This window comes from Leifsonia stereocauli (assembly GCF_038432415.1).
In the GTDB taxonomy this organism is placed as follows: domain Bacteria; phylum Actinomycetota; class Actinomycetes; order Actinomycetales; family Microbacteriaceae; genus Orlajensenia; species Orlajensenia stereocauli.
Genome location: NZ_JBCAUN010000002.1, coordinates 1076089 through 1132630, shown reverse-complemented (window position 1 = coordinate 1132630; position 56542 = coordinate 1076089). Strand labels below are relative to the sequence as shown.

The window sequence follows — 56542 nt, the reverse complement described above, 5'->3', positions numbered from 1 at the left end:
GTTGCCGATGAGGCGCCCGGCCTTGCCCCGAGCGAGCTCGGCGATGTCGGGGTTCTTCTTCTGGGGCATGATCGACGACCCCGTGGAGTAGCCGTCATCGAGGGTGACGAAGCCGAACTCGCGGGTGTTCCAGAGGATGATCTCCTCGGCGATGCGGGAGAGGTCGACTCCGATCTGCGCGGTGATGAACGCGAACTCGGCGACGACGTCGCGGCTCGCCGTGCCATCGATCGAGTTCTCGACCACGCGGGAGAAGCCGAGTTCGCGGGCGACGAGCGCGGCGTCCAGGCCCAGGGTGTTGCCGGCGAGGGCACCGGAGCCATAGGGAGACGCATCCGTTCGGCGCGCCCAGTCGGCGAGCCGTTCGAGGTCGCGCACGAACGGCCAGCAGTGCGCGAGCAGATGGTGGGCGAGCAGCACAGGCTGGGCGTGCTGCAGGTGGGTGCGGCCCGGCATGATCGCGCCATCGTGGGCGCTGGCCTGGGCGGCGAGAGCGTCGATCAGGTCGATGAGGAGCTCGGCGATCCGCACGGCGTGGTCACGCAGGTAGAGCCGCACGAGTGTGGCGATCTGATCGTTGCGGCTGCGGCCGGCGCGCAGCTTGCCGCCGAGCTCGGGTCCGACCACTGTGATGAGCGCACCCTCGAGAGCGCCGTGGACGTCTTCATCGCTCGGAGCGGCGGTCAGATCGCCGCTCTCGACACGGTCGAGCAGCGTGTCGAGGCCGGCGAGCATCGCATTCAGCTCCGCGTCGCCGAGGTAGCCGGCGGCCGCGAGGGCCTTCGCATGGGCGCGGGATCCCGCGATGTCGTAGCCGGCCAGACGCCAGTCGAAGTGGGTGGAACGGCTGAGCAGCTGGAGTTCGGTTGACGGACCGGAGGCGAAACGCGCACCCCAGAGCGAACCCTCGTTGGTTCCGTGCTTCTCGGCCATCAGTCGGTTCCGTTCTGCTCGAGCAGCCAGACCAGGAGCGCCTTCTGCGCGTGCAGGCGGTTCTCCGCCTCGTCCCAGATGATCGACTGCGGTCCGTCGATGACGTCGGCGGTGACCTCGAAGCCCCGGTCTGCCGGGAGGCAATGGAGGAACACGGCATCCGACGCCGCGCGCGCCATGAGTGCGGTATCGACCCGATACTCGCCGAAGGCCGCGACCCGCGCCGCCTTCTCGTCCTCCTTGCCCATCGACACCCAGGTGTCGGTGACGACGACGTCGACGCCGTCGACCAGGGCCGCGGCATCCGCTCCCACCGTGATCGACCCGCCGGTGGTCGCCGCGATGGCCCGCGCGTCGGCCACGACCTGCTCTGATGGCTCGAAGCCCGCCGGGGATGCGACCCGGACGTGCATGCCGGCAGTCGCGCCGGCGAGCAGGTAGGACTGCGCCATGTTGCTGGCGCCGTCGCCGAGGAAGGTGAGGCTGAGGCCGGCCAGCTCGCCCTTGTGCTCGCGGAGCGTGAGCAGATCGGCGAGCAGCTGGCACGGGTGGAAGTCGTCGGAGAGTGCGTTGACGACGGGGACCGTCGTCCCGGCCGCCATCTCCTCGAGTCCGGCCTGGCCGTAGGTACGCCAGACGATGGCCGAGACCATGCGCTCGAGCACGCGTGCGGTGTCGCTCGGGGTCTCCTTGCCGCCCAGCTGGCTGTTCGCAGTGGAGATGATCAGTGGGGATCCACCGAGGTCGGCGATCCCGACCGCGAACGAGACGCGGGTGCGGGTCGACGACTTGTCGAAGATGACGGCGACGGTCTGCGGCCCGGCCAGGGGCTTCACGGCGTAGCGGTCGCGCTTCAGCTCCACCGCGAGATCGAGGATGGCGGCCTGCTCGGCCGGGGTGATGTCGTCGTCACGGAGGAAGTGGCGGGTCATGGGGTCTCTTTCGCGGTGGCGGGACGGACGCTCTCGAGAGCGCGGGTGAAACGAGCGGTGAACTCCGCGATCTCGGTGTCGCCGATGATGAGCGGCGGGGCGAGGCGGATGCTCTGGGGATTGGGGGCGTTGATGATGAGGCCCTCGCGGAGCGCGGCCGCGACGACCTCGGGCGCCACGGGCTCGGACAGGGCGATACCGAGCAGGAGGCCGGCCCCACGGACACCCGTCACCAGCGGAGAGCCGATGCCCATGATGGCCGCACGCAGTTCCTGACCGCGCAGCTCGGCGTTGGCCACGAGCCCTGTGGACTCGATCTCCTCGAGAACGGCGTTGGACGTCGCGGTGGCGAGGGGGTTGCCGCCGAAGGTGCTGCCGTGCTGACCTGGGCCGAACAGCTCGGACGCATCGCCGTAGGTGACGAGGGCGCCGATGGGGAACCCTCCCCCGATGCCCTTGGCCAGCGTGACGGCATCCGGAACGATCCCGGCATGCTGGAACCCGAACCAGCGACCTGTGCGCCCTGCGCCGGTCTGGATCTCGTCGATGATGAGCAGCGCCCCGTGCTGCGTGGTGAGCTCGCGGGCGCGCTCGAGGTAGCCGTCGGGCAGCGGGCGCACGCCGGCCTCTCCGAGGATGGGCTCGACGAAGAGTGCCGCGACGGTACCGTCGATCGCCTGCTCGAGCGCCTCGAGGGTGGGGGCGATGTGCTCGACTCCCCCGGGCACGGGCTGGAAGTCCTCCCGCATGGCCGGTTTGCCGCTGAGCGCGAGCCCGCCCATGGTGCGTCCGTGAAAGGAGTCGACGAGTGTGATGATGCGCGTGCGCGGCGGCGAGGAGTGCTGCGACGAGTGCAGGCGGGCGAGCTTGAACGCCGCCTCGTTCGCCTCGGCCCCGGAGTTGCCGAAGTAGACGCGGCCGCGCTCTCCAGCTCCCGTGATGCGCTTGAGCCGCTCGGCGAGGGCGACCTGCGGCTCGGTGGCGAAGTAGTTCGAGACGTGGGCGAGCCGCGCGGCCTGCGCCGAGACCGCCGCGACGAACACCGGATGCGCGTGACCGAGCGAGTTGACGGCGATGCCGGCCAGGAAGTCGAGATAGCTCATGCCGTCCATGTCCCAGACCCAGCAGCCCTCGCCGCGGTCGAGCATGCCGAGCGGGGTCGCCATGCTGCCCATCATCGACTGGTGGAAACGATCGTGCCAGGCGTTCATGCGGGGACCACCTCCGTGCCGATGCCGCTCTGAGTGAAGATCTCGAGCAGGATCGCGTGCGGCTCGCGCCCGTCGATGATGGCCGCCTTGGCCACTCCGCCGTCGACGGCGTCGAGACAGGCGGTCATCTTGGGGATCATGCCCGACTCGAGGGTGGGGAGCAGGTCGCGCAACTCGGGGGCGCCGATGACTGAGACGAGGGACTCGCGGTCGGGCCAGTCGCGGTAGAGACCGGCCACGTCGGTGAGGATCACAAGCTTGGCGGCGCCCAGAGAGATCGCCAGCGATGCCGCGGCGGAGTCGGCGTTCACGTTGAGAGACTGCCCCGGAGCATCGACATCGGGAGCGATCGAGGAGACGACCGGGATGCGCCCGGCGTCGAGTTGCGCGAGCACGGCGGCAGGATCGACCTCGATGACGTCTCCGACGAGTCCGAGGTCGATCTCCTCGCCGTCGACGACGGCTCCCCGGCGACGCCCCCTGAACAAACCGGCATCCTCACCGGAGAGACCGGCGGCGAGCGGGCCGTGCTCGTTGATCGAACTGACCAGCTCGCGGTTGACCTGGCCGGAGAGGACCATGCGCACGACGTCCATGGTCTCGGGCGTCGTCACCCTGTAGCCGCCGCGGAACTCGCTCGCGATGCCGAGCCGATCGAGCATCGACGAGATCTGCGGGCCGCCGCCGTGGACGATGACGGGCCGGATGCCTGCGTAGCGGAGGTAGACCATGTCCTCGGCGAATGCCCGCTGCAGTTCGGGGCTCACCATGGCGTTTCCGCCGAACTTCACCACCACGATCTGGTCGTGGAAGCGCTTCAGCCAGGGCAGCGAATCGATGAGGATCTGCGCCTTCGAGGCCGCGGACTGCTGCGCGATCCCGGGGGCGGTGTCTTCGAGCGTCATCCGTCTCCTCCTAGCTCGCGTAGGCGCTGTTCTCATGCACGTAGTCGTGCGTGAGGTCGTTGGTCCAGATGGTGGCCTGCGCCTCGCCGACCTGCAGGTCGATGAGAACGTGCACGGCGCGCGGCGCGAGGTCGACCTCGTCTCGCGAGCGGTCGGGCCGGCCCTCCGAACAGACGCGGACGCCGTTCATCGAGACGTCGACGTTGTAGGGGTCGAAGGTGGCGCTCGTGGTTCCGATGGCGGCCAGCACGCGGCCCCAGTTGGGATCGTTGCCGAAGATCGCGGCCTTGAACAGGTTGTTGCGGGCGACGGAGCGCCCCACTTCGACGGCGTCGAGTTCGCTCGCGGCCCCGACGACCTCGATGGCGATGTCGTGGCTCGCACCCTCGGCGTCGGACTGCAGCTGCAGGGCGAGATCACGGCAGACCTCGGTGAGCGCAGCGGTGAACTCCTCGATGTCGGGCGTGATGCCCGAGGCACCCGAGGCGAGCAGCGACACCTGGTCGTTGGTCGACATGCAGCCGTCGGAGTCGAGGCGATCGAACGTCACGCGGGTGGCCGAGCGGAGCGACGCGTCGAGGGCGGATGCCGTGAGATCGGCATCCGTGGTGATGACGACGAGCATCGTGGCGAGGCCCGGCGCGAGCATGCCGGCACCCTTCGCGATGCCGCCGAGGCTCCAGCCGTCGCGCTGCACGACCGTGGTCTTGGGCTTGGAGTCCGTCGTCATGATGGCCCGCGCCGCATCGGCTCCCCCGTCGACGCTGAGCGCTGAGGCGGCCGTCATGACGCCGGCAGCCAGGAGTTCGCCATCGAGCTGGTCGCCGATGAGGCCCGTGGAGCAGACGAGGACGTCCCCTGCCGACACGTCGAGCGCCTCGGCGACGGCCTCGGCCGTGCGATGCGTGACCTGAAAGCCCTGGGGACCGGTGAAGCAGTTCGCCCCGCCGGAGTTCAGCACGATCGCGCTGGCCACGCCGTCGACGATGACCTGCTGCGACCAGAGGATGGGATTGGCCTTCGCCCGGTTGCTGGTGAACACCACGGCGGCCTGCTGCGACGGACCTCGGTTGACAATGAGGGCGAGGTCGGGCGCGCCGGAGGTCTTGATGCCTGCGGCGATTCCGGATGCCTCGAAGCCGAGGGGGGCTGTGACTGTCACGGTGCGACTCCGTTCACGGGGAGACCAGTGGTCTCCGGAAGGCCGAGGGCGATGTTCGCCGACTGGATGGCGGCTCCGGCGGTGCCCTTGACGAGGTTGTCGACGGCGGTGGTGACGACCACGCGGCCGGCGGCCTCGTCTATGGCGAGGCCGATGAGGGCCGTGTTCGCGCCCTGCACGTCTGACGTGCGCGGTTGCTCACCCTCGGGCAGCATCTGCACGAAGGGCTCGCCGGCGTAGGCCGTCTCCCATGCACGACGGATGCCGGCGGCATCCGTGCCCGGAACGATGCGCGCCGTGCTGACGGCGAGGATGCCCCGGGACATCGGCACCAGGACCGGCGTGAAGGAGATGGTGGGGGCTGTCGCGCCGGCCGCCCGGAGCGCCTGTTGGATCTCGGGGATGTGCCGGTGGCCGCCACCGACTGCGTACGGGCTCGCCGACCCGAGGATCTCGCTCGCGAGCAGGTTCACCTTGAGGCTCTTCCCGGCGCCGGACGGGCCGACGGCGAGCACCGAGACCAGGTCCTGCTCCTCGATGACTCCGGCGAGGATGCCCGGCGCAAGGGAGAGCGCGACTGTGCTGGCGTTGCAGCCCGGCGCCGCGATGCGCCGGGAGGAGGCGAGATCGGCGCGCTGGTCGCCGGCCGCGCGCGGAAGCTCGGGAACGCCGTAGGTCCAGGCGCCGTAGTGATCGCCGCCGTAGAACGCGGCCCAGTCGGTCGCGCTCTCGAGCCTGTGGTCGGCGCCGCAGTCGACGACGAGGGTCTCGGGCGAGAGCTGCTCCGTCACCTCGCCGGACTTGCCGTGCGGGAGTGCGAGGAACACAACGTCATGGCCGGCGAGGACGTCGGCGGTCGTGGGCTGCAACACCAGGTCGCCGTAGCTGCGCAGGTGCGGCTGGGCGGCGACCAGCTTCTGGCCGGCGTTCTGGTGCGCGGTGACAGTGCGCACCTCGAAGTCGGGATGCGAGGCGAGCAGGCGCAGCAGTTCGCCACCTGCATAGCCGGATGCGCCGGAGACGGCGACCGAGAACGTCATGATTCCACCTTAGGGTCGAGAGCTGTCGAGGCTGATGCGGCGACGCTCACGACGAACGGCTTCACCGTCGTTGCGAGGTCGCCTAGAGTCGGCGCTCGACCCGGCGTCGGGGCAGCACGGAACCCACGCGCGCGGTGCGCGAGACGGTGGGCTGTGCGGTGGGCATGGAGCGACCCTACCGGTCGCCGACACAATCCTGCAAATGACGCAAGATTCTGGCGTGGCGCAGCACGAGACTGATGAACGCGCCCCTTCAGGCCCAACTGAAGGCCCGCGCTGGTGAAACTGAGCCGCGCTCCCGGGGTTTCGGACGCGCGGCGCAGTTTCGGTAGCGCGAGACCGGCTCAGTCGCGGAGGTGCGCTCCGTGCAGTTCGGTGGCGCGAGCGGCACCGGCGAGCTTGGCCTCCGAGGCCTCGGCCGCCGTGAGCGTGCGGTCGGCGGCACGGAAGCGCAGCGCGAACGTGAGGCTCTTCGTGCCGTCGGGCAGTCCGGCTCCGCGGTAGTCGTCTACGAGCCGGGCGTCCTCGAGGAGTTCTCCAGCGCCTTCGACGATGGCGGCGCGAATCGCACCGGCCGGAACGTCCGTCGCCACCACGAGCGAGAGGTCCTGCGTCGCCGCGGGCTTGGTCTGCACAGGTCGGGCGAGGATCTCGGACCTGCCCAGGCGGACGAGCGCGTCGAGGTCGAGTTCTACTGCCGCCACTGTGCGAGGCAGGTCTGCGGATGCCGCGAGATCGGGCAGCAGCTCGCCTGCGAAGCCGACGGTCTCACCGGCCGCGAGGATGCGCGCGGTGCGGCCGGGGTGGAACGCCGGGTGGACGCCCTGCTCGATCACGAGCTCGACGTCGAGGGCTGTGCCGAGACGCTGCGCCACACCGATCGCGTCCTGCCAGTCCCAGGCGACGGGGGCCTGACCCGGCTGGCGCACGATGGCGTTGCCGATGAGGAGCGCGGCGACGTTCCGCGGCTGGCGCGGGATTCCCGCATCGAGGTCGGCGAGCACGGCCGCATCGGGCCGGGCGTTGCCGACGGGCAGCGTGGCGCTGCCGAAGGTGCCGGATGCCGTCGGCAGGGTGACGAGGCCGGTCTCGAAGATCGCGAGGTCGGTGATGCCGCGCGACAGGTTGCGGTGCGCGATCTCCGCGAGTCCCGGCAGGAGCGAGGTGCGCAGCAGCGGCCGAGCCCCGTCGAGCGGGTTCGCCACCCTGACGGGCTGGGCGATCTCGCCCTCGAGGCTGGAGAAGGCTGCGGCATCCGTCGCACTGACGAACGGGTAGGCCAGGACCTCCGTGAGGCCGCTGCCCGCGAGCACGTTCGAGGTGATGCGACGCAGGCGCTGGGCGCGGGTGAGACCGCGGCCAGGAGGAGCGACGGGAAGCACGGCGGGGATTCGGTCGTAGCCGTTGATGCGGGCGACCTCCTCGGCGAGGTCGGCCTTGCCGACGATGTCGGGGCGCCAGCTCGGCGGCGTGACGGCGAGCCCGCCTTCGGCCTGCTCGACAAGTGCACCGATCTCGACGAGCACCGAGCGGATCTCGTCGTCCGTGTAGTCGACACCGATGAGGCCGGTGACGAAGCCGTCGGGCAGGAAGACCGAGGCGCGAGGCTCCACCTGGCCCGTGCTGGTGGCTGCATCCTCGACGGTGCCGCCGGCCAGCTCGGCGAGGAGCTGGGCTGCGCGGGCGGCTGCGACCTCGGCTACTGCCGGGTCCACTCCGCGCTCGAAGCGCTTGGACGCCTCGCTCGGCAGCTTGTGGCGGCGAGCGGTGCGGGCGATCGTCACGGGGTCGAAGTTCGCGGCCTCGATGAGCACGTTCACCGTGTCGCTGCCGATCTCGGTGCGGGCTCCTCCCATGACGCCGGCCAGGCCGATGGGCCCGGCTCCGTCGGTGATGAGAAGGTCCTCGTCGGAGAGCGTGCGCTCCTTCTCGTCGAGGGTGACGATGCTCTCCCCGGCGCGGGCACGGCGCACGACGATGCCGTCGACGAGGGTGTCGAGGTCGTAGCCGTGCAACGGCTGACCGAGTTCGAGCATCACGTAGTTGGTGATGTCGACCACGAGGGAGATCGAACGGATGCCGGCCAGCTTCAGGCGGGCGATCATCCACGCCGGGGTACGGCGGGTCGGGTCGACGCCCCGCACGATGCGGGTGACGAAGGTCGTCGCACCGACGCGACCCCGCACGGGGGCGTCGTCGGCGATGGTGACGGGGAAGGCGCTCGATCCGCTTCCGGCTCCGGCGAGCGCCGGGTCGCGGAAGGCGGCACCGGTGGCGTGGGCGTACTCGCGGGCGACGCCGCGGATGGAGAAGGCGTAGCCGCGGTCTGGGGTGACGTTGATCTCCACGGCGGCGTCGTCGAGGGAGAGCAGGCTGATCGCATCCGCTCCCACTGCGGGATCGAGATCGAGCTCCGCCAACCGCAGGATGCCGTCGTGCTCCTCGCCGAGGCCGAGCTCCCGCGCCGAGGCGATCATGCCGTCGGAGACGTGGCCGTAGGTCTTGCGGGCCGCGATGGGGAACGGTCCGGGCAGCACGGAGCCGGGCAACGTCACGACGACCTTGTCGCCGACGAAGAAGTTGCCAGCACCGCAGACGATGCCGTGCACGGCGTCGCCGCCGTCAGCCGCGGTCTCGCCTTCAGGGGCGACGCGCACCTGGCACCAGCGGATGGTCTTGCCGTTGGACTGCGGCTCCTCGACGAACTCGAGAACCTCGCCCACGACGATCGGACCGCTCAACTCGAAGTCGTGCACGTCCTCCTCCTCGAAGCCGACGCGCACGAGTGCCTCGTGCAGCGACCCCGTCGTCGTACCGGGAACGAGGTCGACGTACTCCGCCAACCAGCTCAGGGGAACTCTCACGACTAGACCACCATTCCGAACTGCTGGCTGAACCGCACATCGCCCTCGACGATGTCGCGCATGTCCTCGACGTCGTTGCGGAACATGAGCGCGCGCTCGATGCCCATACCGAACGCGAAGCCCGAGTAGACCTCGGGGTCGATGCCCGCTGCCTTGAGCACATTGGGGTTGATCATGCCGCACCCACCCCACTCGATCCATCGGGCTCCGCCGACGAAGGTGGGGTGCCAGACGTCGAGCTCGGCCGACGGCTCGGTGAACGGGAAGTAGTTCGGACGCAGGCGGATCTTGGCGCCGTCGCCGAACAGCGTGCGGGCGAAGTGCTCGAGGGTGCCGCGCAGGTGAGCCATGGTGAGGCCCTTGTCGACGGCGAGGCCCTCGAACTGCGTGAACACAGGGGTGTGCGTCGCGTCGAGCTCGTCGGTGCGGAACACGCGACCGGGGGCGAGCACGTAGATCGGCACCTCGCGCTCGAGCATGGTGCGCACCTGCACGGGGCTGGTGTGGGTACGCAGCACGAGGTGCGCCTCGGGCGGATCGATGAAGAAGGTGTCCTGCATCGCGCGCGCGGGGTGGTCTGCGTCGAAGTTGAGCGCGTCGAAGTTGAACCACTCGCTCTCGAGCTCCGGTCCCTCGGCGATCTCCCAGCCCATGCCAACGAAGACATCGATGACCTGGTCCTGCAGAAGGGAGAGCGGATGCCGCGCGCCCGCGGACTGGCGCACCGCAGCGGCGGTGACGTCGACCCGCTCGGCCTCGAGGCGCGCAGTGGCCTCGGCCTCGACGATGGCGGACTCGCGGGCGGCGAAGGCCTGGTTCACCCGGCCGCGGGCCTGACCGACGAGCTTGCCGAGCGCGGCCTTCTGGTCGTTGGGGACGCTGCGCAGGAGACCGTTCAGGCGCGCGAGCGGAGACGACTCGCCCGTGTGCTCGGTACGGACCGTCTTGAGGGCTGCGGAGTCGGATGCTGCCTCGATGGCCGCAAGGGCCGCCTCGACGGCGGCATCGACGCTCGCCTCGGTGATTTCGGTGGGTTCAGACACGAGGCACAAGTTTACCGGCGCGACGCGGCGCACGGCGAACGGTGCGGCATCCGCTCATTGCGTTCCGGTTCGGAGGACCCTATTGAGAATCGGAGGCACGGGCCAGGGCGCTGGCCTGAGCCATGAGCACGGCCTGGTCGAGGTCGGGCGGTGGTCCGGCCCGCTTGCCTCTGCGGGTTCCCCCGCTCGCGGTGCGTCGTGACAGCCACCGGGCGAACCACGACAGGCTCAGATTCATGATCAGGTAGATCACGAGCGTGACGGCGAAAAGGGAGAACAGGTACCTGTTGCCGTAGAAACTGGCGAGGTTGTTCATCGTCGTTCGGATGAGCTCGTTGTAGCCGACGATGAAGCCGAGCGAGGTGTCCTTCAGCAGCACCACGAGCTGGGCCACGATGATCGGCAGCATCTGTCGGAAGGCCTGCGGGAACTCGACCAGCATGCGCGACTGGAGCGGCCGCATGCCCAGGCTGAGGCCCGCCTCGCGCTGGCCGCGTGGCAGGGACGCGAGTCCGGCGCGCAGAGCCTCGCCTATGAGGGCTCCGTTGTAGAGGATGAGCGCGATGACCACGGCCCAGAAGGCGCCGGTCGATGCGACGAGCAGGATGAAGAGCATCATCAGCAGCACGGGCATGCCGCGGAAGAACTCCAGCACGATCGTCGTCGGGATGCGTATCCAGGCCGTGGCTGCGCTCCGCAGCAAGGCGAAGACGACTCCGAGGGTGACGGCACCGACGGCGGCCACTCCTGCCGCCTGCAGGGTGGCGAGAGTGCCGCGCCAGATCGCACCCCACAGCTCGGGATCCGAGTAGATGTCCCAGCGACTCGGGTCGAACATGCCGGGAACCGTGATGCCGCCGGACTCCCGGGGTGCAGCGAGGATGCCGACCACCCAGGCGAGGGCGGCGAGGAGGACGAGGCCGCCGATGATCGACAGGATCAGGGACAACCGACGCCCTCGGGGACCCTGGGCGTCGAAGAGTACGTTCGATCCGCTCATCGCTGCACCATGACCCTGCGCTCGACGTGGGCGGCGAGGATGCCCAACGGGATGGTGATGACCAGGTAGAAGGACGCGACGCCCAGGAGCACGGCGATGACGGCATCCCCGTTGCCGTTGGCCAGCTCCTTGCCGACGGTGAACAGCTCGGCCACGAAGAAGCCGCCTGCGACTGAGGTGTTCTTGGTGAGAGCGATGAAGACGTTGATGAGCGGCGGGATCGTCATGCGGAAGGCCTGAGGGAGGATGACGAGACCGACGCTCTGTCCGAAGTTGAGGCCGAGACTGCGCGCGGCCTCGGCCTGCCCGATCGGCACACCGTTGATGCCCGATCGCAGCGCCTCCGCGACGAAAGGCGAGGTGTAGACGCTGAGCCCGATCGCTGCGAAGACGAGGTAGGAGAAGTCGGCACCGAGGTACGGGAGGATGATCGCGCAGAAGAACAGCACCAGGGTGAGCGGGGTGTTGCGCACGAGCTCGGTGTACACGGTCGCGAAGCCGCGCAAGGTGGTGACGGGCGAGATGCGCATCGCAGCGATGATCGTTCCGATGATCAGGGCCGCGATGCCCGAGACCGCCAGCAACAGGAGGGTGAGTCGGAAGCCGTCGAGGTAACGCGGCAGGTTGTCGATGACGACGTCCATGTCGGAGCCTCCCTCCTTTCGTTCAGTGTCGCGCGGGCGGACCGGTCACCCGGCCCACCCGCGCGGGATTCACTCAGTAGCGGTCGACTGCAGGCGGGTCGACGAACGGAAGCACCGTGCCGGCGGTGGACTCCCACGCCGCCTCGTAGGTGCCGTCCTCGTAGGACTCCTCCAGCGTGTCGTTGATGAAGTTCCTGAAGTCGGTGTCGTCCTTGGCCAGGCCGATGCCGTACGGCTCCTCGGTGAACGGCTCGCCGACCACCTTGAACTCGCCTTCGTTCTGCGCTGCGAGACCCGCGAGGATGACGTTGTCGGTCGAGACCGCCACGACCTTGCCGGAGCGGAGCGGCTCGAGGCAGTTGGTGTACGTGTCGGTGAGCACCGGCTCAGCGCCGATCTCGGCGAGCTTCGCCGCCGGAGTCGACCCCGTCACAGAGCAGACAGGCTGGCCCACGAGGTCGTCCTCGCTCTTGATGTCGTCATTGTCGGCGAGAGTCAGGATGGACTGACCGGCCAGGTAGTACGGCCCCGCGAAGGAGATGACCTCCTTGCGCTTGTCGTTGATCGTGTACGTCGCCACGACGATGTCGACCTGGCCGTTCTCGATGAACGGCTCGCGGTTGGCCGAGACGGTCTCGGTCCACTTGATCTTGTCCGGCGCGATTCCGAGCTTGGCCGCGATGATCTTGCCGATCTCGACGTCGAAGCCCTCGGGCGTGCCATCGGGGCCGACCAGACCGAACAACGGCTGGTCGAACTTGGTGCCGATCGTGATGGTGCCGGCCTCCGACAGCTTCTCCATGGTGGATCCGGCTGCGAAGGTCGGCGCTGCTTCCGGCGTGACTTCGGCATCGGATCCGCCGCCTCCGGCGCATCCGGCGAGGGCCAGCGCACTCGCTGCGGCAATCGCGACGAGCGACAGTCGTCTTGTGATTCTCATCTTCATCCTCTTCTCTGTGCTGTGATCTGCGTTCGATCGGGGGGTGTCGGTGGGCATCGTGCCGTGTCAGTGCTCCAGGATCTTCGAGAGGAAGTCCTGGGCCCGCTCGGAGGTCGGGTTGGTGAAGAACTGCTCGGGCGTCGCCTCTTCGACGATCTCGCCTTCTGCCATGAACAGCACACGGTCAGCGGCCTTGCGCGCGAAGCCCATCTCGTGGGTGACGACGATCATGGTCATGCCGTCTTTCGCGAGGCCGACCATCACGTCGAGGACCTCGTTGATCATCTCGGGATCGAGCGCACTCGTCGGCTCGTCGAGCAGGATCAGCTTGGGGTTCATGGCCAGCGACCTGGCGATGGCGACGCGCTGCTGCTGTCCCCCGGAGAGTTGGGCAGGCATCTTCTGGGCCTGGTTGGCCACCCCCACGCGTTCGAGCAGCTCCATCGCCTTCTCGACTGCCTGGCGCTTCGGAACCTTCTTGACCTTGATCGGTGCGAGCGTGACGTTCTCGAGCACCGACTTGTGGGCGAAGAGGTTGAACGACTGGAACACCATGCCGACGTCGGCGCGGAGTCTGGCCAGGTCTGCCCCCTCTTCCGGGAGCTTCACACCGTCGATCGAGATGGTCCCGCTGTCGATGGTCTCGAGTCGGTTGATGGCCCGGCAGAGGGTGGACTTGCCCGACCCACTGGGACCGATGACCACGACGACCTCGCCGCGGTTGACCGTCGTATTGATGTTCTTCAACACGTGCAGCTCGCCGAAGTGCTTGTCGACGTCCGAGACGACGACGAGTGGCTCACCTCGACGCACACTGATGTTCGACGTGGCCGGTGCCGCTTCGTTGTCCGCCATGTACCCCACTGTAGGGGGCAAGCCGTGGGGGGCACGGACGAAAGCGCCGGTCGGTTACGTGATCGTAACCGGGGCGTGACGCGTCAGGATCTGTGCGCGAAGGCCGATTCGTAGAGGCAGACGGATGCAGCGGTCGCGAGATTCATCGACTCGGCACTGCCGTAGATGGGCACCGAGACGGCACGGTCGGCCAGTGCCAGCTTGTCGTCGGGCAGGCCTCGCGCCTCGTTGCCGAACAGCCAGGCCGTCGGGGCGTCGAGGAGGCCCTCGTTACGCGCAGCCAGCAGGTCGTCACCCTTGATGTCTGCCGCGAGGATCTGGAGTCCGGCGGCACGAGCGCGGTCGCGCACGTCCTCGAACTCGACGTCGACGGCGATCGGCAGGTGGAAGATCGACCCTGTCGACGAACGCACGACCTTGGGGTTGTAGAGGTCGACGCTGCGCCCCGTGAAGATGACGGCATCGGCGCCGGCGGCATCCGCTGCCCGCACGATCGTTCCGGCGTTGCCCGGGTCGCGCACCTCCTCGAGGATGGCGATGAGGCGCGGCTCCGACGCGAAGATGTCCTTCACGGAGGTGGGGAACTGACGGCAGACGGCGATGAAGCCCTGGGGCGTGACGGTGTCGCTCATGGCGTCGAGCACCTGCTCGGTCACATACTCGACCTCGACGTCGGCGTCTTCCGCGGCCTGGGCGATGTCGTCGTAGCGCTCGAGGGCTGTGGGCGTGGCGAAGAGGTCGACCACGAGCTCGGGCTTGAAGGTGAGTGCCTCGGCGACGGCCTGCGGGCCCTCGAGGAGGAAGAGACCGCTGTCGACGCGAGCGGGCTTCTTGGCGAGCTTGGCGACAGCGCGGACACGGGGCGAGCGCGGGTTCTCCAGCATGGGAGCAAGTCTACCGATGGGATGCGAACGGCCCCGTCACCGCAAGGGTGACGGGGCCGTTCGAGGAATCGCTGAGCTGCTGCTGACTAGCGCGCGACCGGCGCGTTGACGTCGGCGGGAAGCGCCTTGCGGGCGGTCTCGACCAGAGCGGCGAAGGTGGCGGGCTCGTTCACGGCGAGGTCCGCGAGGATGCGACGGTCGACACCGACACCCGCGAGGCCGAGGCCCTGGATGAGACGGTTGTACGTGAGGCCGTTGGCACGCGAAGCCGCGTTGATGCGCTGGATCCACAGGCGACGGAAGTCACCCTTGCGGGCGCGACGGTCGGCGTAGCTGTAGACGAGGGAGTGGGTGACCTGCTCCTTGGCCTTGCGGTACAGGCGCGAACGCTGGCCGCGGTAGCCCTGGGCGCGCTCGAGGATGACCCGACGCTTCTTGTGGGCGTTGACCGCCCGCTTTACTCTTGCCATTTCTCTGTCTTCCTAACGTGTTGCGCGGCTCAGCGGCCGAGAAGCTTCTTGATGACCTTGGCGTCGGCCGGAGCCAGCACCTGGTCCTGGTTGAGGCGGCCCTTGCGCTTCGAGGCCTTGACCTCGAGGTTGTGGCGCATGCCGGCCTGCTGCTTCATGATCTTGCCGCTGCCGGTGACCTTGAAGCGCTTCTTGGACCCGGAGTGGGTCTTCTGCTTAGGCATTGTTTTCCTCCTGCTTGGACGCCGCCTTGGTGGCGGCCTTGTGTGCGTTGGCCTCGGCCTTTGCCTCTGACTTGTTCTTCAGAGGGCCGATGACCATGACCATGTTGCGACCGTCGATCATCGGAGTCGATTCGACAGAACCGAACTCCGCCACATCTTCGGCGAATCTCTGGAGAAGGCGCACGCCCTGATCGGGGCGGGACTGCTCACGGCCGCGGAACAGGATCATGGCTTTGACCTTGTCGCCGGCCTTGAGGAAGCCCACTGCGCGCTTCATCTTGGTTTCGTAATCGTGCTTGTCGATCTTCAGACGGAAACGAACCTCTTTGAGGATCGTGTTCGCTTGATTGCGCCGGGCCTCTTTGGCCTTCTGCGCTGCTTCGTACTTGAACTTGCCGTAGTCCATGATCTTGGCGACAGGCGGCTTGGAGTTGGGAGCAACCTCCACGAGATCGAGGTCGGCTTCCTGCGCAAGACGCAGGGCTGCCTCGATCTTGACGATGCCGACCTGCTCACCAGCTGGTCCCACGAGGCGGACCTCGGGAACGCGGATGCGGTCGTTTGTACGGGGATCGGTGATGCGAGTCTCCTCTAATCGTGCTTCAACGCTGTCGCGCGACGGGATGCCGCACGGCATCGAGAGGGGAAATCCACATAGTCCTCGCGTGATTCATCAGCACGCTGTACTACGGCACCCTGCCTACTTCCCCATCGTGAGACGAGGAAGCGGAGTGCAATCAACCCGGTAACCTAGTGAAGCGGTCAAGCGCGGGTGGGAGAATCTCCACTTTCGTTTCCGACCAGAAATGGCCGGAAGCCTGCATCAGTCTAGCAGAGGATTTCAGTGAGTCACAGTTCCGAGCACGTCAGCCCCTACGACGAGGCCGAGGACGCCTCCGTCGGCGCCACCCGCGATATCGCGGAGGTCCCGGCCGTCGAGGTCATCACGACAGCCGCTGTGCACCTCATGAGTGCAGCCGCCGTCAAGTGCGGTCTGGCCGACGATCCCGAGTCGCAGATGGACCTCGATGAAGCACGCAAGCTCATCACGGCCCTCGCCGGGCTCATCACGGCGGGTGCCCCCGAGATCAGCGACATGCATGCACGCAGCCTCCGCGACGGACTGCGATCGCTTCAACTCGCCTTCCGCGAGGCCTCGAGCATCCCCGACCCCATCGGCAAGGGCCCCGGCGAGAAGTGGACCGGGCCGGTTAACTAGCGATTCGACCGCGACTCCGTCGGGGCCTCAGCGAACGGCTAGGTCTGGCAGCGGGGGCACCACCAGGTCTCGCGCTGCTCGAGCTCGGTGCGACCGAGCTGACCGTGCTGGATGCGGGTCCCGCAGCGCCGGCATGGCTTGCCTCCGCGCCCGTACACCCAGAGGCGCTGGCCGTTGCGGTCCACGCCCGTGGTCGTGCGGGCGCTTCTCTCGGCGTTGACCGTGATGAGGCGATGGGCGAGCGCGACGATGCCTGCAGCATCCGGAACCTCGCTCATCGGACGCTGAGGGCGGATGCCGCGCAGGAAGCACAGCTCGTTCACGAACACGTTGCCCAGCCCGGCCAGGTTGCGCTGGTCGGCGAGGGCGACGGCGACGGGTACGTCGGGTCTCGCCATGAGGTTGGCGACGGCAGTGTCGGCGGCATCGGCGTTCCAGTCTGGACCGAGCAGGTCGGGGCCGAGGTGGCCGACGACCGTGTGCTCCTCGACGGTGGGAACGACTTCGAGAACTCCGAGCTCGAACCCGACGGCCACCCAGTCGGCCGTCTCGAGGATGATGCGGGCCTGAAACGCCGGGCGCTGCCACGACGTTCCGTGCCTGTAGAGGTGCCAGGCACCCTCCATCTTGAGATGCGAGTGCACGGTGAGGTCGCCAGCATGCAGCAGCAGGTGCTTGCCCCGGGCGACGACGTCGTCGACCGTGCGGCCGGTGAGGTCGACCGTGGCGAAGGCCGGAACCCTGATGTCGCTCAGGGTGATGATGTCGCCGGCGAGCGCCGCGTTCAGCGAACGGGCTGTGCGGAAGACCGTGTCACCCTCTGGCATGCTCGCCGATCGCCGATCAGACTCGAGCGCTGAGGCGGAGCCCGCGCGGAGTCTCGCTGAAGCCCGCTCCACGCAGGGCGAGCCCGGCGGGGGCTCCGAGCACGAACAGGCCGTTGACGGTCTCGACGGCGAGCTTGCGCATGCCTCCGCGTGACACGGCGGCGGCGAGCGAGGTGGCGGCGGCGGCGAGCACGGCCTCGTCGTCGGTGAAGGCCAGCATGGTCTTGCCTCCGCGCTCGACGTAGAGGGCGATGGTGCCGTCGACGAGCACGACGAGGGCGCCGGCCTTGCGCGCGGGCCGGTGCGTCGTTCCCTCGGGCAGGGCGGGCCACGCCAGCGCAGCGCCGAACGGGTTGGCCGGGTCCGTCGCGGCGAGGGTGAACGCGACCGGCGCCGGTGGCGTCGATCCGTCGTCGCGATCGACGTAGCTCCGGAGCCTGTCGACTGCCCCTGGAGCGGCGAACTGTGCGGCGCCGAGCTTGTCGACGAAGTAGCCGCGCCGACTGCGACCGGACTCCTCGAACTCGCGCAGGGTGCGGTAGACGAGAGCGAATCCGCCGATGACGCCCTCGGCGACGGCGGAGCCGCGGGTGACGACGCCGTACCGCTCGAGCAGCGTCTCCCCGAGTGCGTGTGCACGACGGGTGGCCGAGCTGTCGGGCAGAGGCAGGATCGACCAGCGACCGGCGACGGTGGGCGGCCCTCCGCGGCTGGGCATCTTCGCGCGCGGCAGCGCGCGGCCCCGGTGCATCCGAGCGCGGGGTGCCGCGCGTTGCGGTTTGTGGGCGCTGTGCCCGCCGGCCACGAGAGCGCGCACAGGGGCGAAGGTGTCGTTGGTGATGAGACCCGACCAGGTCAGTTCCCAGAGCGCATCGACGAGGGCCGAGTCGTCTTCCGAGCCCACGGCATCCGACAGCTGGCGGAAGAAGAACGCTCCCCCGGAGCCGAGGCTCGCGAGAACCTCACGCTGCAAGGGCGTCGTCTCGGCCTCGAGCGAGACGGGCAGGGTGAGGGCAGCGGTGTCGGCCAGGTGGAGGCTGATCCAGCCGTCGTCGCCCGCGAGCGCTCCAGAGCCGCACCAGACCACCTCACCTGTCGCCATCAGCTCGTCGAGCATCGCCGGGCTGTAGTCGGACACGCGTGCGGGGAACACCAGCGACTCCCATGCCGAGGCCGGCAGACGAGCACCCTCGAGCTGTTCGATGACGGATGCCACACCATCGAGCCCGCGCAGCCTGCCGCCGACGTGCTGCCAGACGGGAAGGAACCGGGCGAGGGCACGCTGCTCGACGGGCTCGATCTCGTGCCGGAGGGCGGCGAGCGAGCGGCGGCGGAGGCGGCGCAGCACCTCGGCGTCGCACCACTCCGCGGACGTTCCGTTCGGACGGAACTCTCCCTCGACGAGTCGGCGCGCGTCGACCAGCCGACGGAGCGCCGAGCGCGCGACCGCGATGCCGATTCCGAGCCTCTCGGCCACCTCTTCGGTGGCGAATGGTCCGTGGGTGCGTGCATAGCGGCTGATCAGGTCGCCGAGCGGGTCGGCGACGGCCTCGAGGTAGGCCTCGGGCACGCCCACCTGGATGGGAACGCCCAACGCATCGCGCAACCGGCCGACGTCTTCGATGGCGGCGAGTCGATCGGCTCCGGCGACGGCGGTGCGGATGATGCGCTTGGCGCGCAGAAGCTCCTCCACGTGCTCGGCCACATCGGGCAGCGTCTCCGCCGTCACGCGCGCACTGATCTCCTCGACCGACAGCGCTCCCAGGCCGCGCAGCAGATCGGCGATGCCCTCGATGCCCTTGGCCCGGCGATCAGGGGCGAGGCGCTGGAGTTCACGCTCGGTGTCGTCGATGACGGCGGGGTCGAGGAGTTCGCGAAGCTCCACCCGGCCGAGAAGCTCGGCCAGCAGGGTCGAGTCGATGGCGAGGGCCGCCGCCCGACGCTCGGCGAGCGGGCTGTCGCCCTCGTACATGAAGGCGCCGACGTAGCCGAACAGCAGAGTGCTCGCGAACGGACTCGGGGTATCGGTCGTCGTCTCGACCAGGCGGATGCCACGCGAGCCGATCTCACGTGCGAGCGAGAGCAGCGACGGCAGGTCGTAGACGTCTTGGAGGCACTCACGCAGCGTCTCGAGGATGATCGGGAACGTCGGGAAGGTGCGGGCGACGTCGAGCAGTTGTGCCGACTTCTGGCGCTGCTGCCAGAGCGGCGATCGCGTGCCGGGCCTGTAGTGCGGCAGGAGCAGCGCGCGGGCGGCGCACTCGCGGAAGCGCGAGGCGAACAGGGCGGATCCGCCGACCTCGTCGGTGACGAGCTGCTCGAGCTCGTCGGCCTCGAAGACGAACAGCTCGGCCCCGGGCGGCTCCACCCCGGTGTCCGGAATGCGCACGATGATGCCGTCGTCGCTGGCGATGGAGGCGCCGTCGATGCCGTGGCGCTCCCGCACGCGCGCGCTGATGGCGAGGGCCCAGGGAGCGTGCACGTTCATGCCGTACGGGGAATGCAGGATGACGCGCCAGTCGCCGAGCTCGTCGCGCACCCGCTCGACGACGAGGGTGCGGTCGGTCGGCACCTGGCCCGTCGCCGCGCGCTGGTCGGTGAGGAATGCGATGAGGTTGGTCGCGGCACGATCGTCGAGTCCGCCGGCACGGATGCGGCTTCTGGCGTCGGCATCCGTCGCCGAGGAGACGTCGCGCATGAACTCGCCGAGTGCCCGCCCGAGCTCGGCGGGCCGGCCCAGCGAGTCGCCCTTCCAGAACGGGAGCCGCCCCGGCTGGCCGAACGCCGGCGTGACGTTGACGCGGTCGTGGGTGATCTCCTGGATGCGCCAGCTCGTGGCGCCGAGCGCGAAGACGTCGCCGACACGGGACTCGTAGACCATCTCCTCGTCGAGTTCGCCGACGCGACGGCCCGTGAGCTCGTCGCCGCCGACGAGGAAGACGCCGAACATGCCGCGGTCGGGGATGGTGCCGCCGCTCGTGACGGCGAGGCGCTGGGCACCGGGGCGACCCGTGAGCACGCCGGCTTCGCGGTCCCACACGATGCGCGGCCGCAGCTCCGCGAACTGGTCGGACGGGTAGCGCCCGGCGAGGAGGTCGAGCGTGGCCTCGTAGGCGGAGCGCGGCAGCGCGGAGAACGGGGCGCTGCGGCGCACGATGTCGAACCAGCCGTCGACGCCCAGCTGGTCGAGGGCGACGGCGGCCACGGTCTGCTGGGCGAGGATGTCGAGCGGATTGGCGGGGATGTGCAGCGTCTCGATGGCGCCGGCCAGCATGCGCTCGGCCGTGACGGCGGCGTGCACGAGGTCGGCGCGGTGCTTGGGGAAGATGACGCCGCGGGAGACCTCTCCCACCTGATGTCCGGCGCGGCCGACGCGCTGCAGGCCGCTCGCGACGGACGGCGGCGACTCGACCTGCACGACGAGGTCGACGGCGCCCATGTCGATGCCGAGCTCGAGGCTCGAGGTGGCGACGACGCAGCGCAGGCGACCCGACTTGAGGTCGTCCTCGATCTCGGCGCGCTGCTCCTTGCTCACGGAGCCGTGGTGCGCTCGCGCGAGCAGCGGTTCGGCGCCCTGCATCTGGCCGGCCTGGCCCATGAGAGCTGCCGGTGGGGCGGCATCCGTCGTCTCGGATTCGCCCGTGCGTTCGGCGTAGATCTCGTTCAGCCGTGCCGTGAGCCTCTCGGCCAGACGTCGCGAGTTCGCGAAGACGATCGATGAGCGGTTCTCGAGCACGCGGTCGACGATCGCCTCTTCGACGTGCGGCCAGATGGACCCCGTCTGCGGCGTGGCGCTCGAGGTCGCCCCCTCGCGCTCGGGCGCCGGTGGCAGGTCTGCCATGTCGTCGACGGGGACGACGACCCTCAAGTCGAACCGCTTCTCCGATGCCGGCGCGACGATCTCGACGGGGGCGCTCGCACAGAGGAACCGCGCCACCTCCTCGGGCGGCCGCACTGTGGCGGAGAGCCCGATGCGTTGCGCCGGCTTCTCGAGGAGCTCGTCGAGCCTCTCGAGCGAGACGGCGAGATGGGCCCCGCGCTTGGTGCCGGCGACGGCGTGGATCTCGTCGACGATGACGGTCTCGACCGTGCGCAGGGTGTCGCGCGCGGCCGAGGTGAGCATGAGGAAAAGCGATTCGGGAGTCGTGATGAGGATGTCTGGCGGCGACTTCTGCAGGGTGCGGCGATCGGATGCCGGAGTGTCACCCGAGCGCACACCGACACTGACGTGCGGCGGCTCGATGCCCAGCCTGTCGGCGACACGGGCGATGCCGACCAGGGGTGCCCGCAGGTTGCGCTCGACGTCGACGCCGAGCGCCTTGAGCGGAGAGATGTAGAGAACGCGCGTGCCCGGCTGGTCGTCTGCCGCCTTCGCGTGCAGGGCATCGAGCGACGACAGGAACGCGGCGAGGGTCTTGCCGGAACCCGTCGGCGCGACGACCAGGGCGTGCGAGCCGCGACCGATCGCGTCCCACGCGCCGGATTGAGCGAGGGTGGGCGCACTGAAGGCCTCGTCGAACCACGTACGCGTGGCGGGCGAGAACCTGTCGAGGGCGGAACCCATGGTTCTATCCTGCCGTGACCCACCGACACATCGGATGGCCTCGCCTTCGCGCTGCGCGCAGGGTATCGTGCGGCCTCTCAGCGCTGCGGGTCAGCGTGATGCCACCAGCCGCACCTTCAGGGAGTCGACGGCAGTGGCGATGTGGTCGTCTGCGGCCCAGCGCTGCGCGAGTCGGCCGAGGATCGTGTCGAGCTCTCCACTGTCGAGACCGTCGACGAGTTCGAGTTCGACGACGAGCTCGGGCCCGACCAGGCGGGAATGCGGGTCGCCCGCGGCCAGCCTGACCCTGAGGACCGCGAGCTCGCTTCCGATCGCGCGCTCGAACGCCGCGGCCACCAGGGGCGACTCGAAGCTCGGCGTCCATGGCTGGCCCTGCGCGACGGCCCAGAGCGCCGGGCGACGGATGGCGAACTCGGTCTCCGATGTCGGGTCGAGGACGACGAGCTCGGTATCCTCGCTGGCGGCAGCGAGGGCGACGCGCACGCCGTCGGCCGGCACCGGACGCGCCGAGGGGTTCCACGCGGACATGGCGGCCACCGAGCTGAAGACGGGGAGCACGTTGCGGCCGTCGGGCCCGGCGACGGTGACGATGGCCAGCTCCTGGCTCTTGTCGACGATGTGACCGTGGTCGTTCACCCCGGCCTCCCCGAGCTGCGCGACGAGAGGGATGAGCAGGCGGGAGTCCCGCACGGCGTCGACCACCTCCGCCTGCCCGAGTTCGAGGGCCCGGAACCGTCGCAGCGCCTCGATCAGCCGCGGTGGCGCACTGCCGTCATCGGCCGAACTCGTGTTCGGCTCGAACGAACGACCGGCCCACGGTTGGCCGGCAGAGTCGGCGAGGTGGGCGGGAAGCGACGCTGCAGACTCGGGGAGCGACGGATGCCGCTCCCCGGGCCGGTCAGTCGGCTGCGACATCCAGCGCCTCGGCGAGGGTGAACGCTCCCGCGTACAGTGCCTTGCCCACGATGGCTCCCTCGAGACCAAGCGGCACCAGATCGCGGAGGGCCTTGATGTCGTCGAGGCTGGAGATCCCGCCGGACGCGACGACGGGTCGCTCCGTCTTCTCCATCACGAGCTTGAGCAGCTCGATGTTCGGTCCCTGCAGTGTGCCGTCCTTGGTGACGTCGGTCACGACGTACCGCGCGCAGCCGGCCTCCTCGAGGCGCTCCAGTACCTCCCAGAGGTCGCCGCCCTCGCGGGTCCAGCCGCGGGCGGCGAGCGTGGTTCCGCGCACGTCGAGGCCCACGGCGATGGCCTCGCCGTACTTCGAGATGACGTTCGCCGCCCACTCGGGGTTCTCGAGAGCCGCGGTTCCGAGGTTGATGCGCTTGGCCCCGCTGTCGAGGGCCGCCTCGAGAGAGCGGTCGTCGCGGATGCCGCCCGAGAGCTCGACGTTGATGCCGTGCATCTGCCTCATCACGCGGCGCAGCACGTCGAGGTTGTCGCCGCGGCCGAAGGCGGCGTCGAGGTCGACGAGGTGGATCCACTCGGCGCCCTGCGACACCCAGTCCTCCGCCGCCTGCACGGGGTCGCCGTAGTTGGTCTCGGTGCCGGCCTCGCCCTGGGTCAGGCGGACGGCCTTGCCATCGGCGACGTCGACGGCGGGAAGCAGCACCAGGCCGGGCGTGGAATGGAAGTCGCTCATGTCATCCTCGGTTCCTCGCGGCGTACGGCCGCGCGTTGATAGTACGCCCGGGTGGGCGAGGGGGTCGGCGGGCGGAGCTCAGTCGCGGAGCGATCCGATCCAGTTGCGGAGCAGGCGGATACCGGCCTCGCCCGACTTCTCGGGGTGGAACTGGGTGGCGGCCAGCGGTCCGTTCTCGACCGCCGCGAGGAAGCGGCCGCCGTGCTCGGCCCAGGTGACCTGGGGTTGCGGGAACGGGGGCATGACGTCGAGCGTCCAGGCCTGAGCGGCGTAGGAGTGAACGAAGTAGAACCTCTCGTCGCGGATGCCGTCGAACAGCACCGAATCCTCGGCGGCGTCGACGGTGTTCCAGCCCATGTGCGGCAGGACGGGGGCGTCGAGCTGGGTGACGACACCTGGCCACTCCCCCAGGCCCTCGCGGTCGACGCCGCGCTCGATGCCGCGCTCGAAGAGCACCTGCATGCCGACGCAGATGCCGAGCACCTTCCGGCCACCGGCGAGCCGGCGATCGATGAGTTCGTCACCGCGCACGGCCTTCAGGGCGTCCATGACGGCCGAGTACGCGCCGACACCGGGAACGAGGAGGCCGTCGGCATCCATCACGGCACGGCGATCGTGGGTGATCTCGACCTCGGCTCCGGCCAGCTCGACGGCCTTCGCAGCCGAGTGCACATTGCCCGAGCCGTAGTCGAGGACGACGACCTTCGTCACAGGGCTCCCTTGGTGGACGGGATGCCGACGACGCCGGCATCGAAGGCCTTGGCCTGGCGGAAGGCGCGCGCGAAGGCCTTGAACTCGGCCTCGGCGATGTGGTGCGGGTCGCGCCCGCGCACCAGCTCGAGGTGGACCGTGAGGCCGGCGGCGAAGGTGATCGCCTCGAAGAAGTGGCGCACCATCGATCCGGTGAAGTGGCCGCCGATGAGGTGGAACTCGAAGCCTGCAGGCTCGCCGAGGTGCACGAGGTAGGGCCGACCCGAGATGTCGACGACGGCCTGCGCGAGCGACTCGTCGAGGGGCACGAGGGCGTCGCCGTAGCGGGCGACGCCGCGCTTGTCGCCGAGGGCCTCGCGGATGGCCTGGCCGAGCACGATGCCCGTGTCCTCGACCGTGTGGTGCACGTCGATGTCTGTGTCGCCGCTGGCCCGCACGGTGAGATCGGTGAGCGAGTGCTTGGCGAAGGCCGTGAGCATGTGATTGAAGAACGGAACCGTGGTCTCGATGTCGCTCGTGCCTGTTCCGTCGAGGTTCACGGACAGGTCGATGTTCGATTCGCTCGTCGCGCGCACGGCACGGGCCGTGCGGGGGGCAGTCTCACTCATGCTCAGATCCTATTCGGCGCGTGGTCGGCGATGGCATCGAGGAAGGTCGTGGTCTCGGCCTCGGTGCCTGCGCTCACCCGCAGGGTGTGCGGGATGCCGACATCGCGCACGAGGATGCCGCGGGCCAGCAGCGCCTCGAAGACTGCGTTCGGGTCGTCGACCCCGCCGAACAAGACGAAGTTGCTCGAGCTGCGGAAGGCCTGGAAGCCGAGCTCACCGAGCCTGTCGACGATGCGGTCGCGTTGGACCCGGATGTCGTCGACCATGGCCAGCAGTTCCGGCGCGTGCGCGATGGCGGCGGTCGCTGCTGCCTGGGTGAGCGCGGACAGGTGGTACGGCAGCCGCACGAGGCGCAGCGCATCCGTCACAGCGGTATCGGCGGCGAGGTAACCCAGCCGCACCCCCGCGTAGGCGAATGCCTTGCTCATGGTGCGGGAGACGAGCAGGCGCGGCCGGCCGTCGAGCAGGGTGAGAGCACTGTCCTCACCGTCGTGCGCGAACTCGGCGTATGCCTCGTCGACGAGCACGATGCCGTCTGCGGCGTCGTACACGGCCGCGATGGTCTCGAGCGAGAGGGGGGTGCCGGTCGGGTTGTTGGGCGAACAGAGGAAGACGATGTCGGGCTTGTGCTCCAGAACCGCAGCAGCGGCGGACTCGGGCGAGAGCTCGAAGTCGGCGTCGCGCGCCGCGCCGATCCAGGCCGTGCCGGTGCCCGAAGCGAGCAGCGGGTACATCGAATAGGTGGGGACGAAGCCGAGCAGAGTGCGTCCCGGACCGCCGAAGGCCTGCAGGACGTGTTGCAGTACCTCGTTGGATCCGTTCGCCGCCCAGATCTCGTCGCGGGTGAGGCCGTGACCGAGGTAGCCGGCGAGGGCGTCGCGGAGAACGCTGAACTCGCGATCGGGGTAGCGGTTGACGCCCGGGATGACCTCGCCGATGGCCGCCAGGATGTCGGTGGCGACGGCATCCGGAATCGGATGCGTGTTCTCGTTGACGTTGAGGGCGACCGGCACGACCTTCTGCGGGGCGCCGTACGGGGTGCGCCCTCTCAGGTCGTCGCGGAGGGGGAGCTCATCGAGAGTCGTCACTCCATCAATCGTACCGGCGGCGTTCGCCGTGTTACGAAGCCGGCGCCCGCCCTCAGTACCGAGCCGGGATGGCCAGACGCTGACCGGGTTCGATCTCAGTGTCGTCGAGCTGGTTGAGGCTGACGATGTCGGCGATGACGTCGCGGGGATCGGCCGTGGGTGCCAGGGCCTCGGCGAGCTGCCAGAGCGACTGCCCGGACTCGACGGTGACGTAGGCGAAGGACTGCCCGGTCTGCTCGCCGCCCGCTGCGGCGATGCCGCCATTGAGCGCGAACACGAAGGCGCCGACCACTATCGGCAGAGCCGCGAGAGTGGTGAGAACGGCGCGGCCACGGCGGGTGAGGTGCAACCTGGTGCGGACGACAGGCAGCGCGGCGGGAGCGGCGGTGGTGTAGGCGTACGTGCTCATGGAGTCCTCCAGATGGTTTTCGCATCTGGCCCTCGGCCGGGAGGGCCAGATGCGAAGCTGTGTTCCGAATGTATCTTCGATTCTTCGAATACTCAAGCATTGTCTTCGTATGTGGAGAGAATTTCTTTCTCGACACACTCGAACAGATGTTTGTCGTACGCCATTCACCCGGATACAGTTCGAATGGCTGGTTGCAAGGCAATCAGCACCCACTGACACTCGTCGGCTGGAGGTTCGATCCGTGAAGAGAAGAAGGTGAGCGCAGTGGCCAACGACACAGAGTCGTCGAAGGACCGCGGGGCATCGGAGCGCGGTGGAACCCGCCGGCGCAAGAGTCTCAGCGCCAAGCAGCTCTCGATCCTCGAGGTCATCCAGCGGTCAGTGAGCCAGCGGGGCTACCCGCCGAGCATGCGCGAGATCGGCGACGCCGTCGGCCTGTCCTCTCTGTCGAGCGTCACGCACCAGCTCAACCAGCTCGAGCTCAGCGGATACCTCCGCCGCGACCCGAACCGCCCCCGTGCGCTCGAGGTGCTGATCGAGGTGCCCTCGACGGAGTCGAACCCCGCACCCGATGACGGCTACGCCTCCCCCGCTCCGATGGGCGACGCGGCCATGGTTCCCATGGTCGGACGCATCGCCGCCGGCATCCCCATCACGGCCGAGCAGCAGATCGAGGAGGTGTTCCCGCTCCCCCGCCAGCTGGTCGGGAAGGGCGAGCTGTTCATCCTCAAGGTCGTCGGCGACTCCATGATCGACGCCGCCATCTGCGACGGCGACTGGGTGGTCGTGCGCCAGCAGAACACGGCCGAGAACGGCGAGATCGTGGCGGCCATGCTCGACAGCGAGGCGACGGTCAAGGTCTTCCGCCAGCGCGACGGCCACACCTGGCTGCTGCCGCGCAACTCCGCCTACGAGCCCATCGTCGGCGACTACGCCGAGGTGCTCGGCAAGGTCGTGGCGGTTCTGAGGTCGGTGTAGGGCGTTTCTGGCTCCGTTTCGGACGCGGACTTCGTCCGGTCCTCAACGAGCGGTGCACTGAGCAGGCCCACCTCCAGAAGGAGGTGGGCCTTCTCGCATCCGTTCGCTAGACGGGACTGCCGACGGATGCCCGCACGCCGCGGGTGGCCTCGAGCATGTTGCGCAGCGACGCCACGGTCTCGTCGTAGCCGCGCGTCTTGAGCCCGCAGTCGGGGTTGATCCAGAGCTGGCGCTCCGGGATGCCGTCGAGGGCGCGCTCGATGAGCTCCGTGACCTCGGCGACGCTCGGTACCCGAGGAGAGTGGATGTCGTAGACACCCGGTCCGATGCCGTGATCGAATCCGCTCGCCTCGAGGTCGACGACCACCTCCATGCGGCTGCGCGCGGCCTCGATGCTGGTCACGTCGGCATCGAGGCCACGGATGGCGTCGATGATCACCCCGAACTCCGAGTAGCAGAGGTGGGTATGGATCTGAGTGGCGGCGGCGACGCCGGCCGTCGCGAGCCTGAACGACCCGACCGACCAGTCGAGGTAGTCGGCCTGGCGGTCGCGCTCGAGCGGTAGAAGTTCGCGCAGCGCAGGCTCGTCGACCTGGACGATGGCGATGCCCGCGGCCTCGAGATCGGCGATCTCGTCGCGGAGAGCGAGGGCCACCTGACGGGCTGTATCACCCAGCGGCTGGTCGTCGCGCACGAACGACCACGCCAGGATCGTCACGGGGCCGGTGAGCATGCCCTTGACCGGCTTGGACGTGAGCGACTGCGTGTAGGCCGACCACTCGACGGTGATGGGCTTCGGGCGTGAGACGTCGCCCCACAGGATCGACGGGCGCGTGCAGCGTGAGCCGTATGACTGCACCCAGCCGTGCTCGGTGACGTCGAAGCCGTCGAGGTTCTCGGCGAAGTACTGCACCATGTCGTTGCGCTCCGGCTCGCCGTGCACGAGCACGTCGAGTCCGATCTCCTCCTGCAGCGCGACGACGCGGGCGATCTCGGCGCGCATCTCGGCCACGTAGTCGGCCTCGCTCAGCTCGCCACGACCGAGTGCGGCTCGGGCTCGGCGGATCTCGCCGGTCTGAGGGAACGAACCGATCGTCGTCGTCGGCAGCGGCGGCAGGTCGAGGGCCTGCTGCTGCGCTGCGACCCGCACCTCGTAGTCGTCGCGGGCGAAGTCGACGTCGGACAGCACGGCGGCGCGAGCGCGCACGGCGCCATCACGCACCCCGGAAGCGGAGAGACGCTGGGCGAGGGCGACGGATGCCGCATCCAGCGCGTCGGCGATGGCGGGGCGGCCGTCGATCAGCCCAGCGGCCAGCGTGGCGACCTGCTCGACCTTCTGGTCGGCGAAGGCGAGCCACCCGCTCAGGTGGCCGAGCTTCGTCTCGTCGTCGACGTCATGGGGCACGTGCTGCAGCGAGGTGGATGTGGACACGGCCACGGACGGCGAGAGCTCGAAGGCCGCCGCAGCACTCTCGAAGGCGCCGGCGAGGTCGCCGCGCCAGATGTTGTGGCCGTCGATGACGCCCGCGACGATGGTCTTGCCCGCGAGCGCCGTGCGAGCGGCATCCGTCAGCCCGATCGGAAGCGAACCACGCACGAGGTCGAATCCGATCGCCTCGACGGCGGATGCCGCCAGCACGTCGACGGCGTCACCGAGGCTGCCGTACGGGGCTGCGACGAAGATGGCCGGCCGCGAAGCCAGTCCTCCGAGCACCTCGTAGGCCCTCTCGAGGGCGTCGAGCTGTGCGGCACGCCCTACGGGAATGGACTCGTTGACCAGCCCGGGCTCGTCGAGCTGCACCCAGTCCGCTCCGGCGGCCGCCAGCCGCTCCAGGAGCTCGGCGTAGACCGGGAGCAGGTCGGCCAGGCGGCTGATCGGCTGGAAGCCGGCGGGAGCACCCGTGGCCGCCTTCGCCAGCAGCAGGAAGGTGACGGGGCCGACGAGCACGGGGCGGGTGATGAGCCCGGCGTCTTTCGCCTCGATGAACTGGCGCACGATGCGGTCACTGGCGAGCGAGAAGGTCGTCTCGGGGCCGATCTCGGGCACGAGGTAGTGGTAGTTGGTGTCGAACCACTTCGTCATCTCGAGCGGCGCGCGGTCTCCCTCGCCCCGGGCGAGTGCGAAGTAGCCGGCGAGGTCGATGGCTCCGTCGGCGTCGACGAGGTCGGAGAAGCGCGGGGGGATGGCGCCGACAGCCACGGCGGCATCCAGGACCTGGTCGTAGAAGGAGAACGACTCGGGGATGGCCGAGTCGGTGCGTCCGAGGCCGAGCTGAGCGAGCCGCTCGCGCGTGGCCGTGCGCAGGGCGGCGGCTGCGGCCTCGAGCTCGGCGGCGTCGATGCGCCCGGCCCAGAACGCCTCGACGGCCTTCTTGAGCTCGCGACGGCGACCGATGCGCGGGTAGCCGAGGATGGTGCCTGTCGGGAAGGCTGGCGTCGTCATGCGTTCTCCTTGATGGGTCCGTGGGCTGCGCGCGGAAGACGATCGAGGCGCTCGAGCACTTCGAGCACCGGGGTGTGCTTGTTGTGGGTGTACAGGTGCAGACCGGGCGCACCCGCTGCGATGACCTCAGCTGCGAGCTCCGAGAAGAAGGTGGTCGCGATCTCGCTGCGCCCCTCCTCTGTCGGTTCGATCTCGAGGGCGATGAGCAGCTCGTCGGGGGCGTCCTCCTCGGTGAGCTGGGCGATGCGCCGCAGTCGCGGAGCGCTCGCCGCCGGCATGATCCCGGGGAGGATGTCGATGCTCACGCCGCCCGCCCTGGCGCGCTCGACGAAGGCGAGGTAGTCGTCCGCCCTGTAGAACAGCTGCGTGATGGCGAGGTTCGCTCCCGACGCCTGTTTGGCCAGCAGGGCGTCGATCTCCTGCTGCGGACCGCGCGAGGTCGCGTGACCGTTGGGGAAGGCTGCGACGGCGACCCGCTCGGGGCGAGGGCGCGCGCGCAGCCGGGTGCCGCCCGGGGTGCCGCGCACGGCCTCCTGGCCGAAGGGCTCGCGTTCCTGCTGCACCCGGTGGATGAGCTGCACGAGCTCGGCGGCGCTCTGCAGGTCGCCGACGGTGAGCGGGGTGCCGTCGAGAGGCGGGTCGCCACGGAGGGCGAGGAAGCTCGTGATGCCTGCGTCGAGGAACTGCCTCACCAACCGGTTGGCCTCGACGGCCGAGGATCCGACGCAGGTGAGGTGGGCCATCGGCTGCACGCTCGTGTTCTCGAGGATGTAGCTGAGCACTGTGAGCGAGCGGTCACGGGTCGACCCGCCGGCGCCGAAGGTCACCGAGATGAACGCCGGGTCGACCTCGGTGAGCCTGTCGATGGTGCGACCGAGGGCGATGGCTGCGGCATCCGTTCGCGGCGGATACAGCTCGAACGAGACCGGCAGACGTGTCGCGCCGTCGGTGGGGGGAAGTTCGATAGCCATGCTGCCTCACGAAGGGATCTTCCCTCGACCAGCGGATGCTCGTCGAAGGTGAATCGGATCTGTCGCGGGCGGGTGCCGGGCTCGGCTGTCGCTCCTCGTGGGCTCACCCAGGCGAGCGTCACGTTTGCACAGAGCCTAGCCGGGGCCGCCTGAGCAGGAAAGAGTGTGACGCGGGGTGACTTCTCAGACCGCGGGAACGGCGGATGCCGACACCGCGGCATCGGGCACCCTGAACCCCGCCAGCTGGGCGGCGAACTCGGGGTGCACGAGGGCGCGCACCGTCGTTCCGTGCTCGGTGTGCTCGGTGGCGAGGACCCGGCCGCGCACGTGCAGGCTGGACACCAGTTCGCCGCGCTCATACGGGATGAGCAGCTCGACCTCGACGCTCGGATCGGGAAGCAGCTCCGCGATCTTCCGGAGGAGCTCGTCGATGCCCTCGCCCGATCGCGCAGACACGAAGACGGCGTTGGGCTCGAGTCCGCGCAGCACGAGGCGGTCGTCGTCGCTCACGAGGTCGGACTTGTTGAAGACCACGAGCTCGGGGATGTGGCGCGCCTCCACCTCGCCGATGACGTCGCGCACGGTCTGGATCTGGCCGGCCGGGTCGGGGTGGGAGGCGTCGACGACGTGCAGGATGAGGTCGGAGTCGGCGACCTCCTCGAGCGTGGACCGGAACGCCTCGACGAGCTGGTGCGGCAGGTTGCGCACGAAGCCGACGGTGTCGGCGATCGTGTAGAGCCGGCCGTCTTCCGTGGTGTTCTTGCGCACGGTGGCGTCGAGGGTCGCGAACAGGGCGTTCTCGACCAGGAGACCGGCCTTGGTGACGCGGTTCACGAGGCTGGACTTGCCGGCGTTCGTGTAGCCCGCGATGGCGACAGATGGCACGGTGTTGCGCTTGCGGTTCGCGCGCTTTGCCTCGCGTGCGGGCTTCATCGCGACGATCGACTTGCGGAGCTTCGCCATGCGGGTGTGGATGCGGCGACGATCGAGTTCGATCTTCGTCTCACCGGGACCACGCGAGCCCATGCCGGCGCCGGCACCACCGACCTGGCCACCGGCCTGGCGGGACATCGACTCACCCCAACCGCGCAGACGCGGGAGCAGGTACTCGAGCTGCGCGAGCTCGACCTGGGCCTTGCCCTCACGGCTGGTGGCGTGCTGGCTGAAGATGTCGAGGATGACGGCCGTGCGGTCGATGACCTTGACCTTCACGACGTCTTCGAGCGCTCGTCGCTGGCTGGGCGCGAGCTCGGTGTCAGCGATGACGGTGTCTGCGCCGAGCGAAGCGACGATTCCGGCGAGCTCGCGGGCCTTGCCGCTGCCGAGGTAGGTGCTGGGGTCTGGGTGCGGTCGACGCTGGAGCAGGCCGTCGAGCACTGTCGCGCCTGCGGTCTCGGCGAGTGCCGCGAGTTCGCGGATGGAATTCTCGGCGTCGGTCTGCGAGCCCTGCGAGTAGACGCCGATGAGCACGACGTTCTCGAGGCGCAGCTGACGGTACTCGACCTCGGTGACGTCTTCGAGTTCCGTCGAGAGACCGGCCACACGGCGCAGCGCCTGGCGATCTTCCCGGTCGAACTGGTCGCCGTCGGAGTCGACGCGGTGGGCGCGACCCTCGTCGTCCTGCAGCGCCTGCGCGGAGCCGCCGAAGATGGTGTAGCCGGCGCGCTGCTCGGCGCTGGCGAGGACGCGGGAGACGACGTCGTCGTCCGGCATCGTGGTATCGGGTTCAGTCATTGCTTCAATCCTATCGTTGCCCCATTGGCCTCGCTCAGCCCGGTCGGGTAGTTTCCCTCTCATGGCTTCAGAGCATTACTTCACGAATGACCCGTCGACCGAACTGAAGCCGAGGCAGATCACGGTGCAGTTGAGCGGGCGGGAGTTCACTCTCACGACGGCGGGCGGGGTGTTCAGTCCCGACCACATCGACGATGGCACTGCTGTGCTTCTCGACAACGTTCCGACTCCCCCGCAGACCGGTGATCTGCTCGATATCGGCTCGGGCTGGGGACCCATCGCGCTGACGATGGCCCTCGAGGCTCCCGATGCCACGGTCTGGGCCGTCGACGTGAACGATCGTGCCCTGGAGTTGGTGCGTCGGAACGCCGCTGCCGTCGGCGTCTCCAACATCAACGCCGTGCGGCCCGAGGATGTTCCCGCCAGACTGACGTTCTCGACCATCTGGTCGAACCCGCCCATCCGCATCGGCAAGGCCGAGCTGCACGCTCTGCTGCAGACCTGGATTCCGCGACTCGCTCCGGACTCCGAGGCCTGGCTCGTGGTGCAGAAGAACCTCGGGGCCGACTCCCTGCACAAGTGGATGAAGGAGGAGTTCCCCGACCTGGTCATCGCCCGCGAGGCCGTCGGCATGGGCTACAGGGTGCTGAAGTCTACGCACGCTCGTTGAACCGAGCCGCTCGCCGAGGGCCGAGCGAAGCGACCGCCCGACGCGCGCCCGGCACAGGAGATGCGTGTCGACCGCGGGCTTCGCCCGGGCCTCGACGAACGGGTGTGATGTCAGCCGAGGAACACCAGCGCCGCGTCCTTGAAGACGCGGGCCGTGAGGACGTTGATGTGATCCCGGCCGGGGATCGATGCGAACGCCGCTCTCCACTCGACCGCGAGTTCCGCGGCTCCCGCTCCGACGGGGTCGAGCTCTCCCACGACGATGAGCACCGGGATCTCCCCAGGTCGCAGCAGCGGGGCGCCGGTCATGCCCCGGATGCAGGCCAGCAGGACGGCGGGGTCGGCTCCAGCCGCCAGCGCGGGCCCGACGACGGCCCGCGCGATCGGGTTGCCGTCGAAGTCGGCCGTGCGCAGCATCCGTTCGTCGTCTCCACCCCGCCAGGTCGCGAAGACCTCGAGCGGGCCCGTACCGCCGAGCACGAGGCGACGGATGCTCGACGGCGCGAGCCGCGCTAACGCCGAGGCGATCCTGGCGCCCATCGAGTAGGCGACGACGTCCGCGATGGAGACGCGGGCCCCGTCGAGCACTGCGCGGAGGTCGGCGGCCTGCACGTCCGGGGCGTAGCGGGCGGCGTCGACGGGGCTGTCGCTGCGTCCGTGACCCCGCAGGTCGACGGTGATGACCTCGCGGCCGGCGCGCTGCAGGAAGCGCACCCACCCCGTGGCCTCCCACGTGACGCGTGGGTCGGAGGCGAAGCCGTGCACCAGGAGGATCGGCGGCTGCCCGGTGCCGGCGCCCCCGTCGCCAGCGGTGCCAGCGGTGCCAGCGGCGCCAGCGGTCGCACCATGAACGTCGTAGGCGATGCGGGTGCCGTCAGCCGACACGGCGAAGCGGGTCACGCGTCGGGTGCGCCCGGTGCGCCAGTCTCCCCCATCAGGGCCTCCGATGCCGTGATCTCGACGCCGACGTGCGCCAGCTCGGCGAGTGCCGCCGCACTGGAGTCGGGGGCGACACCGGCCACGAGGTCTGTGAGCACGCGCACGTGCTGGCCGTGTTCGACGGCGTCGAGCGCGCTCGCCCGCACGCAGTAGTCGGTGGCGATTCCGACGACGTCCACCGCTGTCACGCCGCGCGCCGTCAGCAGTTCCGAGACGGTCTCACCCTGCTCTGTCGTGCCCTCGAAGATGGAGTACGCGGGAACCCCCTGCCCCTTGCGCACGTGAACGTCGATTCCGTCGGTGGCGAGGTCGGGGTGGTATTCGGCGCCGGCGGTGCCCGAGACACAGTGCGACGGCCAGGTGTCGACGAAGTCGGGAGCGCCATCCGTCGCGAAGTGTCCGCCGTTGTCGTTGCCGCCGTCGTGCCAGTCGCGTGAGGCGAACACCACGTCGTAGGCATCCGGATGCCGTTCCAGCAGCGCGCTCACTCCGGCCGCGACGGCGGCACCGCCGTCGACGCCCAGGGCGCCGCCCTCGGTGAAGTCGTTCTGCACGTCGATGATGAACAGTGCCCGTGTCACGTCAGCCTCCTGATGCTCGTCCTTCGATTATCGCGCGAGAGCCGGCGAGAGGCACCCGTCGCGCCTTCGACTCACGAGCAGAAGTCGGCGATCGAGCGCTCCAGCACGGCGGCGAGCCGTTGCACGGAGGCGAGATCGAGCCATTCGTCAGGCGCGTGGGCGCCGCCGCCGTCGACGCCGAACAGCACTGTGGGGATGCCAGCTTCAGCGAGGAGTCCGGCGTCGGTCCACCACGGGTCGCCCTGCAGCTCGACTGCCGTCCCCGTCGCCTGGAGAACGGCATCGCTCACGACTCGTTGGATCGGGGCATCCGTCGGCGTCTCGAACGCCCCTCGGGACACCAGCTCGGTCAGGTCCCACCGGATGCCGTCGGCCGCGGCGACGGACGCGAGCGCGGCCTCGATCTCCCGGCGCACCGCGGCCGGGGTCTCGCCGGGCAGGGTGCGGCGTTCGATGGTCAGGCGCGCGTGGGCGGCGACTGTCGCGGCGTCGCTTCCAGCGACGATCGTCGCGACGCGCACCGTCGATCGGGGAAGCATCGGATGAGCGGCGCGGGCGGCCAGTTCGGCGTCGAGGGAACGCAGCGCCAGCAGCACGTCGGTGGCGTGAGAGATCGCGTCGACGCCCAGCTCGGGTTGGGAACCGTGGGCGGGAACGCCGGTGATCGCCAGGGTGAACCACGCGAAGCCGCGGTGCGCCACGGTGAGCCGTGACCCGGTCGGCTCCACGACGATGGCCCCGTCGGCACGGATGCCGCGCTCGGCGATGGCGAGGAGGGAGTCCTCGGTACCCACCGACGCGAACTCCTCGTCGGCCACGAGGGTGAGCACGACGTCGCCCCGCAGACCGGACCCGCTGGCCCGACTCGCGGCGATCATCGCCGCCGCTGCACCGCTCTTCATGTCGTAGACGCCGCGACCGAGCATCCGTCCCTCGGCGATCCGCGCGTCGAACGGGTCTCCGGTGAATCCGTCGACGCCAACGGTGTCGAGATGCCCGTTGACGAGAAGGGTGCGCCCGCCGCCGCTGCCTGCCGCGACGGCCAGCACGCTCGGACGGCTCGCATCGCGGCCGATCAGCCACACCTCGAATCCGCGGGCGGCCAGCCAGCCGGCGGCGAACCGCGCGACGGCGGCCTCTCCGGCACCGCCGCCGCCGAGCGACGGGTTGACCGACGGGATCGCTACGAGCTCCCGCACGAGGTCGATCAGTTCGTCATCGCCCACGGATCAGCCCCGATCGTACGACGTGGTCAGTTGTTGGAGAGGTTGTCGCCGCAGCTGTAGAAGCCGGCCGTGAGCAGGTCGATGGCGGTCTTGGCGTCTTCGCTCACGTCGCCGAGGGCGTAGACGGCGAATGTCAGCGGGGTCCCGTCCGAGGCGGCGATGATGCCGGAGAGGGTGTACCCGGTGTCGATCCAGCCGGTCTTGGCGAACACCGAGCCGTCGGCCACGGATGCATCCCCGGTGAACCTGTCGCTGTAGGACAGCGAGCCGGAGCGTCCGGCGACAGGAAGGCCGTCCGCGATGACGCCCAGGTTCGCCTCGCGCGCGTTGATCTTGACGAACAGGCGGGTGAGGTACGACGGCGGGATGGCGTTGTCGTCGGACAGCCCCGAGCCGTCGACGACGACGATTCCGGTGGTGTCGACGCCATAACCGTCGAGGGCGGCGACCACGGCGGGCTGGATGGCCGAGAAGTCGCTACCGGTTCCGGCCGTGACGGCGGTGAGACGTGCGAGCATCTCGGCGATCGTGTTGTCTGAGACGATGAGCGACTGCTGCACGAGCGTCGACACCGGGGCCGACTGCACGCTTCCGAGGGCGGCCGCTCCGGCAGGCGCCGTTCCGAGCTCGATGGCCTGGATGCCGCCGAGCTGGTCGGCGAATGCCTGTCCGGCACGGCCGACGGGGTCGTCGCTGCGAGCCGAGGTATTGCTGTACGGGTCATCGCGGTCGCCGTCGACCTGTAGGGCCGTCACGCGCGACATGTAGCCGTCGTACTGCTCCTTGGAGTCCCAGCTCGGCTGCCAGTCGGGGCCGGTGAAGAGGGACGAGTCGAGGATGAGCTTCGTCAGAGGCGGGTTCGCCGGGTCGGCGGCCCACGCTGTCCGCACCTGGTTCGCGAGGTCGTCGAGGTGCGCAGCACCCTCGTAGGCCGACGTCTCACCCGATGGCAGGCGCGAGAGGGTGAGGTCTCCACCCCCGACGAGTACGGCGGACCCCGGCTCGGAGCCCTTCACCACTGTCGTCGTCGCCCTGTAGTCGGGGCCGAGCACCTTCAGTGCAGCAGCGGTGGTGAGCACCTTCATGACGCTCGCGGCGCGCGATGGCGTCGTGCCGCCGCGGTCGAACAGCACCTCGCCCGTCGTGGCGTTCAGCACCTGGGCCTGCATGGAGGCGAGGCGGCTGTCTGAGGCGAGATCGGTCACGGAACAGGTGCGCAGCCGGCTCGCGGGTGCCGCAGCGGCCGGAGTGGCACGCGGGTCGGGGGTCGGGGTCGGGGTCGGCGTGGCCGTCGGGGTCGCGGATGCCGCTGCCGTCTGGGTCGCGAGCGGCGCGGGGCTGCCCGCTGCGGCACCGGAGGCGAGGGCGGCACCGGCGAGCAGCGCCACGGCGACGGCACCGCCGACGATGGTCCAGCCGCGGCGGTGCTCGCGGAAGAGCCCACCCCTGGCCGGAGCGGCCGGCGTGCTCGGGGCATCCGTTTCAGTCATTCGCGGCAGCCTACGCTGTCGCGCCTGAGAGAATCCGCAAGACGGCTCCGATCATTCGCCCGGGTAGCGGAGGCCGATCTGGGCCCGGATCGTGTCGAGGGTCTCGAGCACCGCCACGGTCTCCTCGGTCGGCAGGATGTCGCCGGATGTCGCTCCGGCGGCGGCGAGCCGCTCGAGTTCCGCGGCCTGGAACTGCATGCCGCGGCCCGTCACATCGGACGAGAACGACTCGATCTCGGCGCCCTCGGCGTCGTAGGCGCGGAACGAGGTCGGCGTGTACCAGACGGAGTCGATGTCGATGCGGCCGTCGGTGCCGAGGATCGTTGCGATGTTGCGCCCGCGGGTGTCGCTGGCCGAGAGGGTCGTGGCGATCTGGCCGCCGGCGTAGCGGAAGATCGTGGCGACCTGGGCATCGGCGCCCGTGTCCTTGAACGTGGCCGAGGCCTGGATCGTCTCGGGGCTGCCGAACAGGTCGGATGCGAACGAGATCGGGTAGATGCCGAGATCGAGCAGGGCGCCGCCGCCGAGCTCGAGGGCGTTGAGGCGGTGACCGGGGTCGTCGGGGAGGTCCTGGGTGTGGTCGGCGATGAGGGTGTGCACCTCGCCGAGGGTGCCGGCCGCGATGATCTCGCGCACGCGCACCATGTGCGGCAGCCATCGTGTCCACATGGCCTCGAGGACGACCAGGCCCTTCTCGTTCGCGAGATCGACGACCTGGCGCGCCTCGGCGGCGTTCAGCGTGAACGGCTTCTCGACGAGGACGTGCTTGCCCGCCTCGAGGGCGAGAGAGGCGTGCTCGGCGTGGAACGGGTGCGGCGTCGACACGTAGATGACGTCGACCTCGGGGTCCGCCACCAGAGCTGCGTAGCTGGAGTGGGCGTTGGGGATGCCGAATTCGGCTGCGAAGGCATCCGCCGCCTCCTGCGAGCGTGACCCGACGGCCTGCACGGTGAAGCCGTTCAGGACGAGGTCGTTGGCCATGGCGTGGGCGATTCCGCCCGTGGCGAGGATTCCCCAGCGCAGTGCATCAGTCATGCTTCGAGGCTAGGGCATGCCGAAGCGTCGGCGAATCCGAGGGAGACGATGCGATGGCTGTGACGGGGCCGCCTGTGGGAATCGAACCCACGACCTTCTCATTACGAGTGAGACGCTCTGCCGACTGAGCTAAGGCGGCGTGGCACTCGGCGATCATCCGCGGGGGACGATGCCGCTTGGCACAGTAGGAAAGCATACCGTCTCCGCCGAGCGTTCACGAACACGACCGTGGTCCGGTCGGCGCCGACAGGCGTCAGTCGGCTTCTGTCGCGGCCGCTCGGCGCCGACCGCGCCGATCCCTCAGCAGTCGGGGTCGCTGGTAGGAGCGGTTCCATCGATGAGGAAGGTGTCGACGGCATCGTTCACGCACGAGTTCGACTTGTTGTACGCCGTGTGGCCCTCGCCGTTGAAGGTGACGAGGCGCCCGTCGTCGAGTTGCGCGGCCAGCGACTGCGCCCAGACGTAGGGCGTCGCCGGGTCGTTCGTCGTGCCGATCACGACGATGGGCGGCGAGCCCTCGGCGCTGATCGTCGCGCGCTCGGCACGCGACGTGTACGGCCAGGTCGCGCAGGTGATGTCGCCGAACCCGAAGTAGGCGCCGATGACCGGGGCTGCGGCGTCGAGTTCCTGCTCCTGCTCGCGCATGGCGGCGGCATCCGTCACGTAGGCGTAATCCATGCAGTTGACGGCATAGAAGGCCTCGGTGGAGTTGTCGCTGTAGTTCCCGGATGCATCGCGCCCGTTGTACTGGTCGGCGAAGGACATCGCCTGATCGGCGGATCCGCTCAGGACGGAGTCGAACATGGTGCTGAGAGCCGGCCAGCCCTGCTGTGAGTAGAGCGGGTAGATGATGGCTGTGACCAGTGTGTCGCCTCCGAGCATGCGGCCGTCGGTCGCGCGGATGGGTGCGGCGTCGACCGAGTCGAGCAGGGCTTTCACCGTGCCCATGGCACCGTCGACACTGCCGTCGAACGGGCAATCGGCTCCGTCGAGGCAGTCGGCGAGGTAGGCCCGCAGAGCGCTCTCGAACCCCTTCGCCTGCTCGATGTTCACGTCGAGGTTGGTCGCAGCCGGATCGATGGCGCCATCGAGCACGAGGCGGCCGGCCTTCGCCGGGAACAGGCCCGCGTAGACAGCACCGAGATAGGTGCCGTAGGAGTAGCCGAGGTAGTTGAGGGTGGTGTCGCCCAGCGCCGCGCGCAGGACGTCGAGGTCGCGAGCCGCGCTCTCGGTGTCGACGTTGTCGAGGAGCGTTCCCGTGTTCGAGTCGCAGGCGGCGGCGAAGGCCGTGCCCCTGGCGGTCTTCGCGGTGAGCCAGGGATCGCTCCCTCGCTCACCGGGAGTGATGGCGTAGAGGTAGGTGTCCATCTGCTCGGCTCCGTAGCAGGTCACCGGCGTAGACCGGCTCACGCCTCGGGGGTCGAACCCGATGATGTCGTAGTGCTTCTGGAGGTCGGCGCTGACGGCGAAGTCGAGGGAGTCCTTCACGAGGTCGTATCCGGATCCACCGGGGCCGCCCGGGTTCACCAGCAGCGAGCCGAGACGGTCTCCCGTCGCCGGATGGCGCACCAGGGCCAGCTCTATGCTGTCATCGCCAGGCGCCCGGTAGTCGAGCGGAGCCGCGGCCGTCGTGCACTGGAAACCATCGCCGCAGTCCTCCCACTCCAGCTGCTGGCCGTAGAACGACTCGAGGCCGGCCGGAGCCGTCTCGCCCGTCGGCGTCGACGTGTGCGTTCCGGCTCCCCCTCCGGCCCAGGGCACGCAGCCGGTCAACACGAGCGCCAGGAGAGCGACGACGACGGCAGCTCTGGCTCGTGCACCTCGCCCTTGTCGCCCTGTTCGTGCTGCTCGTGCTGTCGTGGTCATCGGTCGTCGGATCACGCGGCGGCTCTCTCGGATCGGCGGAAGGTCATGAGCATGGCCTCGAGGGCCAGGAGCGGGGCGACGTTGGCCTCGATGCGCTTGCGAGCGAGGGCGATGGCATCGAGCGAACGCAACGTCTCGGCAGCACTGCCCACAGATGCCGCGCGTTCGATTCTGGATAGCAGCTCGCGATTGATGATGGCGGAATCGCCGTGCAGCTGCAGCATCAGCACGTCTCGGTGCAGGGAGGAGAAGTCGACGAGAATGCGGTCGATGCCGTCTCGAAGACTGCGGGTGGCGCGGCGCTTCTGGTCGTCTTCGAGCGCCTTGATCTGGCCGCGCAGCGCCGGAGGCAGCGTCTGGCCCGGGGCGACGCCGAGAGAACGCAGGGCCTTCTCGCGTTCGTCGGCATCGCGCTCGAGCGTGATCGCCTTGGCGTCGTCACCGGCGATCTCGATCATGCGGGCGGCCGCGGCGACGGCATCCGAGACCGTGCGGATGCCGAGGGCTGACACCAGCGTGGCCTCCCGGCGTTCGCGGGCCTCACTCGACGTGGCGAGGCGCCGCGCCATGCCGATGTGGCTCTGGGCCTCGCGGGCCGCGCGCTCGGCGACCTCGGGGCTGACGCCGTCGCGTGCGACAAGCAGGGCGGCCACGTCGTCGATGCTCGGAACCCGCAGACGTACGGAGCGGACGCGGGAGCGGATGGTGGGGATGAGGTCGGCCTCGCTCGGGGCGCAGAGGATCCACACTGTGCGCTCCGGCGGCTCCTCCAGCGCCTTGAGCAGAACGTTCGAGGTGCGCTCGGGCATGCGGTCGGCATCCTCGATCACGAGCACGCGATGCCGCCCCACCGATGGGGAGTACGAGGACGACCGCACGATGGCACGCACGTCGTCCACCTTGATCGAGACTCCCTCGGTGCTGAGCACGGTGAGGTCGGGATGACTGCGCGCGGCGACCTGAGCGACCGTGGCGTCGTCACCGTCGGGGTGCCCGGAGATGAGCGCAGTCGCGAAGGCGTAGGCGAGGTTCGACCGGCCCGACCCGGGCGGACCCGTGATCAGCCAGGCGTGAGACATGGCCTGCTCTGCCGCACCCTCGGTGGGAGTGGCGGATGCCGCTGCCGCTGCAGCTCGGAACACCGCGATGGCGTCGGCCTGGCCCGTCAGCTCGTCCCACACCGTCATGCTCCAACAGTAGGCGATGCCGCCGACGCGCCAGGCCCGCGTGCCCGAGCCGTGAAGGACCACCCGAGGGGACCGGTCCCGTCAGTCCACGACTGTCAGCAGCGCGGGTCGACCGCGGGCATGGTTCCGTCCACCAGGAAGCCGTCCACGGTGGACACGATGCAGTCGGTCCCCGGGTACGCCGTATGCCCCTCACCCTCGAAGGTGACGAGTCGTCCCTCGCTCAGCTGTCCGGCGAGGGACTGGGCGAAAGCATAGGGCGTCGCCGGATCGTTGGTCGTTCCGATGACCATGATCGGCGCACTGCCGGCCGCGTGCAGCGCAGCGGGCTCCCGCGCCGGCGGATGCGGCCAGTCGACGCAATCGAACTCACGGTAGGTCATGAAGGTCCCGAGGACCGGAGCCGCTGCTTCGATCGCGGCGGCGTTGGCGGCCATCGCCGCCGAATCGCCCTCGAACCCGAAGTCAAGGCACTGGATCGCGACGCCGGCCTCGACGGAGTTCGTGTACTCGCCTTTCGGCGACCTCGAATTCGATGAGTCGATCGCGCGGAACGCGAGGGCCGGGAATCCCCGGCTGACCGACTCGAGCAGGTCGAACAGGTAGGGCCAGTCCGCTTTCCGATAGAGCGCCACCTTCATCGCCGCGGTCAGGTTGTCGCCGTCGAGCAGACGCCCGTCCTGCGCCTCCAAGGGCGCGTCTTCGACCGTGTCGAGGATCAAGCGGATCTGAGCAGCGGCATCCTCAGCCGTTCCGTCGAAGGGACAGCCCGGATTATCGAGGCAGAACGCGATTGCAGCCCGCAACGCACCCTCGTAGCCCTCGGCCTGGCTGAGGAAGATGTCCGACAGGGTGATTGTCGGGTCGACGGCACCATCGAGCACCATTCTTCCGACCGCGTGCGGAAACAGGTCCGCATACGTGGCGCCGAGAAGCGTCCCGTACGAGAACCCGAGATAGTCGAGCGTCGACTCGCCGAGAGCTGCCCGCAAGATGTCGAGATCCCGTGCGGCGCTCTCGGTGTCGACGAATCGAAGAAGTTCGCCGGTGTTCTCGGCGCATCCGGTCGAGAACCGGGTCGCCTGGCCGTGAAGGTCGGCCAGCCAGGGGCCGCTCCCACGGGTGTCGGTCTCGACGCCGTACAGTTAGTCGTCGAGATCGGCGTCGACGACGCAGCCGACTGCTGTCGAGGCGCCGATTCCCCGGGGATCGAACCCCACGATGTCGAAGGCGGCGACGACCGTATTCGATGCCACATATCGGAGAGAGTCCCGAACGACGTCCACGCCCGACCCTCCAGGCCCTCCCGGATTGACGAACAGTGTTCCGATCCTCTTGCCTGTCGCATGATGACGGATCAGCGCAATGCTGATGGCCTCGCCGCTCGGATCGGAGTAGTCGAGTGGCACGCTCGCCGTGGCGCAGTCAGCTCCGGCCTCGCAGTCCGTCCACTCGGGCACCTGAGTGTAGAAGCGCTCCAACCCGGTGGGCACTGCCTCCATCGCTCGCGTCGTGGGAGTGGTGGTCGGCGTCCCGAAGCAGGCCGTCAGGGCGACGACGGTCACGGCCATCGTCAACGCGACACGTTTCGTGCGGCGACGAGAGAAGCGAGCGACCGGAACACGGCCGACCCTGCCAGCCATGGCCAGAGCCTATACCCGCCGTGGCGCCGGGATCCAGACCGCTCGTCGATCAGGCGAGGGCTGCCACGCGCTTCCTGATCTGTTCTGCGATCTGTTCGACAGATGCCGTGGCATCGACGACGAGGAATCGCTCGGGCTCCGCCGCAGCGAGCTCGAGGAAGGCATGGCGCACGCGTGCGTGGAACTCCCCCGCCTCGGCCTCCAGCCTGTCGAAGCGCTTCTGCGCCGCATCGAGCCGGCCGCGAGCGACGGTCTCGTCCAGGTCGAGCAGGATGGTCAGGTCGGGCAACAGCCCCTGTGCAGCCCACAGCGAGAGGTCGCGCACCTCGGTTCCCCCGAGCACCCGGCCGGCACCCTGATAGGCGACAGACGAGTCGAGATAGCGGTCCTGGATGACGACGTCTCCACGCTCGAGTGCCGGGCGCACCTTCGTCGCGATGTGGTGGGCGCGATCCGCCGCATAGAGCAGTGCCTCGGCCCTGGGCGCGATGTCACCGCGGTGGTGCAGCACGATCTCGCGGATCTCGACGCCGACCTCGGTGCCGCCGGGCTCCCGCGTGCGCACGACGGAGCGCCCGTGTTCGACCAGCCACTCCTCGAGCAGTCGCGCCTGTGTCGACTTGCCCGATCCGTCGCCGCCCTCGAGGGTGATGAAGAGGCCGCGCCCCGCGCTCGGCGGGGCGACGGCGGCGCTCTCCGCGCTCACTTCTTCTTCGGCGCGGCCTTGCGCGCTGCGGGCTTCTTGGCGGTCGAACGTGCGGTGGTGCGCGGCTTCGCCGGCCCCTTTGCGCGCTTCTCGGCGAGCAGCTCGACAGCGCGGGCGAACTCGATGTCGTCGACCGACTCGCTCTTGGGGATGGTCGCGTTCGTCTCGCCGTCTGTCACGTACGGTCCGAACCGGCCGTCCTTGAGCTTGATCGGCTTGCCGCTGACGGGGTCGGCCTCGAACTCCTTGAGGGCGCTCGGCGCTCGACGGGCTCCGTACTTCGGCTGGGCGAACAGCTCCAGCGCCGCGGGAAGGTCGACCTCGAAGATCTGGTCCTCGCTCGTCAGCGAGCGAGAATCCGTCCCCTTCTTGAGGTAAGGGCCGAACTTGCCGTTCTGCGCGGTGATCTCAACGCCGGCCTCCGGGTCGAGCCCGACCACGCGTGGAAGCGAGAGCAGCTTGAGCGCGGTGTCGAGGTCGACGGTCGCGAGGTCCATCGTCTTGAAGATGGATGCCGTGCGCGGCTTCTCGACCACGGGCTTCTTGGCAGCACGCTTCTTGGGCGGCTCGACGACCTCGCCCGTCGCGGCGTCGACCGCGGGCTCGGGAGCCGGAGCCTCGGGTGCCGGCGGGTCGAGCTCGGTCACGTAGGGGCCGAACCGGCCGTCCTTCGCGATGATCTGCTTGCCGTTGTCGGGGTTGATGCCGATGACGCGGTCGGTGACGATGGGCGCGTCGATGAGCTCGCGAGCCTTCTCGGGCGTCAGCTCGTCGGGCGCCAGCTGCGGCGGGATGTTGATGCGTCGCGGAGTGGCGTCTGGGCCGGCATCCGGATCGGGAACCTCGAGGTAGGGCCCGAACTTGCCGATGCGCAGCGTGATGCCATCGGCGATGCGGATGGAGTTGATCTCCTTGGCATCGATGTCGCCGAGGTTGTCGATGACCTGGCGCAGCCCGCGCTGGCGCTCGTCGCCGAAGTAGAACTGGGTGAGCCACCCCACGCGATCGGCGTCGCCGTTGGCGATCTCGTCGAGGTCGTTCTCCATCTCCGCCGTGAAGTCGTACTCCACGAGTTCGGCGAAATGCTCCTCGAGCAGGCGCACCACCGAGAAGGCGATCCAGCTGGGCACCAGGGACTGCCCGCGGTGCTCGACGTAGCCGCGATTGGAGATGGTGTCGATGATCGACGCGAAGGTCGACGGACGCCCGATACCCTTGGCCTCCAGCTCCTTCACGAGGCTCGCCTCGGTGTAGCGCGGCGGCGGCGTGGTCTCGTGGCCACTGGCCTCGATCTCGACGAAGGCGAGCTTCTGCCCCTCGGTGAGCGGGGGAAGCTTCGACTCAGCGGGCTCGGCCGAGGCGTTGCGCTCCTCGTCGCGGCTCTCCTCGTAGGCGTTCAGGAAGCCGCGGAAGGTGATCACGGTGCCACTGGCCGAGAATTCGGCGATGGTCTTCGTGGCCTGCGGGTGAGCTGCCTCACCCGTCGGTCCGGCTGCGATGGTGACGGATGCCGTGACACCCTTCGCATCCGCCATCTGCGAGGCGACGGTGCGCTTCCAGATGAGGTCGTAGAGCTTGAAGTCGTTGCCGTGCAGGCTCGAGGCCAGCGACGACGGGGTGCGGAAGTTCTCGCCGGACGGGCGGATGGCCTCGTGGGCCTCCTGCGCGTTCTTGGACTTGCCGGTGTAGACGCGCGGCTTCTCGGGGATGCTGTCTGCGCCGTAGAGGTCGGTGGCCTGACGACGGGCCGCCGTGATCGCCTGCTGCGAGAGCGACACGGAGTCGGTTCGCATATAGGTGATGTAGCCGTTCTCGTAGAGCGACTGGGCGACGCTCATGGTCTGGCGGGCGGAGAAGCGGAGCTTCCGCGCCGCCTCCTGCTGCAGGGTCGACGTCGTGAACGGAGCCGCCGGCTTGCGGGAGTACGGACGAGACTCCACCTTGGTGACGGTGACGTCGACGCCGGCCTCGAGGGCGGCGGCCAGGGCACGAGCCGAATCCTCGGACAGCACGGTCGCCTTCGAGGTGAGCGAGCCCGTGTCGTCGAAGTCGCGGCCGGAGGCGATGCGCTCCCCGCCGACCCGGACGAGGCGGGCGCTGAACGCGTCGGCGGCGGCATCCGTTCCCAGGGTCGGGCTCAGACGAGCGGCGAGGTCCCAGTAGGACGCCGCCGTGAAGGCGAGGCGCTCCCGCTCGCGGTCGACCACGAGCCTGGTAGCCGCTGACTGAACTCGACCTGCCGAGAGACCGGGACCGACCTTGCGCCACAGCACCGGCGACACCTCGTAGCCGTAGAGGCGATCGAGGATGCGGCGGGTCTCCTGGGCGTCGACGAGGGCTGTGTCGAGATCGCGGGTCTTCTTGGTGGCCTCGAGGATGGCGTCCTTGGTGATCTCGTGGAAGACCATGCGCTTGACGGGGACCTTGGGCTTGAGTTCCTGCAGGAGGTGCCACGCGATGGCCTCACCCTCGCGGTCCTCATCAGTGGCGAGGAGGAGTTCGTCGGCGTCCTTGAGAGCGCGCTTGAGCTCGGCGACGGTCTTCTTCTTCGCCGTGGAGACGACGTAGTAGGGCTCGAATCCGTTGTCGACGTCGACGGAGAACTTGCCGAGGGAGCCCTTCTTCAGCTCGGCGGGAAGGTACTTGGGTTCGATGAGGTCACGGATGTGACCGACGCTCGAGAGGACTTCGTATCCGTCGCCCAGATAGGCGGCGATCGACTTCATCTTCGTGGGCGACTCGACGATGACCAGCTTCTTGCCTGGCACCAGACTCCTTTATATAGAGGTGAATACGGCGCTGCTCGATCACTCGTGTGAGAGCGGCACCCTCAACGGCACACCATACACACTTCGAACGAGTGATCGCTCGACGCGCCCGAAACTGAGCATTCATCGACATCACCCCTTCTGGAGCTTGAAACTCGTCGAAGGCGGAGGAAAATGAGTGGCATGGATACAACGACGTACACCGCGAAACTCACCGACGGTCCTCTCGAGGGTCGTACGATCACGACCGAATTCCTCGAGGGCGGCGACCCTCGCCCCCGTCTCGAGATCCCCGGTGCCGGCAAGCACTATCTCTACGTGCGCGGCAGCGGCCTGGAGTTCGACGGTGACGGGACGCAGCGCCCCACCGCCGTCGAGTACCGCTACCTCGAGGCCGTCTTCGCCTGAGTTCCCTCCTCGCCGCGGCTCATCCCGGCGCCGGCCCCGCCCTCGACCGAGCCCGCACGGGGATGCCCACCCACATCGCCGACACCTCGACCGTGACGGTCTCGCCATCGACGGAGCAGTCGTCGACACCAGCGGCGTTGGCCTCGGCCGCCTGCGCCGCCGCATCGCAGACCACGCCGGCGACTGCGCCCATCGCAACATCCGCCCCGGCGATGGCAGCAGCATCTGCCGCCGCTGAGACCCGCTGACGCACCACGAGGGCGCCGAGCACCGACGCCGCCACCAGGGCGAGCGCGACGACGGCGCCGATCAGCGCGACGGCCAGGACGGTACCTGAACCCCTGTCATCGCCGAGGGTCCGTTCTCCCGTTCTCGGCGCCGTCGTCACAGGCCACCGCCGAGAGCACACGATCGAGCAGAGACCGTGAGAGCCGCCAGCACCGTGTGGGCGCCGGCTCGGGCGCTCGCGGTGACGCAGATCAGGTCGCCCTCCTCGTCGACCGAGAGGCTCGCCCCGGAGACCGCGCTCGACAGGCGCGCTGACGCCATATCGACCCCGTCACCGCGGGCGAGCGTGCGAGCGGCATCGGCCGCGGCATCCGTCAACCGGACCTGGATCGAGACGGCCTGCACGCCGCAGAGGCAGACCGCCAGCACGAGGGCGACCGCGGGAAGGGCGACGGCGAACTCGGCGGTAACGCTCCCTCGCTCCCCGCCGCCCGCCGGACGAGTCGCCCTGATCTGCGCCCGCTCAGAGCGTGAGCGCATCGCGGACGAGGTCGGTGAGGATCCCACGCACCTCGTTGCCTCGCAGGATGACGACGAGGAGGCCCGCGAAGCCGACGGCGGCCATCGTGGCCACAGCGTATTCTGCGGTGGCCGAACCACGTTCGCCACGGAGCGCGGCCGCGCGCGAGCGCAGGAATCGTCGAAGAGTGCTCATGGTGATCTCCTTCTGGCGTCGAGTGGACGCGATCGCGGCACGGGCAGGTCCAGCATGAGGCCCGGCATCGTGGCGCGAGTGGTCGCTTCCGGGATCGGGCTCTCGTCAGCCGAGGACGTCGAATGTGGAGGAGACCACCGAGAGGATCATCGGGGCCACGCCGAGCAGCATGAAAGCGGGAAGCACGCACAGCGCGAGCGGGATCATCAGGCTGACGCCCAGCCGAGCCGCGCGTTCCTGACCGTCCGTCTGGGCTGCGAGCCTGAGGTCGGAGGCCTCGGCCCGCAGGAGCTCCGCCGCCGGCACCCCCGCGGCACGGGCGAGCGCGATGACGGAATCGGCACGGCCCGCCTGCTCGGCCGCCGTGACCGCATCCACGACCTCCAGCCTCACCACGACGGCGGCAGCGGCGTTGCGTGCCCTGTCGAGCGAAGCTCCTCCGGCGAGCGCTATGGCGATCAGGTCGATCACCAGCCCCGGGAACGGATCGCCGACTCCGGCGCGGCGCACGAGTCGGGCGCTCCAGCGCGATCCGCCGAGCATCAGGAGACCACCGGCAGCCAGGCAGACCCACCCCGGAACCGTCGTGAACAGAACTCCGAGGGTGTCGAGGCCGAGGACGGCCCCGAAGGCCACCGCCACCACGGGAAGAAGCGCCACGAGTCGCGACGTGGCGCGGGGCCCGGCGAGTGCGATCCGCGCCTCGCGCTGGAGCCGTCCTGTGGCGCGGAACGACTCCGACATCTCGCGCAGTCCGCCCGCCAGCGGTGACCCGGTCTCGATCGCCAGCGACCACACCGCGGCCAGGGCCCGCCAGGCCCGTGCCGCCTCGGTGGAGGCCGCAGCTCCCCCGGCCTCGGCGACGGCCTGCGCGATGTCCGCGCCGTCTTCGCCCGCGCGAGCGGCAGCGTCGACCACGCGGCCGGCGACGCCCGAGCGCCCCGCCGTGGCCAGGTAGCGCCAGGATGCATTCGGCGGCACCCCCGCCGCGAGCAGCACGGCCAGCCGCTGGGCCGTGGTGGCCACAGCCTCGACCGCGGGTCGCGGCGCGCTCATCCGACTGCGACTATCGCGAGGCGGCCATCGCCGGCGGTGGCGAAGCGACCGACCTGGGCCAGGCGCCGTACACCGTCGGAACGCTCGAGATGCAGCACGAGGCCGATCGCACTCACAGTCTGCCGAGCGACGGCGCGATCGTCCATGCCGGCGAGCGCACCGAGAGCCTCGATGCGGGCGGGAACGTCGGCGAGGGAGTTGGCGTGCAGCGTTCCCGCTCCACCGTCGTGGCCGGTGTTGAGGGCGGTCAGCAGCTCACGGAGCTCGGCTCCGCGGCACTCGCCGAGGATCAACCTGTCCGGCCGCATCCGCAGGGCTTCGCGGACCAGCGAGTCGAGGCCGACGTGTCCGGCACCCTCGACGTTGGCCTGGCGTGCCTCGAGACCGACGACGTGCTGATGCCGTACCCGCAGTTCGGCGACGTCCTCGACGACCACGATGCGCTCGTGGGAGGGCGCCGACGACAGCAGCGCCGCCAGCAGTGTGGTCTTGCCGACTCCGGCAGCTCCTGTGATGAGCACGTTCTCGCGCCGCCGCACCACGGCGACCAGTTCGCGTTCCTGGGCAGCGTCGATCATGCCCGCACGGCGCAGGGAGGCGAGATCGGCGTGATCGCCACGCGGGATGCGCACCGAGATCAGAGTGCCCGTCGTCGAGATGGGTGGGAGCGCCACGTGCACCCTGATACCCCCTCCGAGCCTCACATCGACGCAGGGATGAGCCTCGTCGACGTGTCGTCCGCCGCTCGCGACGAGGCGAACGGCCAGATCGCGCACCTCGCGTTCACCCAGTTCCCACTCCGAGTCGCGTCTCAGGCCCCGACCGGCGTCGACCCAGAGGCCCGCTGCGCCGTTCACGAGGAGGTCGCTCACCTCGTCGGTCGCGAACGGGGCGAGCGGCCCGAGGGCCCCTCGGTCGACGGGCACGAGTGGGGGACCGTGCTCGCCCTCGACGAACCGGTGGCGTCCGTGCCCCTGCTCGCCGTCGTCGGCGCCGTCGCCCCCTGCTTCCGGGTCTGTGCGCGCCGCCTGCAGCACCGGCACTGCGACGAACGGCTCATCCATCCGAGCGAATCTAGGCTACCGATCGCCGCCGATCGGGGTACAGATCGCGACGGTGGACTCATCGGGGTACATGTGCGGGCGGGGAGGAGACCGGCCGTCTCCGCGAGTTAAAAAGAAGGGGCGGCACCTATTGGGGGGAACAGGTGCCGCCTCAGTGATACGGGGATTGGGGGGAATCGCTCCGCATCACGAACCCGAAAAAGCTTTCAGGCGCATGGAAAGTCTACGGCACAGAATCCATTGCGCAAAGCCCGCGTGTCCTCATTTCTGTGGACATGAGCAAAAACTCTCATCGGGAGCTCATCTCGTGCTCATCCGAGCAGGCCCTTGCGGTGCCGTCCATCCGTTCGACGCGCACGCGGCTGGGCATCCGTCGAACGCGGTATCGTTGCGAATCCGCAGCCGGTGCAGCACCGGCGGGATCACGCAGGCCACTCGCGAAGGAGCGACAGAGAAGCAATGAATGCGCAGATCGATCACAACCTCGAAGAGATCCGCCGATTCCGGCCGAGTCCCGAGTTCGCCGCCCAGTCGGTGGCGCAGGAGAGCCTCTACACGGATGCCGCAGATGATCGACTCGGATTCTGGGCCGACCGCGCCAGAGAGCTGCACTGGCACAAGCCGTTCACGAAGACGCTGGACTGGACGAACCCGCCGTTCGCGACCTGGTTCGAGGACGGCGAACTGAACGTCGCGTACAACTGCCTGGATCGTCACGTGCTGGCCGGCCATGGCGACCGCATCGCCATCCACTGGGAGGGTGAGCCGGGCGACAGCCGCGACATCAGCTACGCCGAGCTCACCGCCGAGGTGAAGCGGGCGGCGAACCTGCTCACGAGCCTCGGTATCGAGGCTGGCGACCGTGTCGCCATCTACTTGCCGATGATCCCCGAGGCGGTCGTCGCCATGCTCGCGATCGCGCGTATCGGCGCCGTCCACTCGGTCGTCTTCGGCGGGTTCAGCCCCGACAGCCTGCACTCGCGCATCCTCGATGCCGAGGCGAAGCTCGTCATCACCGCAGACGGCGGCTATCGAAAGGGCCGCGCGTTCGGATTGAAGGACACCGTCGACGCAGCTCTGGGCAAGGGCGCCCCGAGCGTCGCGCACGTGCTCGTCGTCAAGCGCACGGGCAACGACGTCGCCTGGGAGGACGGCCGCGACCTGTGGTGGGGCGACGAGATCGCGCAGGTCGACGCCGACCACGAGGCGAAGGCCTTCCCGGCCGAGCAGCCGCTGTTCATCCTCTACACCTCGGGCACGACGGGCAAGCCGAAGGGCATCCTGCACACCTCGGGCGGCTACCTGACGCAGGCTGCCTTCACCCACCGCAACGTCTTCGACCTGCACCCCGAGTCCGACGTCTACTGGTGCACGGCCGATGTCGGCTGGATCACCGGGCACTCCTACGTCGTCTACGGCCCTCTCGCCAACGGTGCGACCCAGGTGCTCTACGAGGGCACCCCCGACACCCCTCACCCCGGGCGCTGGTGGGAGATCATCGAGAAGTACAAGGTGTCGATCCTCTACACGGCGCCGACGGCGATCCGATCGTTCATGAAGGTGGGACGACAGATTCCACAGAAGTACAACCTGCGCTCGCTGCGGGTGCTCGGTTCTGTGGGCGAGCCCATCAACCCCGAGGCGTGGATCTGGTACCGGCACGTGATCGGCGGAGGCTCCATCCCCGTCGTCGACACGTGGTGGCAGACCGAGACCGGCGGCATCATGATCTCGGCGCTCCCCGGCATCACCGACCTCAAGCCCGGATCGGCGCAGATCCCGATTCCCGGCATCTCTCTCGACATCGTGACGGATGAGGGCGAGTCGGTCTCGGGAACGGATGGCGGCCTGCTCGTGATCACCGAACCGTGGCCCGCGATGCTCCGCGGCATCTGGGGCGACCCCGAGCGTTTCAAGGAGACGTACTGGGAGAAGTTCGGAGACAAGTACTTCGCCGGCGACGGGGCCCGCCGTGACGAGGACGGCGACATCTGGCTTCTCGGCCGAGTCGACGACGTGATGAACGTGTCCGGCCACCGCCTCTCGACGGCCGAGATCGAGTCGTCGCTGGTGGCCCACGACATGACGGCCGAGGCCGCCGTCGTGGGTGCCGCCGACGAGACCACCGGTCAGGCCGTCGTCGCGTTCGTGATCCTCAAGGAGCGCCAGACCGTCTCGATGACGAACGAGGAGGCGAGCGAGCAGCTGCGCGCCCACGTCGCCCGGCAGATCGGTGCGATCGCGCGCCCCCGCCAGGTGTTCATCGTGAATGAGCTGCCGAAGACCCGCTCGGGCAAGATCATGCGGCGCCTGCTCCGCGACCTCGCCGAGGGACGCGAGATCGGCGACACCACGACACTGGCCGACACCGCCGTGATGCAGTCGATCACAGACCAGGTGCGCTGACCTCACGCACGACGCAGTTCGGCCCACCCCCTCCAGACGGAGTGGGTGGGCCGAATCGCGTGCCCGCGGCTACGCGAAGGACAGGACGAGCTCCACCTCGACGGGGGCGTCGAGCGGGAGCACGGCGACTCCGACGGCTGAACGCGAGTGATTTCCGGCTGCGCCGAAGATCTCGCCGAGCAGCTCCGACGCCCCGTTGATGACTCCGGGCTGGCCGGTGAACGACGGGTCCGAGGCGACGAAGCCCGTGACCTTCACGACCTGGGTGACGCGGTCGAGGGAGCCGATGACGGACTCGGCGGCCGCGAGCGCGTTCAGGATGCACGTGGCTGCATAGGCCTTCGCATCCGTCGCCGACACGAGGCCGTCTCCATCGCCCACCTTTCCGGTGGCCGGGAGGACTCCCTCGGTGAAGGGCAGCTGACCTGACGTGAAGACCAGGTTGCCACTGATCATGGCGGGGACGTAGGCGGCGACGGGCGCCGCGACGGCCGGCAGGGTGATCCCGAGCTCGGCGAGGCGGTCTGCGACCTGCGACATCAGTTGCCGCCCTCGAATGCCGAGGCGGCGGATGCCGAAGCCGACGCACCGGCGGCAGCAGCACCGGAGGCCTCCCCGCCGACAGGACGCTTGAGGTAGGCGACGAGGCCACCCTCGGGTCCGCTGACGACCTGCACGAGCTCCCACCCCTCTGATCCCCAGTTGTTGAGGATCGCAGCGGTGCTGTGGATCATGAGCGGAGTGGTGACGTATTCCCAGGTGGGCATGATGCTCCTTCGACGAGGCGGGAGAGTGGGGGTGGAGACCGGCCGCTGGAGCCGCTCGATCTCGAGGGCGGCGCTCAGCGCCGGCTGAGCACTTTGCCAGCTTGCTCCCTTAAGCTCAACTATATGTCTGCCCAAAAACGAACGACCAGCGGCGTGCTCGGAGGCTTCCTGGCCTTCGTCGGCATGAGCGTCGCGGCCGGCGTCCTCGTGACAGCCGCAGTGACCCCAGCCATCGCCGTCAGCGGCATGGCCGCCACCAGCGGCATCAACATGTTCGAGAACCTGCCGAGCTACCTCGAGATCGACGAACTCGCCCAGAAGACGAACGTGTTCGCTGTCCAGAACGACGGCAACCCCTACCTTCTCGCGTCGTTCTTCGATCAGGACCGCGAGGAGGTCAGCTGGGACGACATCTCGCAGTATGCGAAGGACGCTGCGGTCGCCGGCGAGGATCCGCGCTACTACGAACACGGCGGTATCGACGTACAGGGCACCGCCCGCGCGATGATCTCCACCTACGTGCTCGGAGGAGCGACGCAGGGAGGATCGAGCATCACGCAGCAGTACGTGAAGAACGTCCTCGTGCAGAAGGCTGAAGCCGCCGCGAAGACGGAGGAGGAGATGCAGGCCGCCTACGCCGAGGCGACCGACCCCACCCCAGACCGCAAGCTCAAGGAGATGCGACTCGCCATCGGCGTCGAGAAGAAGTACTCCAAGGACGACATCCTCAAGGGCTACCTGAACATCGCCGGTTTCGGCGGACGCGTCTACGGCATCCAGTCCGCAGCGCAGTACTACTTCGGTGGCACCAGCGCGAAGGACCTGACGCTCACGCAGGCCGCAGCCCTGCTCGCCATCGTCAACAACCCGGAGAAGTTCCGCCTCGACAAGCCGGACTCCGAGTCCAACGGGGCGAACACCGTCGTCGACGGCGAGGTCGTGCCCTACGCCGCCACGAAGGAACGTCGCGACTACATCCTCGACTCGATGCTGCAGTACAAGAAGATCACGCAGGAGGAGCACGACGCCGCGATCAAGGAGCCCATCGCGCCCTCGATCAAGGAGCCGAGCACCGGGTGCGCCACTGCAGGTGGCGCCGGATTCTTCTGCGACTACGTCTACTGGACCATCGCGAACAACTCCGCGTTCGGTGAGACCGAAGAGGCCCGCCTGAAGCTCCTGAAGCAGGGCGGCCTCGACATCTACACGACGCTCGACCTCGACCTCCAGGCTGCGGCCGAGCAGGCGATCAACGAGACCGTGCCCCGCTCCGACCCCAGCATGGACATCGGCGCCAGCGCCGTATCGGTGCAGCCGGGCACCGGTCGCGTACTCGCCATGGCACAGAACAAGGCCTACTCGAACGACCCCGAGGTACTCGCGGCCGACCCGCAGTCCAGCGCGGTGAACTTCAACACCGACTTCGACTACGGCGGATCGAGCGGCTTCCAGCCCGGCTCGACCTACAAGATCTTCACCCTCGGCGAGTGGATCAAGGAGGGTCACTCCCTCAACGAGTACGTGAACGCCTACCGTCGCTCCGACTGGGGCACGTTCAACGACTCCTGCAACGGACCGATCTCGGTGCCCGGATGGAGCCCCGTGAATGACGAGGGTGGAAACGGCGGCACCTGGACCGCGCTCTACAACACCCAGAACTCCGAGAACACCGGCTTCGTCGCGATGGCGAAGCAGCTCGACCTCTGCGGCATCCGCCAGACCGCCGAGTCGTTCGGTGTCCACCGCGCCGACGGCGATGAACTGCAGCAGGGACCCGCCTCCATCCTCGGTACGAACGAGATCGCACCGGTCACCATGGCCGAGGCCTTCGCGGGCGTCGCCGCCAGCGGCACCGTCTGCAAGCCGATCGTGATCGACAAGGTCGTACTGCAGGACGGCACCGCCCTCACCCCGCCGTCGGCCGACTGCGCCCAGTCCGTCGACCCCAAGGTCACCGCGGCCATGGCGTACGCCATGCAGCGCGTGATGACGGGCGGAACGGGTTCGTCGTCGAACTCGCGCACCTACCCCCAGGTTCCGATGATCGGCAAGACCGGTACCACGGATGACGCCGAAGCCACCTGGATGAGCGGCGCGAGCACCAAGGTCGCCACGACCGTCGGCGTCTACAACGCCAGCGGCCACGTCAACCTGCGCCAGACCTACTTCAACGGCACGCAGGCCGCAGTCATCCGCCACCAGATCTGGCCGCGCATCATGTCTGTCGCCAACGCGAAGTACGGCGGAGATGCGTTCCCGGATGCCGATCCGTCGTCGCTGAAGACCGTCGTCGCCACGGTTCCCGACGTGCGCGGCAAGTCGATCTCCGAGGCGGAGCAACTCATCGAGAGTGCCGGATTCGGCTTCGCCGATGGCGGTGTGCAGGATTCCGAGCTGCCGGCCGGCCAGGTGACCGGGACGAACCCGACGGGCAGCGCCCCGCGCGGCTCGCTCGTGACCGCATACACCTCGAACGGATCGATGGTGCTGATGCCGAACGTCGTCGGGCTCTCCGAGGCCGACGCGAAGGGCCAGCTCAAGGGCTCGTTCTCGGTCAAGACCGCCGACGTCGCCGTGACGGACCCGAAGCAGGTCGGCCTGGTGCAGTCCAGCGATCCCGGTGCCGGGGCGGGTGTCAAGCCCGGATCGCAGGTCACCATCACCATCGGGAAGCTCAAGTCCGACAAGCCGGGCAAGGGCTAGCGGTGGCATCATCCTCCGCTCGCTCGGGAGCCGCCGCTGCCGTCACTCTGACGGCAGCGGCGGCTCTCGCCGCACTGGCCTGGGGCACGCTCGTCGAGCGCACCATGTGGACCCTGCGCGAGGTGCGGGTTCCGGTACTGCCCGTCGGGTCGAAGCCGATCCGGGTGCTGCACCTGTCCGATCTCCACATGGCACCGTGGCAGCGTGACAAGCAGGAGTGGGTGCGCTCCCTCGCCGACCTGCAGCCCGACCTGATCGTCGACACCGGCGACAACCTCGGTCATCGAGATGGCATAGACGGGATCCGGCACGCCTTCGAACGGTTCGCCGGGATTCCCGGCGTCTTCGTCAACGGTTCCAACGACTACTACGGCCCGGTCGTCAAGAATCCGCTGCGCTACTTCTCCGGCCCGTCGAAGCACACCGGCCGTGCCGAGAAGCTCGACACGGCGGCCCTCCTCGAGTTCTTCGACAGCCTGGGCTGGGTGGATCTCAACAACGCAGCGGGCTCGGCCGACATCGCCGGGACCCACTTCGAGTTCTTCGGGGTCGACGATCCGCACAAGAAGCTCGACCGCCCCGAGCTCATCGCCCGTGCCATCGATGAGCTGCGCGCCGACGACCCTCTCGGCGACGAGACCTGGCCCGACCGCGGCGACGCCCCGGCCAGTCGCGCGACGGTCTCGGTCGGCGTCACGCACGCGCCGTACCAGCGGGTGCTCAACTCCTTCGTGAACCATGGAGCCCAGCTCATCCTGGCCGGCCATACCCACGGCGGCCA

The 56542-nt window shown here is 69.0% G+C and carries 52 protein-coding genes and 1 tRNA gene (2 of these 53 running past the window's edge); 7 read left to right on the top strand and 46 right to left on the bottom strand.

Features of this window, described 5'->3' with window-relative positions:
- The 16 genes from argH to infC form a co-directional block, all read right to left on the bottom strand.
- Nucleotides 1–933: the 5' portion of an argininosuccinate lyase gene (gene argH / locus AADV74_RS14155; RefSeq protein WP_342115119.1), read on the bottom strand. The gene continues 501 nt to the left of window position 1, outside the view; the window shows 933 of its 1434 coding nt (coding positions 1–933); the start codon lies at nucleotides 931–933; the stop codon falls past the left edge of the window.
- On the bottom strand, nucleotides 933–1865 hold the full coding sequence (gene argF, locus AADV74_RS14150; RefSeq protein ID WP_342115117.1) for an ornithine carbamoyltransferase: 933 nt from the start codon (nucleotides 1863–1865) through the stop codon (nucleotides 933–935). The genes argH and argF overlap by 1 nt, the downstream gene beginning before the upstream one ends.
- Nucleotides 1862–3076 (bottom strand): acetylornithine transaminase, encoded by a 1215-nt coding sequence (locus AADV74_RS14145; protein WP_342115115.1) that lies wholly within the window; start codon nucleotides 3074–3076, stop codon nucleotides 1862–1864. Before AADV74_RS14145 ends, argF begins: the two co-directional genes overlap by 4 nt.
- Nucleotides 3073–3981, bottom strand: a complete 909-nt coding sequence (gene argB / locus AADV74_RS14140) for an acetylglutamate kinase (RefSeq protein ID WP_342115113.1) — start codon at nucleotides 3979–3981, stop codon at nucleotides 3073–3075. Before argB ends, AADV74_RS14145 begins: the two co-directional genes overlap by 4 nt.
- A gap of 10 nt (nucleotides 3982–3991) precedes the next feature.
- On the bottom strand, nucleotides 3992–5143 hold the full coding sequence (gene argJ, locus AADV74_RS14135; RefSeq protein WP_342115111.1) for a bifunctional glutamate N-acetyltransferase/amino-acid acetyltransferase ArgJ: 1152 nt from the start codon (nucleotides 5141–5143) through the stop codon (nucleotides 3992–3994).
- The gene (gene argC / locus AADV74_RS14130; protein WP_342115109.1) at nucleotides 5140–6183 is read right to left on the bottom strand and encodes an N-acetyl-gamma-glutamyl-phosphate reductase; all 1044 of its coding nucleotides are present in this window, start codon (nucleotides 6181–6183) and stop codon (nucleotides 5140–5142) included. Before argC ends, argJ begins: the two co-directional genes overlap by 4 nt.
- 344 nt (nucleotides 6184–6527) lie before the next feature.
- Nucleotides 6528–9047, bottom strand: coding sequence for a phenylalanine--tRNA ligase subunit beta (gene pheT / locus AADV74_RS14125; RefSeq protein WP_342115107.1), 2520 nt, complete (start codon nucleotides 9045–9047; stop codon nucleotides 6528–6530).
- 2 nt (nucleotides 9048–9049) lie between these two features.
- Complete coding sequence (pheS, locus tag AADV74_RS14120) at nucleotides 9050–10090, bottom strand: phenylalanine--tRNA ligase subunit alpha (RefSeq protein ID WP_342115105.1); 1041 nt, start codon at nucleotides 10088–10090, stop codon at nucleotides 9050–9052.
- Nucleotides 10091–10169: 79 nt separating this feature from the next.
- Entirely contained in the window at nucleotides 10170–11090 is a 921-nt protein-coding gene (locus AADV74_RS14115) for an amino acid ABC transporter permease (protein WP_342115103.1), read from the bottom strand.
- Complete coding sequence (locus AADV74_RS14110) at nucleotides 11087–11734, bottom strand: amino acid ABC transporter permease (RefSeq protein WP_342115101.1); 648 nt, start codon at nucleotides 11732–11734, stop codon at nucleotides 11087–11089. Before AADV74_RS14110 ends, AADV74_RS14115 begins: the two co-directional genes overlap by 4 nt.
- A gap of 73 nt (nucleotides 11735–11807) precedes the next feature.
- Nucleotides 11808–12680: a glutamate ABC transporter substrate-binding protein gene (locus AADV74_RS14105; RefSeq protein ID WP_425287302.1), complete on the bottom strand. Its 873-nt coding sequence runs from the start codon at nucleotides 12678–12680 to the stop codon at nucleotides 11808–11810.
- A gap of 60 nt (nucleotides 12681–12740) precedes the next feature.
- Entirely contained in the window at nucleotides 12741–13529 is a 789-nt protein-coding gene (locus AADV74_RS14100) for an amino acid ABC transporter ATP-binding protein (protein ID WP_342115099.1), read from the bottom strand.
- Nucleotides 13530–13612: 83 nt separating this feature from the next.
- Nucleotides 13613–14413 (bottom strand): TrmH family RNA methyltransferase, encoded by an 801-nt coding sequence (locus AADV74_RS14095; protein ID WP_342115097.1) that lies wholly within the window; start codon nucleotides 14411–14413, stop codon nucleotides 13613–13615.
- Nucleotides 14414–14499: 86 nt separating this feature from the next.
- A complete protein-coding gene (gene rplT / locus AADV74_RS14090) occupies nucleotides 14500–14883 on the bottom strand; it encodes a 50S ribosomal protein L20 (RefSeq protein WP_055825341.1) in 384 nt (127 codons plus the stop codon).
- Nucleotides 14884–14912: 29 nt separating this feature from the next.
- Nucleotides 14913–15107 (bottom strand): 50S ribosomal protein L35, encoded by a 195-nt coding sequence (gene rpmI, locus AADV74_RS14085; RefSeq protein ID WP_055825339.1) that lies wholly within the window; start codon nucleotides 15105–15107, stop codon nucleotides 14913–14915.
- Nucleotides 15100–15744, bottom strand: coding sequence for a translation initiation factor IF-3 (gene infC / locus AADV74_RS14080; protein ID WP_082468220.1), 645 nt, complete (start codon nucleotides 15742–15744; stop codon nucleotides 15100–15102). The genes rpmI and infC overlap by 8 nt, the downstream gene beginning before the upstream one ends.
- A gap of 207 nt (nucleotides 15745–15951) precedes the next feature.
- On the opposite strand from infC, the gene AADV74_RS14075 reads away from it, so the two are divergent.
- The gene (locus AADV74_RS14075) at nucleotides 15952–16326 is read left to right on the top strand and encodes a DUF1844 domain-containing protein (RefSeq protein ID WP_342115091.1); all 375 of its coding nucleotides are present in this window, start codon (nucleotides 15952–15954) and stop codon (nucleotides 16324–16326) included.
- Nucleotides 16327–16364: 38 nt separating this feature from the next.
- Here the strand turns inward: AADV74_RS14075 and AADV74_RS14070 are convergent, their stop codons facing one another.
- The 8 genes from AADV74_RS14070 to AADV74_RS14035 form a co-directional block, all read right to left on the bottom strand.
- Complete coding sequence (locus tag AADV74_RS14070; RefSeq protein ID WP_342115089.1) at nucleotides 16365–17153, bottom strand: DNA-formamidopyrimidine glycosylase family protein; 789 nt, start codon at nucleotides 17151–17153, stop codon at nucleotides 16365–16367.
- A 16-nt stretch (nucleotides 17154–17169) separates the two neighbouring features.
- Nucleotides 17170–21717, bottom strand: a complete 4548-nt coding sequence (locus AADV74_RS14065; RefSeq protein WP_342115087.1) for an ATP-dependent helicase — start codon at nucleotides 21715–21717, stop codon at nucleotides 17170–17172.
- Between the two features lie 90 nt (nucleotides 21718–21807).
- Nucleotides 21808–22632, bottom strand: a complete 825-nt coding sequence (locus AADV74_RS14060; RefSeq protein WP_342115086.1) for an SseB family protein — start codon at nucleotides 22630–22632, stop codon at nucleotides 21808–21810.
- Complete coding sequence (gene priA, locus AADV74_RS14055) at nucleotides 22616–23362, bottom strand: bifunctional 1-(5-phosphoribosyl)-5-((5-phosphoribosylamino)methylideneamino)imidazole-4-carboxamide isomerase/phosphoribosylanthranilate isomerase PriA (RefSeq protein WP_342115085.1); 747 nt, start codon at nucleotides 23360–23362, stop codon at nucleotides 22616–22618. The genes AADV74_RS14060 and priA overlap by 17 nt, the downstream gene beginning before the upstream one ends.
- A gap of 78 nt (nucleotides 23363–23440) precedes the next feature.
- A complete protein-coding gene (gene hisH / locus AADV74_RS14050) occupies nucleotides 23441–24073 on the bottom strand; it encodes an imidazole glycerol phosphate synthase subunit HisH (RefSeq protein WP_342115084.1) in 633 nt (210 codons plus the stop codon).
- Nucleotides 24070–24681, bottom strand: a complete 612-nt coding sequence (gene hisB, locus AADV74_RS14045) for an imidazoleglycerol-phosphate dehydratase HisB (RefSeq protein WP_342115083.1) — start codon at nucleotides 24679–24681, stop codon at nucleotides 24070–24072. The genes hisH and hisB overlap by 4 nt, the downstream gene beginning before the upstream one ends.
- A 2-nt stretch (nucleotides 24682–24683) precedes the next feature.
- Nucleotides 24684–25769, bottom strand: coding sequence for a histidinol-phosphate transaminase (locus AADV74_RS14040; RefSeq protein ID WP_342115082.1), 1086 nt, complete (start codon nucleotides 25767–25769; stop codon nucleotides 24684–24686).
- A 52-nt stretch (nucleotides 25770–25821) separates the two neighbouring features.
- Nucleotides 25822–26178: a LysM peptidoglycan-binding domain-containing protein gene (locus AADV74_RS14035; protein WP_342115081.1), complete on the bottom strand. Its 357-nt coding sequence runs from the start codon at nucleotides 26176–26178 to the stop codon at nucleotides 25822–25824.
- Between the two features lie 264 nt (nucleotides 26179–26442).
- On the opposite strand from AADV74_RS14035, the gene lexA reads away from it, so the two are divergent.
- A complete protein-coding gene (lexA, locus tag AADV74_RS14030) occupies nucleotides 26443–27156 on the top strand; it encodes a transcriptional repressor LexA (protein WP_342115080.1) in 714 nt (237 codons plus the stop codon).
- A gap of 106 nt (nucleotides 27157–27262) precedes the next feature.
- Here lexA and metE read toward each other — a convergent pair whose 3' ends face one another.
- The 3 genes from metE to hflX all read right to left on the bottom strand — a co-directional run bounded on the left by metE (nucleotide 27263) and on the right by hflX (nucleotide 32304).
- Entirely contained in the window at nucleotides 27263–29599 is a 2337-nt protein-coding gene (metE, locus tag AADV74_RS14025) for a 5-methyltetrahydropteroyltriglutamate--homocysteine S-methyltransferase (protein ID WP_342115079.1), read from the bottom strand.
- On the bottom strand, nucleotides 29596–30570 hold the full coding sequence (locus AADV74_RS14020) for a methylenetetrahydrofolate reductase (protein WP_342115077.1): 975 nt from the start codon (nucleotides 30568–30570) through the stop codon (nucleotides 29596–29598). Before AADV74_RS14020 ends, metE begins: the two co-directional genes overlap by 4 nt.
- Nucleotides 30571–30753: 183 nt before the next feature.
- Entirely contained in the window at nucleotides 30754–32304 is a 1551-nt protein-coding gene (gene hflX, locus AADV74_RS14015; protein WP_342115075.1) for a GTPase HflX, read from the bottom strand.
- A 61-nt stretch (nucleotides 32305–32365) separates the two neighbouring features.
- Between hflX and AADV74_RS14010 the strand changes: the two genes are divergently transcribed.
- On the top strand, nucleotides 32366–32974 hold the full coding sequence (locus AADV74_RS14010; RefSeq protein ID WP_342115073.1) for a class I SAM-dependent methyltransferase: 609 nt from the start codon (nucleotides 32366–32368) through the stop codon (nucleotides 32972–32974).
- 110 nt (nucleotides 32975–33084) lie between these two features.
- Here the strand turns inward: AADV74_RS14010 and AADV74_RS14005 are convergent, their stop codons facing one another.
- The 12 genes from AADV74_RS14005 to topA form a co-directional block, all read right to left on the bottom strand.
- On the bottom strand, nucleotides 33085–33873 hold the full coding sequence (locus tag AADV74_RS14005) for an alpha/beta fold hydrolase (RefSeq protein ID WP_342115071.1): 789 nt from the start codon (nucleotides 33871–33873) through the stop codon (nucleotides 33085–33087).
- Complete coding sequence (locus AADV74_RS14000; protein WP_342115069.1) at nucleotides 33870–34493, bottom strand: isochorismatase family protein; 624 nt, start codon at nucleotides 34491–34493, stop codon at nucleotides 33870–33872. The genes AADV74_RS14005 and AADV74_RS14000 overlap by 4 nt, the downstream gene beginning before the upstream one ends.
- A gap of 71 nt (nucleotides 34494–34564) precedes the next feature.
- Nucleotides 34565–35719, bottom strand: coding sequence for a M20/M25/M40 family metallo-hydrolase (locus AADV74_RS13995; protein ID WP_342115067.1), 1155 nt, complete (start codon nucleotides 35717–35719; stop codon nucleotides 34565–34567).
- Nucleotides 35720–35745: 26 nt separating this feature from the next.
- Nucleotides 35746–37209, bottom strand: coding sequence for a D-alanyl-D-alanine carboxypeptidase/D-alanyl-D-alanine-endopeptidase (locus tag AADV74_RS13990; RefSeq protein WP_342115065.1), 1464 nt, complete (start codon nucleotides 37207–37209; stop codon nucleotides 35746–35748).
- A gap of 51 nt (nucleotides 37210–37260) precedes the next feature.
- Nucleotides 37261–38244, bottom strand: a complete 984-nt coding sequence (locus AADV74_RS13985) for a Gfo/Idh/MocA family protein (RefSeq protein WP_342115063.1) — start codon at nucleotides 38242–38244, stop codon at nucleotides 37261–37263.
- A gap of 66 nt (nucleotides 38245–38310) precedes the next feature.
- Nucleotides 38311–38383, bottom strand: a tRNA-Thr gene (locus tag AADV74_RS13980).
- 161 nt (nucleotides 38384–38544) lie between these two features.
- Nucleotides 38545–40005 carry an alpha/beta hydrolase gene (locus AADV74_RS13975; protein WP_342115061.1) on the bottom strand — a complete coding sequence of 487 codons (1461 nt, stop codon included), beginning with the start codon at nucleotides 40003–40005 and terminating at the stop codon, nucleotides 38545–38547.
- A gap of 116 nt (nucleotides 40006–40121) precedes the next feature.
- Complete coding sequence (locus AADV74_RS13970; protein ID WP_342115059.1) at nucleotides 40122–41297, bottom strand: DNA polymerase III subunit delta'; 1176 nt, start codon at nucleotides 41295–41297, stop codon at nucleotides 40122–40124.
- Between the two features lie 95 nt (nucleotides 41298–41392).
- Nucleotides 41393–42400 (bottom strand): alpha/beta hydrolase, encoded by a 1008-nt coding sequence (locus tag AADV74_RS13965; RefSeq protein WP_342115206.1) that lies wholly within the window; start codon nucleotides 42398–42400, stop codon nucleotides 41393–41395.
- Nucleotides 42401–42442: 42 nt separating this feature from the next.
- Nucleotides 42443–42940, bottom strand: coding sequence for a hypothetical protein (locus AADV74_RS13960; protein WP_342115057.1), 498 nt, complete (start codon nucleotides 42938–42940; stop codon nucleotides 42443–42445).
- Between the two features lie 49 nt (nucleotides 42941–42989).
- Nucleotides 42990–43646: a dTMP kinase gene (gene tmk / locus AADV74_RS13955; RefSeq protein WP_342115054.1), complete on the bottom strand. Its 657-nt coding sequence runs from the start codon at nucleotides 43644–43646 to the stop codon at nucleotides 42990–42992.
- A complete protein-coding gene (gene topA, locus AADV74_RS13950; protein ID WP_425287301.1) occupies nucleotides 43643–46414 on the bottom strand; it encodes a type I DNA topoisomerase in 2772 nt (923 codons plus the stop codon). The genes tmk and topA overlap by 4 nt, the downstream gene beginning before the upstream one ends.
- 183 nt (nucleotides 46415–46597) lie before the next feature.
- On the opposite strand from topA, the gene AADV74_RS13945 reads away from it, so the two are divergent.
- Nucleotides 46598–46822, top strand: coding sequence for a hypothetical protein (locus AADV74_RS13945; RefSeq protein ID WP_055825273.1), 225 nt, complete (start codon nucleotides 46598–46600; stop codon nucleotides 46820–46822).
- Nucleotides 46823–46841: 19 nt separating this feature from the next.
- On the opposite strand, the gene AADV74_RS13940 is transcribed toward AADV74_RS13945, so the two are convergent.
- The 5 genes from AADV74_RS13940 to AADV74_RS13920 all read right to left on the bottom strand — a co-directional run bounded on the left by AADV74_RS13940 (nucleotide 46842) and on the right by AADV74_RS13920 (nucleotide 49885).
- A complete protein-coding gene (locus tag AADV74_RS13940) occupies nucleotides 46842–47210 on the bottom strand; it encodes an Rv3654c family TadE-like protein (protein ID WP_342115050.1) in 369 nt (122 codons plus the stop codon).
- Nucleotides 47207–47590, bottom strand: a complete 384-nt coding sequence (locus tag AADV74_RS13935; protein ID WP_342115048.1) for a TadE family type IV pilus minor pilin — start codon at nucleotides 47588–47590, stop codon at nucleotides 47207–47209. Before AADV74_RS13935 ends, AADV74_RS13940 begins: the two co-directional genes overlap by 4 nt.
- Nucleotides 47574–47765 carry a DUF4244 domain-containing protein gene (locus tag AADV74_RS13930; RefSeq protein WP_342115047.1) on the bottom strand — a complete coding sequence of 64 codons (192 nt, stop codon included), beginning with the start codon at nucleotides 47763–47765 and terminating at the stop codon, nucleotides 47574–47576. The genes AADV74_RS13935 and AADV74_RS13930 overlap by 17 nt, the downstream gene beginning before the upstream one ends.
- A gap of 105 nt (nucleotides 47766–47870) precedes the next feature.
- On the bottom strand, nucleotides 47871–48821 hold the full coding sequence (locus AADV74_RS13925; protein ID WP_342115045.1) for a type II secretion system F family protein: 951 nt from the start codon (nucleotides 48819–48821) through the stop codon (nucleotides 47871–47873).
- Nucleotides 48818–49885 carry a TadA family conjugal transfer-associated ATPase gene (locus AADV74_RS13920; protein WP_342115042.1) on the bottom strand — a complete coding sequence of 356 codons (1068 nt, stop codon included), beginning with the start codon at nucleotides 49883–49885 and terminating at the stop codon, nucleotides 48818–48820. The genes AADV74_RS13925 and AADV74_RS13920 overlap by 4 nt, the downstream gene beginning before the upstream one ends.
- A gap of 459 nt (nucleotides 49886–50344) precedes the next feature.
- Here AADV74_RS13920 and acs point away from each other — a divergent pair, with 459 nt between their 5' ends.
- On the top strand, nucleotides 50345–52291 hold the full coding sequence (gene acs / locus AADV74_RS13915; protein WP_342115041.1) for an acetate--CoA ligase: 1947 nt from the start codon (nucleotides 50345–50347) through the stop codon (nucleotides 52289–52291).
- 69 nt (nucleotides 52292–52360) lie between these two features.
- Here acs and AADV74_RS13910 read toward each other — a convergent pair whose 3' ends face one another.
- Complete coding sequence (locus AADV74_RS13910) at nucleotides 52361–52831, bottom strand: RidA family protein (protein ID WP_342115039.1); 471 nt, start codon at nucleotides 52829–52831, stop codon at nucleotides 52361–52363.
- Entirely contained in the window at nucleotides 52831–53058 is a 228-nt protein-coding gene (sp36, locus tag AADV74_RS13905) for a Sp36 family protein (protein ID WP_342115037.1), read from the bottom strand. The genes AADV74_RS13910 and sp36 overlap by 1 nt, the downstream gene beginning before the upstream one ends.
- 123 nt (nucleotides 53059–53181) lie before the next feature.
- Here sp36 and AADV74_RS13900 point away from each other — a divergent pair, with 123 nt between their 5' ends.
- Together AADV74_RS13900 and AADV74_RS13895 are read left to right on the top strand one after the other, a co-directional pair.
- Nucleotides 53182–55761 (top strand): transglycosylase domain-containing protein, encoded by a 2580-nt coding sequence (locus tag AADV74_RS13900; protein WP_342115035.1) that lies wholly within the window; start codon nucleotides 53182–53184, stop codon nucleotides 55759–55761.
- Between the two features lie 2 nt (nucleotides 55762–55763).
- Nucleotides 55764–56542: the 5' portion of a metallophosphoesterase gene (locus AADV74_RS13895; protein ID WP_342115033.1), read on the top strand. The gene runs 208 nt beyond the window's last position; the window shows 779 of its 987 coding nt (coding positions 1–779); it begins with the start codon at nucleotides 55764–55766; its stop codon lies beyond the right edge, outside the window.

What these genes read in the sequence shown, in the direction of transcription:
- AADV74_RS14115 (WP_342115103.1), bottom strand. Translation starts at nt 11,090, where the DNA reads ATGAGCGGATCGAACGTACTCTTCGACGCCCAGGGTCCCCGAGGGCGT.
- hflX (WP_342115075.1), bottom strand. Translation starts at nt 32,304, where the DNA reads ATGACTGAACCCGATACCACGATGCCGGACGACGACGTCGTCTCCCGC.
- AADV74_RS13900 (WP_342115035.1), top strand. Translation starts at nt 53,182, where the DNA reads ATGTCTGCCCAAAAACGAACGACCAGCGGCGTGCTCGGAGGCTTCCTG.
- AADV74_RS14100 (WP_342115099.1), bottom strand. Translation starts at nt 13,529, where the DNA reads ATGGCGGACAACGAAGCGGCACCGGCCACGTCGAACATCAGTGTGCGT.
- AADV74_RS13960 (WP_342115057.1), bottom strand. Translation starts at nt 42,940, where the DNA reads ATGGCTGGCAGGGTCGGCCGTGTTCCGGTCGCTCGCTTCTCTCGTCGC.
- infC (WP_082468220.1), bottom strand. Translation starts at nt 15,744, where the DNA reads ATGCCGTGCGGCATCCCGTCGCGCGACAGCGTTGAAGCACGATTAGAG.
- argC (WP_342115109.1), bottom strand. Translation starts at nt 6,183, where the DNA reads ATGACGTTCTCGGTCGCCGTCTCCGGCGCATCCGGCTATGCAGGTGGC.
- AADV74_RS14010 (WP_342115073.1), top strand. Translation starts at nt 32,366, where the DNA reads ATGGCTTCAGAGCATTACTTCACGAATGACCCGTCGACCGAACTGAAG.
- AADV74_RS14070 (WP_342115089.1), bottom strand. Translation starts at nt 17,153, where the DNA reads ATGCCAGAGGGTGACACGGTCTTCCGCACAGCCCGTTCGCTGAACGCG.
- AADV74_RS14020 (WP_342115077.1), bottom strand. Translation starts at nt 30,570, where the DNA reads ATGGCTATCGAACTTCCCCCCACCGACGGCGCGACACGTCTGCCGGTC.
- metE (WP_342115079.1), bottom strand. Translation starts at nt 29,599, where the DNA reads ATGACGACGCCAGCCTTCCCGACAGGCACCATCCTCGGCTACCCGCGC.
- AADV74_RS13985 (WP_342115063.1), bottom strand. Translation starts at nt 38,244, where the DNA reads ATGACTGATGCACTGCGCTGGGGAATCCTCGCCACGGGCGGAATCGCC.
- AADV74_RS13945 (WP_055825273.1), top strand. Translation starts at nt 46,598, where the DNA reads ATGGATACAACGACGTACACCGCGAAACTCACCGACGGTCCTCTCGAG.
- AADV74_RS14035 (WP_342115081.1), bottom strand. Translation starts at nt 26,178, where the DNA reads ATGAGCACGTACGCCTACACCACCGCCGCTCCCGCCGCGCTGCCTGTC.
- AADV74_RS14060 (WP_342115086.1), bottom strand. Translation starts at nt 22,632, where the DNA reads ATGTCGCAGCCGACTGACCGGCCCGGGGAGCGGCATCCGTCGCTCCCC.
- AADV74_RS13990 (WP_342115065.1), bottom strand. Translation starts at nt 37,209, where the DNA reads ATGACTGAAACGGATGCCCCGAGCACGCCGGCCGCTCCGGCCAGGGGT.
- AADV74_RS13935 (WP_342115048.1), bottom strand. Translation starts at nt 47,590, where the DNA reads ATGCGCTCACGCTCTGAGCGGGCGCAGATCAGGGCGACTCGTCCGGCG.
- AADV74_RS13930 (WP_342115047.1), bottom strand. Translation starts at nt 47,765, where the DNA reads ATGAGCACTCTTCGACGATTCCTGCGCTCGCGCGCGGCCGCGCTCCGT.
- hisB (WP_342115083.1), bottom strand. Translation starts at nt 24,681, where the DNA reads ATGAGTGAGACTGCCCCCCGCACGGCCCGTGCCGTGCGCGCGACGAGC.
- AADV74_RS13925 (WP_342115045.1), bottom strand. Translation starts at nt 48,821, where the DNA reads ATGAGCGCGCCGCGACCCGCGGTCGAGGCTGTGGCCACCACGGCCCAG.
- argF (WP_342115117.1), bottom strand. Translation starts at nt 1,865, where the DNA reads ATGACCCGCCACTTCCTCCGTGACGACGACATCACCCCGGCCGAGCAG.
- AADV74_RS14145 (WP_342115115.1), bottom strand. Translation starts at nt 3,076, where the DNA reads ATGAACGCCTGGCACGATCGTTTCCACCAGTCGATGATGGGCAGCATG.
- argB (WP_342115113.1), bottom strand. Translation starts at nt 3,981, where the DNA reads ATGACGCTCGAAGACACCGCCCCCGGGATCGCGCAGCAGTCCGCGGCC.
- AADV74_RS14105 (WP_425287302.1), bottom strand. Translation starts at nt 12,680, where the DNA reads ATGAAGATGAGAATCACAAGACGACTGTCGCTCGTCGCGATTGCCGCA.
- acs (WP_342115041.1), top strand. Translation starts at nt 50,345, where the DNA reads ATGAATGCGCAGATCGATCACAACCTCGAAGAGATCCGCCGATTCCGG.
- AADV74_RS14110 (WP_342115101.1), bottom strand. Translation starts at nt 11,734, where the DNA reads ATGGACGTCGTCATCGACAACCTGCCGCGTTACCTCGACGGCTTCCGA.
- AADV74_RS14095 (WP_342115097.1), bottom strand. Translation starts at nt 14,413, where the DNA reads ATGCTGGAGAACCCGCGCTCGCCCCGTGTCCGCGCTGTCGCCAAGCTC.
- AADV74_RS13910 (WP_342115039.1), bottom strand. Translation starts at nt 52,831, where the DNA reads ATGTCGCAGGTCGCAGACCGCCTCGCCGAGCTCGGGATCACCCTGCCG.
- AADV74_RS14065 (WP_342115087.1), bottom strand. Translation starts at nt 21,717, where the DNA reads ATGGGTTCCGCCCTCGACAGGTTCTCGCCCGCCACGCGTACGTGGTTC.
- rpmI (WP_055825339.1), bottom strand. Translation starts at nt 15,107, where the DNA reads ATGCCTAAGCAGAAGACCCACTCCGGGTCCAAGAAGCGCTTCAAGGTC.
- AADV74_RS13920 (WP_342115042.1), bottom strand. Translation starts at nt 49,885, where the DNA reads ATGGATGAGCCGTTCGTCGCAGTGCCGGTGCTGCAGGCGGCGCGCACA.
- priA (WP_342115085.1), bottom strand. Translation starts at nt 23,362, where the DNA reads ATGAGCGACTTCCATTCCACGCCCGGCCTGGTGCTGCTTCCCGCCGTC.
- sp36 (WP_342115037.1), bottom strand. Translation starts at nt 53,058, where the DNA reads ATGCCCACCTGGGAATACGTCACCACTCCGCTCATGATCCACAGCACC.
- AADV74_RS13970 (WP_342115059.1), bottom strand. Translation starts at nt 41,297, where the DNA reads ATGACGGTGTGGGACGAGCTGACGGGCCAGGCCGACGCCATCGCGGTG.
- rplT (WP_055825341.1), bottom strand. Translation starts at nt 14,883, where the DNA reads ATGGCAAGAGTAAAGCGGGCGGTCAACGCCCACAAGAAGCGTCGGGTC.